Source organism: Porphyromonas sp. oral taxon 279 str. F0450, from assembly GCF_000292995.1.
Classification (GTDB): domain Bacteria; phylum Bacteroidota; class Bacteroidia; order Bacteroidales; family Porphyromonadaceae; genus Porphyromonas; species Porphyromonas pasteri.
In genome coordinates this window covers 1-49196 of the sequence record NZ_ALKJ01000005.1, presented here as the reverse complement: position 1 = coordinate 49196, position 49196 = coordinate 1, and the positions used below count along the sequence as shown (strand labels likewise).

Sequence of the window (49196 nt, the reverse complement as noted above, 5' to 3'; positions counted from 1 at the left end):
CATCGTAGCGCGCCCGTGGCTTTTTTATGCTCCCCCGATGAAGGTACCGACCTGAATACAGAAGGCACGCACTTCGGCTCTCCATCCGTAACACCCCCGAAGTGGGGCAAAAGAAGACGGCTCCCCCGCTACTGCCAGCGGTAGCGGGGGAGCCGTCGTTATCGGGTGTCAGTGGCTTACTTAGCCAAGACGAGGTAGTAGTTCTTCTTACCGCGCTGTACGAGCAGGTAGCGGTCAGCGATGAGCTGGGCAGAGGTGATGAGGTCATCTGGGCTGGCGACCTTCTCCTTGTTCACGCTCACACCACCCGAGGCGATGAGCTTGCGCAGCTCGCCCTTCGAGGGGAAGACTGCCGCATCTTCGGTGAGGAGGTCAATGACCTTCACACCACCCTGCAGCTTGTCCTTCGAGACTTCGAACTGAGGGACGCCCTCGAAGACGGAGAGGAGCGTAGCTTCGTCGAGTGACTGGAGCTGCTCGCGCGTGCCCTGCCCGAAGAGGATGCCCGAGGCAGCCACAGCGGCATCATAGCTCTCACGGCCGTGGACGAGGACGGTGATCTCCTCCGCCAGACGCTTCTGCAGGGCGCGCTCGTGGGGAGCGGCAGCCTGCTGAGCTTCGAGGCCTGCGATCTCCTCCTGCGTCAGCGTCGTGAAGATCTTGATATAGCGTGCCGCATCGGCATCATTGACATTCAGCCAGAACTGGTAGAAGGCGTATGGGCTCGTGCGCTCGGGGTCGAGCCACACATTGCCACTCTCGGTCTTACCGAACTTACCTCCGTCGGCCTTCGTGATCAGCGGACATACCAGAGCATAGGCCTCACCAGCATCCATACGGCGGATCAGCTCCGTACCCGTGGTGATATTCCCCCATTGGTCAGAGCCCCCCATCTGCAGACGGCAGCCGTAGTGGCGATAGAGATACAGATAATCGTAGCCCTGCAGGAGCTGGTAGCTGAATTCGGTGAAGGACATCCCGTTGGAGTTCTCGCCGCTGAGGCGCTTCTTCACCGAGTCCTTAGCCATCATATAGTTGACCGTGATATGCTTGCCGATGTCGCGGATGAAGCCGAGGAAGCTGTAGTCCTTCATCCAATCGTAGTTGTTCACCAGCACAGCAGCATTGGGGGCATCGCTATCGAAGTCGAGGAACTTAGACAGCTGCTTCTTGATGCAAGCTTGGTTGTGGCGGAGCGTCTCTTCGTCGAGGAGGTTACGCTCGGCGGACTTCATCGAGGGGTCACCAATCATCCCCGTAGCACCGCCGATGAGGGCGATGGGGCGATGGCCTGCCAGCTGGAGGTGGCGCAGCATCATGACCCCGACGAGGTGGCCGATGTGAAGGGAGTCTGCCGTGGGGTCAATACCCAGATATGCAGAGGTACGCTCCTTCTGTAGCTGCTCCTCAGTGCCTGGGAACATATCATGGATCATCCCACGCCAGCGCAGCTCTTCAATAAAGTTGATCATTTTTCTTCTTAAAAAGAGGTGATTATCTGTATGTATAGTGGTACAAAGATAGCTAAAGCCTCGTACCTGCGCCCCTATACGCGCGAGGATAGCTCGCTAATTGAGGGTAAAGGGACTCACCCTATCACGTAGATTTCTCTCATCCAGCGGAGGAAGAAGTGCTATCCCCGCGAAGAAAAAGCCGCCCTCCCGTAGTGGTCTTCTCCTATCCAGGCACGTAGTCTTAAAGACTATGCACGTAAACCCTATCATCCACGTACGTAGATATTAGATCTACGCACGTAGATAGAGCTTATCTACCATTCGTCCGTGACTTTTATTCGCACTCGTAGGAAGTCATTCCACTACTGCTCTCAGCTTTTCTCACCGAAGCAGCGAGCCTCACATAGCACGGTGGCGCAGCGTGTATCGCAAGGTTCTCTTCTCTGGTATTGCTGATTACAAGTTTTTTCTTAGGTTTGCAGTGTGGAGAGAAGCCCTTCTCCATGCAATACAGAGACACAAGAGCACAACGCAACGACACCACTTTCATCTGATCGCGCTATGCACTACACGTTTAGGTACTCTACCACCCTCAAGGTCTACACCGCCCTCTGCGTGATGGCTCTTGGGCTAATCTGCTATCCACTCAGATTACACTCCTGGTTTATGATCGCCCTATACAGCTGGGTGATCTTTACGATGCTCCTCTATTCCATCCTCTCTATGCCCCGTTCGATAGAGGATGACGGAGAGACCGTAGTCCTGAGGCGGCTCTTATGGTCGAAGCGGTATAGCCGCACGACTTACGACATCTCAGAGGTAAGTGGTATGGAGCTGACGAAGAGCTACGCCATCATTGGCTCGCCAGGTTACTTCTGCTATAGTGGCCTCTTCTACAAATCGAAGATGGGCTTCTTCAATCTCGTCGCTACGGAGGAGACGGGTCATTACCTACGCATCCAGCGTAAGGGTGGCAAACGCCCACTCTACATCGCCTACCAGCCTGCCCTATCCTACTAATCACATCTTCCCACACCACCCCAAGCACCACACCTCCCACAAGACCCTCACTACTCCGCACCCTATTCCTCACCATCAGAATGGGTGTCAGCGCAAAGCAACACCATCACTTCCATCTAATCGCGCTATGCACTACACATTTAGGTACTCTACATTCGTCAAGGTCATCACCTTCATTGGCTTGTGGGCCCTTGCACTCATCCTTTACCTTCTGCTGACGGTAGACGGCTTATCATCGTTTGCCTTCGTCCTCTGGGCAGGCGCTTTGGGCCTCATCTACCCTCCCCTCGCTATGCCCCGTTCGATAGAGGATGACGGAGAGACTGTAGTCTTGAAGCGGCTCTTATGGTCGAAGCGGTATAGCCGCACGGCCTACGACATCTCGGAGGTAAGTGGTATCAATTTAATGAATGGTCTCCGTGTCTTCGGCTCGGGAGCTTACTTCGGCTATAGTGGCTACTTCTACAAGACGAAGATTGGGCTCTTCAAGCTCCTCGCTACGGAGGACACAGGCCATTACCTACGCATCCAGCGCAAGGGCAGCAAACGCCCGCTCTACATCGCCTACCGCCCTACCCAATCCTAATCATCGCATCTTCCCACACCCCCAAGCACCACACGACACATGAAACCCTTACTTCTCCGCACCCTATTCCTCACGATCGGAATAGGGAGCCTGTGCTTCCACAGCACGACCGCTTCAGCTCAAGCTACCCAAAAACCCGACAAGCACTATGACTTGAGCGATACCATAGCGCTTACCATCTTCGACTATGCTCAATACCGAGCCTACTACCAAAAGGAATATCGAGATGTCCCCTCCGACCCAAAGTCCTATCGCTGGCTTCAGCTCCTACAAATCGGGAGCAAGTATCAGGGCTACGTCAACTATGGGGAGCTACGCGCTGACTCGATATGGAACGCCTCGATAAAGGCGGGCAAGAGTGATGCCGAACTGCATCCCGAATGGTCTGCAGCTAGGGATGAATCACAGCCCGACGTGAAGCTCCTCTTTGACCGCAACAAGGGCGTCTTAGACGCACACGACAGGGTCTTCATCAACAAGTATCACTACACCGAGCCCATCCCCCAGCAGCAGTGGACGATGGCCGAGGGCGATAGCACGATCTTGGGCTACACGTGCCACAAGGCCACGACCCGCTTCCGTGGACGAGACTACGTCGCTTGGTACACCGAGGAGATCCCCTACCCCTACGGGCCCTATAAGTTCGGTGGTCTTCCTGGTCTCATCACCTGCATCTATGACACCCAGCGCGAGCACATCTACACGCTTGTAGGCTTTGAGAAAGCCCCCGCCTTAGACTACATCTACTACGGCAACGGGCGACGCAAGCCCGCCGAGGGCACACGCGAGGAGGTCAATAAGCTCCAGCGACAGTTCCACGAGCAGCCAAACCTCTTCAAGTCCGATCTTATCACGCCAGCCCCTGGCACTAAGATCAACCGCAAGCCCAAGCCCTATAATCCCATCGAGCTGGAATAACCCCGCATAGCTATGATACGTTTGCTTCTCCACACCCTCCTTCTCGCTATCGGGATGGGGTGCTTGAGCCTTCCCGCCACAGGGCTAGCGCCCAAAGCAGATATTGATCCCAGCAGGGTATATGCCCCGAGTGACAGCACCCCGACGAACATATTCGATCATGCGCTCTACCGAGCCTACTATCTGAAGCAGTATCGAGATGACCCCACTGATCCGCAAGCCTATCACTGGATGCAGATCCTGCAGATAGGTAGGAGCCACCAAGCCTTCCTCGACTATGGCGAACTACGTAGAGACTCCATCTGGCGTGCTGCGGCGCGGGGTAGGAAAAGCTATGGCGAGTTTAGGGCGGAGAGTCGTGCCGCCGCAGATGACACCTTTTCTCATCTCAAGCTCATCTTCGACCGCTCCAAGGGGATGATCAATGCTCACGATGCGATCTTCCTCAGCAAGTACCACTACACTGAGCCCATCCCCCAGCTTCAGTGGACGATGGCGTGGGGCGATAGCACGGTCTTAGGCTACCCATGCCACAAGGCCACGACGCGCTTCCGCGGGCGGGACTACATCGCTTGGTACACCGAGGAGATCCCCTTCCCCTACGGGCCCTTTAAGTTCGGCGGACTCCCTGGCCTCATCACCTGCATCTACGACACCAAGCGCGAGCATATCTATACGCTTGTAGGCTTCGAGAAAGCCCCTTCGGAAGACTACATCTATGAGAATGTGCGACGCGGGTGGTTCGAGACCACGCGGGAAGTGCTGGCGAAGCAACAGAAGTACTTCCACGAGCAGCCCAACCTCTTCACCCCCGACATCCTCACCCCAGACCCCAGGAACAAGGCCATCAAGCGCAAGTCCAAGCCCTACAATCCGATCGAATTAGAATAAATCACCCCTGCTGAGCTATGAAACAGTCCATTCTCCGCACCCTCCTCCTCGCTATCGGGATGGGGTGCCTAAGCCTTCCTGCTACAGGGCAAAAGCCCAAGGTCTTCCCCGACTACACCTATGTATATGAGCCAAGTGACTCCATGCAGATGACCATATTCGACTACGCGCAGTATCGGGCCTACTATGAGAAGCAGTACCGAGACGACCCGTCTGTCCCCCAGGCTTATCACTGGATGCAGGTCCTGCAGATAGGCAAGAGCTACCAAGCCTTCCTCGACTATGGTGCGCTACGTAGTGACTCGATATGGAATGCTTCGGTGAAGGCGAGGAAGAAATATGGGGAATTTGAGGCGGAGAGTGACGCTGCCTATGAAGCCACCTTATCTAATCTGAAGCTCATCTTCGACCGCTCCAAGGGGATGATCAATGCCCACGAGAAGATCTTCATCAACAAGTACCACTACACGGAGCCCATCCCCCAGCTCCAGTGGACGATGGCGCGGGGCGATAGCACGATCTTAGGCTATACGTGCCACAAGGCCACGACGCGCTTCCGTGGACGAGACTACATCGCTTGGTACACCGAGGAGATCCCCTTCCCCTATGGGCCTTTTAAGTTCGGTGGTCTCCCTGGCCTCATCACCTGCATCTACGACACCCAGCGCGAGCATATCTATACGCTCGTAGGCTTCGAGAAAGCTCCGTCAGAGGACTACATCTACGAGGAAGCGCGACGTATGTGGTGGTTCGAGACCAAGCGGGAAGTGGTGGCGAAGCTCCAGAGGAACTACCACGATCAGCCCGACCTCTTCACCTCCGACATCGTCGTCCGTGACCCCAAGAGCAAAGCCATCAAGCATCATAGCAAGCCCTACAACCCGATCGAGCTGGAGTAAAAGCCCCTCTCCCACTTCTCTCCGCCCTATATGAAGACAATGAGACTCCTCCGAGGCATCGTCCTATCACTCTGTATGTGCATCCTCTCCGTAATGAGCGCTGAGGCACAAGAGACCAACATGGCCCCATTCATCGAGAGCTTGATACGTGCCTTCAAATCAATGAAGGCTGACACCGTAAGCAAGGACGTCATTGAGCCCAACCTCTATCGTGCATTCTATAAAGCAGAGTACCATCCTGTTGCGAAAAGCATGGCGCCAGCCTATGAATGGACGCAAGTATTGCAAATCGGTGAAACGGCCCAGCGCTATATAGACCATGGGACCTTGCTGGCTGATTCGATATTTGACGATGGAGTCAAGACGGGCAAGGCCCCTGAAGAGTTCGTCCCAGGACACCATAAGGCAAGCAAGAGCTCCGTCATGGATAGCCACATACTTTTCCTTCAGAGAGAGGGGAAGATGGAGTACTTCGATCGGATCGTCACCGACTACTTCACCTACGTAGATAGTATCCCCCAGCAGCAGTGGGAGCTGGTCGCAGGAGATAGCATCATCGCAGGATACACCTGCCACCGCGCCCAGACTCGCTACCGAGGGCGCGACTACACGGCTTGGTACACCGAGGAGATCCCGCTGAGCTATGGCCCGTATAAGTTCAGAGGACTCCCTGGGCTCATCACCTGTATCTATGATAAGGACCGTGACCATGTCTTCACCCTACAGGGCTTCGAGCGCGCTCCGCTCGGGGAGGTCATTTACCGCAAGAAGAAGTCCTACTTCAAGACGACGAGAGTGCGCCTCCAGCAGGCCATCCGCAACTATATGGCGAACCCCTCGGGCTACAGCACACCGAAGATCAACGTCCAGGGGAAGAAGACCGCCAAGCCACCTAAGCCCTACAACCCTATCGAGCTGGAGTAAATACGTCTCCGCCCTTACCCGATACCACTATGAGACACTACGACTACACGCCCCGACTCCTATGGTGCCTCCTCACGCTGCTCCTCCTGCTCCCCACAGGACAAGCGCATGGGCAGACGAGTGAGCGCCACGTGACTGCCCGCATCGTCAATGCCGAGACGGGTGCCCCCATCGTCGACGTCCTTTGCTCAGCATGGGACGGCGAGCGGCACCGCACGGCCTTCATGCAGAGTGACGCTAAGGGCGAGGCACGCTTTCGCCTCACGCCCCAAGACCAGTTCCTCTCCTTCGTCCTCTTAGGCTATACGAAGCAAGAGCTACGCATCAGCGAGCTCTCGGGAGATAGCTTCACTGTGCGTCTCCAGCCCTCGACGACGCCGATACGTGAGGTACATATCAAGGCACGCCCCATCACCGTGCGGGGCGACACGCTCCGCTACCGCGTCAAGGCCTTCGCAGGCAAGCGTGACCGCTACCTCGAGGACGTCATCAAGAAGCTCCCCGGGGTAGAAGTCAAGGAGAATGGACGAATAGAGTATCAGGGTACGCCGATCAATAAGTTCTACATCGAGGGGCAAGATCCCTTGGGCAGCAACTACACGCAGGCCTCGCGCAACATCCCCATCAATGCCGTCGATCAGGTCGAAGTCATCGAGCACAATCAGCACAAGCGCGTCCTACAGGGTCTCGTCTCCAGCGACCAGGCAGCGCTGAACATCCGTCTGAGCAAGGCCTCACGCTTCCGTCCCTTCGGGGAAGTCTCAGCAGGAACGGGCCTGCCTGCGCCGCTCTGGGAGGGAAAAGCCTTCCTCATGCAGGCCTCACCGACGAACCAGCTCATCACCTCACTCAAGGGGAATAATACGGGGATAGATCTCTCGTCAGACTTCGAGCAGCAGCACGACGCAGGGAGTGGCCTTCCGCAGATCTCCCTTCCCTCGACCGCCCTACAGACCTCCTCCCCACAGCGCCCCCCCCTCGACATCGGGCGCTACCTCGATGACAGAGGCTTCAACTGGGGCATCAATGACCTGCAGAAGCTCGGGGAATACAGTAACCTCCGCATCAACGTCTCGGGCTACCACGACCGCCGACGTCTCAGCTCCGAGAGCGAGACCCACTACCTCGGCACTACACCCCTCGACCTCTACGAGACATCACAGCAGACCCTAAGCCCCAACTACTACAATGCCGCCCTGCGCTACGAGCACAATGCACCCAAGCGCTATCTCGTAGGAGAGCTAAGCTTCGGAGGCAGACGCTCCGACCAAGCTGAGGGCCTTCACTCCAATAGCCGCGAGTACACCTTGGGGCTACGGCAGGAGCCGCTTTGGCTCCAAGCGGCCCTGCAGACGACCCTCCGCTTAGGCGGTACGGTCCTTGACTTCGTCTCCTCCACACGTGGGTACACCGCAGGAGAGACGCTCCGTGGCGAGTGGACCGAGGCGGCACTCCCCACACAGACGCTCTACGAAGAGCGACGCATCACCCAGCTTCACACAACGCATCAAGCCTCGACGAGCTTCCACTTCTCCCGTACCACCGCACTTCACACGGGGCTGGAAGCCACGGCCGACCTACGGAGCTTTGACACGCCCTACGCCAGCCTCGCCCGCTCCTGCAGCTACCGCGACCTCTCTCTGGCACTGGACGCGTCCTTCAGCTACCGCCCCGAGGGCTTCTATCTCTCGGTGGGTAGCCCCCTGACCCTCGAGCGGGAGATGCTTCAGGTAGGTATGCGCCACGATGAGGCGACACGCCTACGTATCGCCCCCTTCTTCAGTATGAGGGCGAGCCTCGGGCAGCACGGGGAGCTATGGTTACGTGGGAGCTACTCCGAGCGCCCCGACCTCGACGGCTACTACAGCCCCAGCACCCAGAGACGAGGCTACCGCCTCTACTACCAGAGTCTCGAGCACCTCTACAGTCAGCAGACCCTCTCCAGCTCGCTCCGCCTCACCTATCGCAATCCGCTGGAGCTCTTCTTCACCTACCTCCATCTGAGCTACAGCTACACGACCCGCGGCTACTACCGTGACTATACATATAGTCTTGACCGCACGGTGAGCATCCCCATCGACAGCACGCACCACCGCCAGACCTTCTCCGCAGCGGGCGTCGTAGACAAGTCCATCGCACCACTCGGGCTGAGCCTACATGCCGAGCTACGATACAGCCACTCGAGCTACATCTCCTCACAGGCACAGCGTGTCTATCAGATCCAGAGCGACCTCCTCGTGCCCAGCCTCACGATGACGTGCAACAAGCTCTCGCCGCTGGAGCTGGCCTACACCTTCGAGCTCAGCAGTCTATGGATACATCATCCGCTGACGAAGCTACGCCCCGTCCTCTCCCTGCGTGAGAGCTTTGAGGCAGGCCTCCCCCTCGGTGATCGCTGGCTCCTCGGCCTGCAGGTCGTCCACTCGATGAATGAGGTCGCTCCGAGAGAGTACAAGCATACCCTCTTCGGTGACCTCGACGCCGCCTGGACTGTCAGCAAGCGCATCAAGCTCACCGCACGCTTAGCGAACCTATGGGGACAGACTTCCTACCGAGTGACCCGCCTCTCCGCCACCGACATCTCGAGCTTCGCCGTACCACTCCGCCCCCGCGAGCTCATCGTGACGGCTACGCTTCGCATCTAAGGCTCTCATCTCTTAGTCCTTTCTCCCCCACCTTCGCCTCACAGCACACCACAAAAAGAGGTGCTGTGGGGCGCTTTTCCGCTACCGAGAGTGTCGCTTTTGAAAGGCCTTAAATAGGGTGTAGAGGAGCGCCCTTATCCCCTTGTCCATTCTCTTGTAACTCGGGCAGTTGAATATCATATATTCGTTGTACCTTTGTAGGAGACAGAAAAGTCTATATAGACAGATTTGCTAATTCGAATTAGTTTTATGGAAATTATCAAGATCGTCGGGCGTGAGATCCTCGACTCCCGTGGGAACCCCACAGTAGAAGTAGACGTACACCTTGCGTGTGGTATCATCGGTCGTGCAGCTGTACCCAGCGGTGCATCCACGGGCGAAAACGAAGCTCTCGAGCTCCGTGACGGCGACAAGGGTCGCTATCTCGGTAAGGGTGTCCTCAAGGCAGTAGAGAACATCAACAACGTCATCGCACCTGAGCTCTACGGCATGAGCGCCCTGAACCAGCGTGAGATCGACCTGAAGATGATCGCTCTCGATGGCACCAAGACCAAGAGTAACCTCGGCGCTAACGCTATCCTCGGTGTATCTCTCGCCGTCGCTAAGGCTGCCGCTCAGTACCTCGACATCCCCCTCTATCGCTACATCGGTGGCACGAACACCTATGTACTGCCCGTACCTATGATGAACATCATCAATGGTGGCTCGCACTCTGACGCTCCTATCGCTTTCCAGGAATTCATGATCCGCCCTGTGGGTGCATGCTGCTTCCGCGAAGGTCTCCGCATGGGTGCCGAAGTCTTCCACGCACTGAAGAAGGTCCTCCACGACCGTGGACTCAGCACCGCTGTAGGTGACGAAGGTGGTTTCGCTCCTGCCCTCAATGGTACGGAAGACGCTATCGAGTCTATCCTCAAGGCTGTCGAAAAGGCTGGCTACGTCCCCGGTAAGGACATCACCATCGCTATGGACTGCGCTTCCTCTGAGTTCTTCAAGGATGGCATCTACGACTACACGAAGTTCGAAGGTGACCACGGTGTGAAGCGCACGATCGACGAGCAGGTTGAGTTCCTCAGCCAGCTGGTAGAGAAGTACCCCATCGACTCTATCGAAGACGGTATGGCTGAGAACGACTGGGAAGGTTGGAAGAAGCTTACCGACAAGCTCGGCAAGAAGATCCAGCTCGTCGGTGACGACCTCTTCGTCACGAATGTAGAGTACCTCCGTCGCGGTATCGCCGAGGGCTGCGGTAACTCGATCCTCATCAAGGTCAACCAGATCGGTACGCTCACCGAGACCCTCGACGCTATCGACATGGCTCACCGCCACGGCTTCACCTCCGTCACCTCACACCGCTCTGGTGAGACGGAAGATGCTACGATCGCTGACATCGCTGTAGCTACGAACTCTGGTCAGATCAAGACCGGTTCGCTCAGCCGTACCGACCGTATGGCTAAGTACAACCAGCTCCTCCGCATCGAAGAAGAGCTCGGTGACCTCGCTGTCTACGGCTACAAGCGCATCAAGTAGTCCACACCGTACGGCCCATCTGCGCTGAGGCAACCCTGCCCGCGCACCGAAGCCGTAGGATATAAATAGCCCCGCAGGATGACCTCCTGCGGGGCTATTTCGCTTCCTGCTGTGCAACAAAGAAGCGGGGAAGAATAGTTATCTTTGTGAGACGGGGCTTTTCAGGTGAGTACATCCCCGAGAGCCCCATATATAGATAGACTCCATCATCACTCCATAGCGCTGTATGCAACAGTCCTCCTCCGCCTGGACTCGCTGGGCTCCCCCAGTGACCCGCAACTTGATCGTCATCAACTTCATCATCTACTTCGCCTCAGTCCTGCTACTGCGTCGAGGCTTTGACCTTGCGGAGGTCGCTGGCCTGCACTACTTCGAGTCCTCAGCCTTCCGAGTGTGGCAGCTCCTGACGTATCAGTTCCTCCACAGCACCTCGTCCATCGAGCACGTACTGTCGAATATGTTCGCGCTCTATATGTTCGGCTCGAGCATCGAGTACTTCTGGGGCAGCAAGCGCTATCTGATCTACTACCTGCTCTGTGGTATTAGTGCAGGGCTGGTGCAGGAGCTGAGCTGGTACTATGAGCTACGCGAGGTCGTGCAGTACGCGAGCGTACAGCTCCCATCGGGGATCGTACCACTCGACACCTTCCTCAGTATGCTGAATACCGTGGGGGCATCGGGAGCTGTCTTCGGCATTCTCCTTGCCTCTGGCGTACTCTTCCCCAATTCATACGTCCTCATTGGCTTCGCCATACCGCTGAAGATGAAGTATTTCGTCTTCCTCTACGGCGCCTTTGAGCTCTTCGCTGGCATCCACAACACTTGGGGTCAGGTAGCCCACTTCGCTCACCTCGGTGGGATGATCGGCGGGGCTATCCTCATCTATCTCTGGCGTAAGAAGGGGGTTATCCGATAGGTCTTCGATGAACTGGCAGAAGCTATATAAAGAGTATTGGCAAGAGGGGAGCATCGTCATGCGCCTCCTCATCCTACACACCTTCGCCTACTTCCTTATCGGGCTGACCTCTTGGGCCTGCACGCTCATCACACCCTTACGCTGGTGGGATCTCGGGCTCTCGCTCTCATTCTACCCCGAGTGGGACAAGGTACTCTACCATCCTTGGTCGCTCGTCACGTATGCCCTCCCCCACCTAAACTTCTTCCACTTCTTTGGCAACATGTGCTTGGTCTATGCGCTCCTCCCCGTGATGGCGCATCGACTCGGTACACACAGATTCCTCTGGACCTATATCGGAGGTATCATCGCAGGGGCATTGACCTACCTCTTAGGCTACCAGCTCCTCGGTGCAGAGACTATCCCTCCCCTGTCGCTGCAAGGTGTCTCAGCAGCCATCCTCAGCGTATGCGCTGCGGCAGTCATGGTAGATCGTAAGATTTTCTCCTCGTTCACCCTGCGCTTTACGGGAAATCGCGTCCCACCCATCGCACTCTGGGTCTTCCTCTTCCTCGTCTTCCTCAGTGCTGGGCGAGGGAACTTAGGCGGACACTTGGCGCACCTCGGCGGGCTCCTCTTCGGTATCGCCTGCGGTCTCTACTACCGCAAGCAAGCCAAGCACCCCGCAAGCGTTTTTACCAGCGACCGAGAGGAGCTGCTACGCAAGACCCGTCACTCGAGCTTCTCCAGCCTAAGCCCAGAGGAGCGCCGTCGCTTGATGAAGAACCTCCCCAAAGACAAGAACTAACCTACCCCACAGCAACCAAATAATGAAGCTTCGCGCTCTCTTCACCTTCAGCTCACGCGTCGCACGGGTCATCCTTCTCGTGGGGACACTTCTCATCTCTGGGGTCTATCTCATCGGGGCCTACTCGGGGTACATAGCACCGAAGACCTGGATCCTCCCAAGCTTCTTAGGCTTGCTCTTCCCAGGCCTTCTCTTAGCACAGCTCCTCGTGAGCCTCTTTTGGCTCATCGCACTCGACAAGAAGCGCCTCATCCTCGTCGGAGTCGTATGGCTCATCTCCCTGCCACAGCTCCTCACCTACTTCCCCATCAGCCGCTCGGCAAAGATCCTCGGCGACGAAGATGATGCGATACGCGTGCTCTCCTACAACGTCTGCGCCTTCGGCTTCAAGCCCCACACCAAGACCAGCCCCAACGCCATCCTGCAGTACATCAAAAGCAGTGGTGCTGACATCGTCTGCCTACAGGAGGCGATGCTCAATCAGAATCCTTGGGCAGGTGTCGTCTCGAAGACCCTGCGTAGCTATCTCGACAAGGACTATCCCTATATCCAGGTGAATCGCGTGAATCGTGGTGGGAGTACCCTCGCGCTTCTCTCCAAGTACCCTATCACCGAGACCAAGGAGATACCTATCGACTCTTGGGTCAACGGAGCTATAGCCTACAAGGTGCTCATCCGTGGCGAGGAGACACTCATCATCAATGTGCACCTCGAGTCCTTCCATCTGCGCCGTGTCGATGGCGAGGACTACCTACGCTTGGCCTCTCAAGGCGATGCCGTCCGCCTGAAGGACGCCATGGGTGCAAAGCTCGCACCGACCTTCCGTGCCCATGGCGTACAGGCGAACGTCATCCACCAGCTCATACAGAGCTACGGCACCGAGCGTGTCATCGTCTGTGGCGACTTCAACGACACGCCCCTCTCCTATACCCGTCGTAAGATCGCCGAAGGGCTGAAGGACGCCTTCGTCGAGCGTGGCAATGGCTTCGGCTTTACCTTCAAGACGCGCCCCTTCATCGTGCGCATCGACCACATCCTCTACGGATCTGCCTTCCGTGCTATCAGCTGCGAGGTCGACAAGACCGCCAGCGAATCGGATCACCATCCTATCGAGGCCGTGCTCAGCTTGAGCCCAGTACAAGAGTAATCCCACACCCATGCTCAGCAAGAAGATACGCCAGTACCTCATTGACTTCCTCGTCGGCTCGCTCTGGGTACAGAGTGAAGGTGACGATCGCTTCCAGCGCCGCTTCGAAGCCATCGGCTATACCGACGATCCTGAGCAGATGAAGCTCTATCCCATCGTCATCATCCCCTCGGGCTTCTTCAAGATGGACGTCTACGGCACCAAGGAGTCGATGCCTACCCTCCCTCTGAAGACGTGGCGAGGGATACCGCTACTCTTCGGCGAGCCCCGAGAGGAGTGGAGCGCTGACGGGAGTCAGCTCATCATCCATGCCGACCTCCTCGCCTCGACCTACTTCCTCATCTCCCGCTATGAGGAGATGTACCGACGTAGTGAGCGTGACTCCTATGGCCGCTTCCCAGGGAAGAGTGCGCTCCCCTATCGAGCAGGCTTCCTGCACCGCCCCATCATCGACGAGTACGGCGAGGCACTCAGACAAATCCTCCTAGAGACGGGCATCGCTGAGCACCACAACCTGCGCCTCGAGGAGCGTCCCCAGACCTTCAGCAGAGTCAACCTCACCCACGACCTCTCCCGCCCGTACAACTATCGTGGCTGGAGAAGTTTCCTACGTGCATGGCTCAAGCAGAAGAAGAGTCCCCTAGAGGCTGCACGCCTGAGCTTCTCAGCAGATGTCGAGGACGACTACTTCACCTTCCCCAAGTTCCTCAAGTGGGATCGTAATACCTGCGATAGCTTGGGTCGGGATAGATCGGATATCTTCCTCTTCATCCGCATGTCCTCGCGCCATCCGCTGGATAAGCCTTACTATAGCCTCCACTCCCTCTACCTCCGTCGTATCCTTTCGATAGCCGCCAAGCACAAGGTGCTCTTGGCGCTGCAGTGTAGCTATGCCGCGGGGCACCAGTCGGAGCTCATCAGCAAGGAGCGCCATCAGTTCGAGAAGGCTTTCCATCAGCGCCCCTGTGGCCTGCGACACAATAAGCTCACCTCCTGCGAGCCCGAGGACCTCCTTCAGGCTTACGTCTCGGGCTTCCGCAATGATTACTCGATGGGCTATGCCGATGTCGTCGGCTTCCGTCTCGGCACCTGCCGTCCGGTAAAGTTCATCAATCCCAATACCCGCCTTCTGACAGAGCTCATCCTCCACCCTCTCGTGCTGCGCGACCTGACGCTGAGTGATCAGCGCTACATGGCGCTGGAGCAAGATGAAGCCGAGCGCATCGCACACGACCTCATCCGCACGACAGCACGATACAACGGCGAGCTCACGCTCCTCTGGCACAACGACCTGCTCTCGCAGAAGACCCACCCCTGGCACTCCGTCCTCTATCGCTCTATGCTCCGTCTCATCGAAGAGCTCGGCGCAGAGTCCCAAGCGTAGTCCCAGCCCCTCACTCGCTCGCCCATGCAAGCCTCCCCTTTCCGCCCACTCACCCTCCGTCATCCCTCTCCCTTCCCTTATATAGTCTTTGCTGGCCCTTGTAGTGCCGAGACAGAAGCACAGACCCTCGCGACAGCCGAGGCGCTGCGTGCCCGAGGTATCCGCCTCTTCCGTGCCAGCCTATGGAAGCCCCGCACACGCCCGGGCTCCTTTGAGGGGGTAGGTAGCGAAGGACTGCCTTGGCTCCAGCGCGTCGAGCGTGAGCTGGGTATGCAGGTCGCCACCGAAGTGGCCTCCGCCAGCCATGTGGAGGAGGCACTCGCTGCTGGGCTGGATACCTTCTGGATCGGAGCGCGCACGACGACAAGCCCGTTTGCTATGGCAGAGCTTGCCGAAGCCCTCAGCGGAGAGCGCGTCACCGTGCTGGTGAAGAACCCGCTCAACCCCGACATCGAGCTGTGGGAAGGTGCTCTCCTACGCCTCTACCAAGCAGGTATCCCTCAGATAGGGGCTATACACCGTGGCTTCAGCACCTACGCCAAGGGGCTCTATCGCAATGCGCCCCTCTGGCAAATCCCCATAGAGCTACGCCGTCGTCACCCCGAGCTTACCATCCTCGTTGACCCCAGCCATATCGCTGGGCGCCGAGACCTCGTACCGCTGGTCAGCCGTATGGGGCTGGAGATGAACTTCTCCGGCCTGATGGTCGAGACGCACCCCGAGCCCGAGAGTGCTTGGAGCGATGCCGCACAGCAGCTCACCCCCACCGACCTCATCACCATCCTCTCCCAGCTGGATCTCCGCCCAGCCCACCCGACCGATGACCGCATGCTCAGCGGGCTACGTGAGAAGATAGACCACATCGATGCCGAACTCCTGCGCCTGCTGCGGGAGCGCATGATCGTCTCCGAAGAGATCGGGCATATCAAGGCCAGTGCCCACCTCCCTATCGTACAGCCCGACCGCTACCGCAATCTGCTGGAGGACCGCTTGGCGCAGGGCCGAGCCTTGGGGCTGGATGAAGGCTTCCTCAGGGAACTCTTCAGCTCGATCCACGAGGCCTCTGTACACACCCAGCATACCGATAGCAAGTGACCATGAAGCTCCATCGCTTTGTCTTGACCTTAGGCTCTAATAGTGAGCCACAGAAACACCTCTCTCTGGCCCAAGCGGGGCTCCGCAGTCTCGGGCTGGAGCGCCTTACCTTCTCCCCAGCTCGCGAGTCCGCCCCCATCAGCTTCGGGCTCTCCGATGCGCTCTTTACGGACCAAGTCGTCGTAGGAAAGACAAGCATGGAGCTGGAGACCTTCGCCTCACACCTCAAGGCACTGGAGCGTCGCACAGGGCGTACCCCCGAGCAGCGCAAGAAGCACCCCGAAGCCATCCCCGTGGACATCGACCTCATCACTTGGGATCGGGAGATCCTCAAGCCACGGGACATCACACGCCCTTACCTCATCGAAGGCCTACGCGACCTCGGTGAACCGCTCCTCCCCGAGGAATAACCCCACCTTCTCTTTCACCCAAGACTTCACAGAGTGCTCACAGCCCTCTGCCAGCTCGTCGTATCTTGAGGTAAAAGCAACCACAGTACTGGTCACCGAGCGAAGTAGTACTGCTCACCAGTAGTTACCAGTACTGAGCCTGTTGCATAGAGTCCTAACCCCTACTTATTGTGCTAAGGTATCGTACGCCCACCTCCCCGATATGCCCCTTTCAAAGAAATACACAAGCCCTTCGCCTTATCGCGCGTATTCCTCTCATCCAGCGGAGAGAAAAGTGTCCTTCTCGCGAAGGAAAAGGCGCCTTCCCGTAGTGGTTTTTCCTTATCTATGCACGTAGTCTTAAAGACCAGGCACGTCAATTCAAATATCCACGTACGTAGATATTAGGACCACGTACGTAGCCCAAACTTATCTACCACTCATCCGCAACTTTTATCCCTACGCGGAGCAACAAACTAAATAGAGGTCACTTTGCCATCCTATATAGCTCTACCCTACGCATCCATATACCTATTGAGACTATTGTGCAAGATCACCTTTTCATTACTCGCACCTTCTTCCCTCGAAAATCGGAGTCTTTAGATTGAGAAGTTCGAAGGAGGGAAAGTGCAAGCTGTGAAGAGATGGCCTTGCGCAATGGTCTCCAATAGTGGTCGGGACAGCGACCAATACAGGTTCCTTTTCCCCTCCCCGCAATGCTCTTTCCCCCGACGACTTACACCACAGCAAAATACCTGCAGAAAAAACTCCCTGAATTCACTAACTTAGCGGTACGATACGACACGATCTATACCTCTATCCATCATGATCAAGAGACTTACCCCCCTGCTCTTTGCTCTCGGCACGCTACCCGTGCTGGCGCAAGAGACACCCAAACCAGACCCCACACAGGCCTATTCGCTCCTCGATGGGAAGACTATCATCAAGACCAACCCCTTCAGCGATATCTTCGGGAACCTCAACCTCAAGGTCGAGCGCATCATCACCGATGGGCTTAGCGCACAGCTATCCGTCTTCGCCTCTCCTAAGGCCAATCAAGGGCGACAGTTCGGAGCCTTCAACGACATCACTTCGGTGACGAGTAGTATAGCTCTCTACTCCTTCCAGCCCAAGTATGTCGCTGTCGTGCCGCAAGTACGATGGTATCTTAATGATGGCTTGGGGTATGGCTTCTATATGCAGGCATATTATCACTACCAGCACACTCAGTTTACCAACCAAGAGATCAGCGCACACCGCACTCTAATTGGCAATAATACACCTGAATTTACGCTGGTATATGATGGCCAAGCTACGATGCATGGCTTCGGCTTTGGCGTCGGGGCACAGTGGCTCTTTGGCCGGAGAAAGAATGTCGTCTTAGACTGGTACATCGCTGGGATCGGCCGTGGCTTCGTCCGAGGCAAGCTCACGGGGAGCTATACCTCAGCCCTCGACCAGCAGAGCTTCACAGAGCGCATCCGCGAAGAGCTCCCTAACCAAGGAGAGGGCACTGAGTTCTCCTTCGATGCCACACAGCCGAAGATCACGGTATCGAAGATCAAGTACCAGTCCTATATCCTCGACATGGGGCTCTCCATCGGCTTCCGTTTCTAACGAGTTCATTATTAGGCTGGGGCGCAAAGCTCCAGCCATATCTACATAGATTTATGCGAAAGACACTTACTGCCCTTATGCTTAGCCTCGGCACACTCCCCGTGCTGGCACAGGAAGCGCCCAAGCCCGACCCTACCCAGCTCTACTCGCTCCTTGATGGGAAGACCATCGTCAAGACCGACCCCTTGAGCGATGTCGTCGGGAAGCTCAACCTTCAGGTCGAGCGCCTCCTCGCCCATGGAGTCAGTGCCCAGCTCGGTCTCTACTTCACCCCTGAGGGTGCTACAGGGACGCAGTCAGGAGCCTTCCACTACCGCAGCTATGCTCTCAGTAACTCCATCGTATTCTCTCCCGAGCAGCCGAAGTATGTAGCCATCTCGCCCCAGCTAAGATGGTATCTCAATGGAGGCTTAGGACACGGCTTCTACATACAGGGCTACTACAGATTCCAGCATAGCGACTTCACCCGCCAGCATATATATGCCCAGTACAAGGTGGTGGACGACAAGATGCAATATATCAGCGTCGACTACGACGGTCAGGCCACGACACATAGCTACGGCCTCAGCATCGGGGCACAATGGCTCTTCGGGCGACGAAAGAACATCGTCTTAGACTGGCACATCCTCGGTGTCGGGCGTGGCTTCACACGCGGGAGTCTTACAGGCACCTATACTCCAGCAGTTAGCCACGCAGAGGTCGAAAAGGCTCTTCGTCAAGATATCCCCAGAGATATGACGGATGCTGTGTTTACCTTCGACGCCACACAGCCCCAAGTCAAGGTCTCAAAGATCAAGCAGGCATCTGACATCTTCGATATGGGAGTATCCATTGGCTTCCGCTTCTAAGGCGGACGGGAAGAGTACACGCCCCTTCGTGTAAAGTCCTCCCTTTCTCTCCCTCATAGCAAAGGCTACATCCGAAGTCAGACTTCGGGTGTAGCCTTTGTTTTGCTCCTAAGTGGGGCATCTTATTCGGAAGGGATGAAGAGCTTCCCCCGAGCAGGACAGCGCAAACCAATAGTCCTTTGTACCTCATTGCCTTCTATAGAAAAAAGGAAGCACCCAGAGAAGCCCCCTCTTCCCTGCAGAAGACGGAGCTACGGAAGGCCAGCATCTCGAAGTTTTCTCTATCGTGGTAGGCAGGGGTAGTAATAGACGTCGGAGAAATTTGCCGCACACACGACAAGGGAAGGAGCAAAGCGGGTAAAAAGCGTATCTTTGCAGGGTAACTTGGGTGGAGTACTTATCAGCTCGTCCCTACCACATGCAAGGCAAGGGGCGTGTGGCCATAGCTGGAGTACGCTTCATCCGATATATAATAGCGCATAGTGGAAACAAAGTACATCTTCGTCACGGGGGGCGTCGTCTCTTCCTTAGGCAAGGGGATCGTAGCTGCCTCTCTCGGCAAGCTCCTACAGGCACGTGGCTACAGCGTCACGATACAGAAGTTCGACCCCTACATCAACATTGACCCAGGCACCCTCAATCCCTACGAGCACGGCGAATGCTATGTCACCGATGACGGGCACGAAGCCGACCTCGACCTCGGACACTATGAGCGCTTCCTCGATATAGCGACCTCACGAGCCAACAACATCACCACCGGGCGTATCTACCAAAACGTCATCCGCAAGGAGCGTAAGGGTGACTACCTCGGCAAGACCGTACAGGTCATCCCCCACATCACCGACGAGATCAAGCGCAACGTCAAGCTCCTTGGTCTCAAGAAGCAGTACGACTTCGTCATCACCGAGATCGGGGGTACCGTCGGCGATATCGAATCCCTCCCCTTCCTCGAAAGCGTACGACAGCTCAAGTGGGAGCTCGGGCAGAACTGCCTGTGCGTCCACCTGACCTACGTCCCCTATATCGCTGCGGCTGGCGAAGTGAAGACCAAGCCCACCCAGCACTCCGTCAAGCAGCTCCAGGAGGTCGGTATCCAGCCCGATATCCTCGTCCTGCGCACTGAGCACACACTCAGCAGCGACATCCTGCGCAAGGTCGCACTCTTCTGTAATGTCTCAGCAGAGTCCGTCGTGCAGAGTGTCGACGTCCCCACCATCTATCAGGTACCCTTGGCTCTCGGCGAGCAGCATCTCGATGAGATCGTGCTCAAGAAGAGCGGTATCACGCCCGAGGCTAAGCCCGAGCTGAAGGAGTGGAAGAAGTTCCTCGCCCTGCGCGAAGAAGCTAAGGACGTCGTCACCATCGCCCTCGTCGGTAAGTACGTCGAGCTGCAAGATGCCTACAAGTCCATCGACGAAGCGCTCCTGCAGGCTGCTACCTACAGCGGTCGCAAGCTCCGCCTCATCTCCGTACACAGCGAGAAGGTCTCTGAGGAGAATGTAGCCGAACTCTTGGGTGGTGTCGATGGCGTCGTCGTAGCTCCGGGCTTCGGCTCGCGCGGTGTCGACGGGAAGTTCGTCGCCCTGCGCTATACCCGTGAGCACGGCATCCCCACCCTGGGTATCTGCCTCGGCATGCAGTGCATGGTCATCGAGTTCGCCCGCAACGTCTTGGGCTGGAGCGATGCCCACACCACGGAGATTGACCCCTCGACCACACACAAGGTCGTCGACCTGATGGAAGAGCAGAAGAGCATCTCCGACCTCGGCGGCTCGATGCGTCTCGGTGGCTACGACTGCGTACTGCGCCCTGGGTCGAAGATCGCTGCCGCCTATGGCTCGGACTTCATCCGTGAGCGTCACCGCCACCGCTTCGAGTTCAACAGCCAGTATCGCGAGGCTTACGAAGCAGCTGGCATGATTTGTGCAGGGGAGAACCCTGACACGGGGCTCGTCGAGACGGTAGAGCTCAGCGGACATCCTTGGTATGTCGGCGTGCAGTATCACCCCGAGTACCGTAGCACGGTACTCCACCCCAGCCCGCTCTTCCTCGCCTTCGTGAAGGAGGCGATCAAGCACGGTGGCGAGCGCCATCAGGCCTAAGAGCCCCCCGCGACTGTATCACACCGCCTCCAGCGCCCCACTGGCGCGTGTGGAGGCATAGTATAGATTAATGGATAAGAATACACTCATCGGAGCCCTACTCATCGGGGCCGTACTCATCGGGTTCACCTGGTTCAGCAAGCCCGACCCGACTCAGCAGACACCGCCACCAGCGGATACCACCCACGTCGTAGACCAGCAGCCCGCTGCCCCACAGGCCACGGCTGACACCGCCGCCCTCGACAGCACGGGTGCTCCCATCCTCCCCCCTTACCAGCAGGTTAAGGAAGAGAAGGTCATCGTACTGAAGAACGAGAAGCTCACTCTCTCCATCTCCACCCGTGGTGGTGCCCCTGTCGAAGCCGTACTCGCAGACTACCTCGACCAGTCGAAGAAGCCCGTACATCTCTTCCGTAAGGGCGACACGCGTCTGGACCTCCCCCTGCGCACGCTCGACAACCGTATGGTGAGCACGGCTGATGCTAACTTCGACATCATCGAAGCTACCGACTCCACTGCTACCCTGCGTATGCAGCTCGACGAGTCAGCTTACCTCGACTACGTATATAAGCTCCGCAGCTCCGACTACCGCGTGGACTTCACCATCCGCGGTCATGAGCTTCGTCGCTTCCTCCCCGTCAATATTGCGCTGCAGGATATCGAGTGGCGTCAGCGCATCCCCCAGCAGGAGCAGTCCTGGAAGTTCGAGGGGCAGTATAGCGGTATCTACTACCACTACCCTCAGGGCGATGTAGACCGCCTCGAGACGACCAGCGAAGCCAACGAAGATATCCAAGAGACGCTGCGCTGGGTTGCCTTCAAGGACAAGTACTTCAGCTCCGTACTGATCGCTTCGGCTACGGGCTTCAAGGATAATAAGCTCACCCTCAAGACCGAGGGCGAAGGTAGCGGCTACGTCCGCTCCGGCGACTTCAAGGGGACCTTCCCCATCTCTGTCAAGGAGACGGAGACTGTCGTGCCCTTCATGTTCTTCTTCGGCCCCAACGACTACGACCTCCTGAAGGGCTATGACGAAGGTGTCGACAAGGCAAACGCCCTGCACCTCGACCACCTCGTCTACCTCGGCATGAGCGTCTTCCGCTGGATCAACCAGTATCTGATCATCCCCGTGGTGACCTTCCTCTCTGGCTTCCTGTCGAACTGGGGTATCATCATCCTCTTGATGACGCTCTTCATCAAGATGCTTCTCTGGCCCTTCACCTACAAGAGCTATATGTCGCAGGCGAAGATGCGTGTGCTGCGTCCTCAGATCGAGGCCATCAACGCTAAGTACCCTGGCAAGGAGCAGGATCAGATGATGAAGCGTCAGACCGAGACGATGAATCTCTATCGCTCTGCTGGTGCCAGCCCGATGAGCGGCTGTCTGCCTATGCTACTGCAGATGCCCTTCCTCATCGCGCTGTACATGTACTTCCCTACCTCCATCCTACTGCGTGGACAGGGCTTCCTCTGGGCTGACGACCTCTCTACCTATGATGCTGTCATCTCGTGGCATGCGAACATCCCCCTCATCTCGTCCTTCCTAGGCAACCACCTGAGCCTCTTCTGCGTGCTGATGACGGTGACGAACATCCTCTACACGCGCTACACGATGAATCAGAGCCCCTCAGGCGAAGGTATGGCCGGCATGAAGATGATGCCTTATATAATGGCGATCATGTTCTTCTTCATGTTCAACCAGAACGCCTCGGGTCTTAGCTACTACTACTTCGTCTCTACGCTCATCACCATCCTGCAGTACTTCGCCTTCCGCTGGACGCTCAACGAGGACAAGCTCCTCCGCCAGCTCGAAGAGAACAAGAAGAAGCCCCGCAAGAAGTCCAAGTGGATGCAGCGCCTCGAGGAAGCTCAGCGCCTCCAGCAGGAGCAGCAGCGCAAAGCCCAGAAGCAAGGCAAGCGCTAATCCTCCGCACTCTCCTATGCACAAATAGATAAGTCAAAGATGCGCATACTCCCGCTGCGGGAGGCATGCGCATCTTTACTTCTTTCCTCTATACCGACTCCATACATAGATTTACCCCTTCACTCAATGGAACCCCTCAAGCACGAATGTGGCGTGGCGATGATCCGCCTGCGTAAGCCCCTCGCCTACTACCAAGAGAAGTATGGCACCTGGATGTATGGCCTCAATAAGCTCTATCTCCTCATGGAGAAGCAGCATAACCGTGGTCAGGAGGGTGCTGGGCTCGCTGTCGTCAAGCTCCACGCGGCTCCTGGTGACGAATATCTCTTCCGTGAGCGCGCCGAAGGTGCCTCCGCCATCCAAGAGATCTTCAACTCCGTCTACGCCTCCTTCGCTGACGTCCCCGCAGAGAAGCTCGCCGATGCAGCCTATGCCGAGCGCTACCTACCCTTCGCTGGCTCCTGCCTCATGGGACACCTGCGCTATAGCACGACGGGCAAGAGCGGCCTGACCTACGTGCACCCCATGATCCGCCGCAGCAACTGGCGTGCCAAGTGCCTCTCCATCTGCGGTAACTTCAACCTCACGAACGTCACCGACGTCTTCGAAGCCATTGCCTCCGTCGGCCAGCATCCCCGCCACGTCTCCGATATGCATATCCTCCTGGAGCAGCTTGGGCACCGCCTTGACCGCGAGGTCGAGCGTCTCTTCAAAGAGAGCCGTACCCACGGCCTCAGGGGCATGGACATCACGCACTACATCGAGGAGCGCATCGACCTGGCGAACGTCCTGCGCCAGTGTGCCCCCCTCTGGGACGGGGGCTTCGTCATGTGCGGTGAGACGGGTAGCGGCGAGACCTACGCCATGCGTGACCCCCACGGCATCCGTCCAGCCTTCTACTATATCGACGATGAAGTCGTCGTCTTGGCCTCTGAGCGCCCCGTCATCCAGACGGTGATGAACGTGCCCGCCGAGCAGATCACCGAGCTTCGCCCAGGGCAAGCTATCCTCGTCAATCGCACTGCCGAGGTCCGCACCGAGCAGATTATCCAGCCTAAGCTGGATCAGGCTTGTAGCTTCGAGCGCATCTACTTCTCTCGTGGTAGTGACGTCGACATCTACCGCGAGCGTAAGGCCCTCGGTGAGCAGCTCACACCCGCTATCCTCCGTGCTATCGGTGGCGACCTACGCCACTCGGTCTTCTCCTTCATCCCCAACACCGCCGAAGTCGCTTACTACGGCATGATCGAGGGGCTGGACAAGCACCTCACTGAGGAGAAGCTCCGACAGATCAAGAGCACGCCTTCACTCTCCGACGAAGCCCTGCGTGAGATCCTCTCCGCACGCGTCCGCACGGAGAAGGTCGCTATCAAGGACATCAAGCTCCGCACCTTCATCTCCGAGGGCAAGAGCCGCAATGAGCTCGCAGCACACGTCTATGACATCACCTACGGCACCGTAGAGCGTGGCGTGGACAACCTCGTCGTCATCGACGACAGCATCGTGCGTGGGACGACCCTTCGCCAGAGTATCATCGGTATCCTCGACCGCCTGGGCCCGAAGAAGATCGTCATCGTCTCGAGCTGCCCACAGGTCCGCTACCCCGACTACTACGGCATCGACATGAGCAAGATGAAGGAGTTCATCGCCTTCCGCGCCGCTATCGCCCTCATCGAGGAGCGAGGTATGCAGTACCTCCTCGAGGAGCAGTATCAGAAGGCACGTGAGCTGGAGAGCGTCTCACACAACAAGCACGTGGAGAATGTCGTCAAGGCCATCTACGCTCCCTTCTCCCCCGAAGAGATCTCTCGCAAGATGGTCGAGCTCCTTCGTCCCGTAGACACCAAGGCCGAGGTCGAGCTGGTCTTCCAGAGCATGGGGGGGCTACACACAGCGATCCCTGGGCACCCTGGTGACTGGTACTTCAGCGGCAACTACCCCACCGCTGGCGGCTCACACCTGGTGAACAAGGCCTTCATCGACTACATCGAGCAGGACTACCGCAAGTAAGCGCCCCCCACTCCGCCCCATAATCCATACAAAGCACCCCGCCCCACACCACGAGCCATCAGGCTTACGGTGTGGGGCGGGGTGCTTTATCCCTATTGAGAAGAGAGCTATACTCCTGCGGTCTGAGTGAGAGTCTCCAAGCGTGAGATCAGATGATCGAGTTGCTCACGGAGTGCCGATAGTTCACCCTCGGCACAGCCTGCATCTCGCAGCTTGCAGGAGAAGAGCGAGGGGATATCCTCAGCCTCCTCACGCAAGGCCTTCGCCTGAGGGGTAAGACAGAGGATCACCTGCCGACTATCGACCGTACCGCGCGTACGCGTGACGAAGCCCGCCGCCTCGAGACGCTTCAGCAGAGGCGTGAGCGTATTCGTATTCAGCCCCAGACGATCTACGATGTGACTGAGGGGCACCCCGTCCTGCTCCCACAGGACGAGCAAGACCAGATACTGCGGATAGGTAAGCCCCAGACGGTCGAGATGAGGCTGGTAGAGGCGTGTGATCAGCCGAACGACCGTGTAGAAGCGGAAGCAAAGCTGATCCTCCAGAAGGAGTGAAGGTGAGGACATACGATGTATATATCTTCGAAGAACGCGCACCCCATAGGCACCGAGGGAGGCTACTCCTTCGGCACCTATGGGCTACGCCGTAGATTAGAGTTGAGAGATAGGGCTTAGCACTTAGAGCGCTGGCATAGTGCCTTGAGCGCCCCTGTGGACCACAGCGCCCAGAGGACCAGCAGTGGCTGGAAGAAGAGGCGCACCAAGCGCTTCGCATCCGTATCGAGCCCAAAGGCGCTGATCCCCTCCGTGTACTGATGAATGTTGCCAGGGAAGATCGCCACGAAGAAGATCGCTACGACCAGCCCGACCCACACGCGCTGACGATAGAGAGCTACGAGGGAGAGCCCTAAGAGCATCTCCACGACACCCGAGGCCAGCACGACGAAGTCCTTGCTCATCGTGAGCCAGTCGGGCACCTGCGCCACAAAGTCCGCACGGCGGAAGGTCATGTGGCTGATCCCCGCATAGAGGAGGAAGAGCCCGAGGAGGATACGAAAGGCGTGCTGCGTCTTGCTCGTCGGGAGCGTAGCGGGCATCATACGAGCTCGAGGGTCACGTCAATGTTACCGCGCGTCGCATTGGAGTAGGGGCATACCTGATGGGCACGCTCCACAGCCTGCTGTGCAGCCTCACGATCGATACCTTCGACCTCGACACGGAGCTTGACAGCGAGGCCGAAGCCTCCTTCACCATTCTCGCCGAGGCTGACCTCTGCGGTGACGGCCGTCTTCGCATGGAGCTTGCTCTGGCGCAGGACGAGCCCAAGGGCGCTATCGAAGCAGGCGGCATAGCCAGCTGCAAAGAGTTGCTCGGGGTTGGTACCACCGCCCTGACCACCGAGTTCCTTGGGCGAGCGAAGCTGTACATCAAGTACACCATCATTACTTACGGCGTGGCCTTCGCGGCGGCCACCTTCGACACGAGCCGAAGTCGTGTACAAAACCTTGATTGACATAGCTGGATCTATTTAACGTAAAGTGCTACTGGGAGTAAGAGCATCAGGGCTCTCCTTAGAGCTACTTAGCGAGAAAGCAAGAGGTATCGAGCAGCTTGATAAGACCGCCTCACTCATTAGAGTCTATTCCTTTCTTGTAGCTGATGATCTGTTTCCCCTACAAAGGTAATACAAATCTTATATATATCGCGCACGATACAAATAACTCAAAGGGTAAACCCTGCGAGAATAGCCTACCCTACATACCTTCGTCTCACCACTGATCCCCCACTTTCAAGCCACCCAACAGCCCTATTCAGAGCATTATCCTCCACCCAACCGAGTCGCTTCCACCTAAGTCGCGCAGTCCCTTCCTATACAGCTTCACCCCTCACACACGCTGAGAAAAAGCGCCATCGCAATAGTCAAATAATAGACTTCGTATAGTGCATTTCGCTTATCTACGTAGGTAGATTTATCATCCACGCACGTAAACTCTAAGATCCACGTGCGTAGATTTTAGATCCAGGCACGTAGACAGAAGTAATGCTATACTCGTTCGTGGCTCTACCACTACGCCGTGGAAGCTTTTCCTTCGGTAGCGTGGAACTTTCCCTGTATAGGAATGCCCTCTCAAGTCAATGAAGACACAAGAGACTCCCGCCCCAATGGCGGTAGCTTTCCCCAGCTAATGAGACTCCGACGACGGCACAGGCGAAGGCACTCCATCCCCCCTTCTCGGAGGTATGACACCGAAGCTCCAAGAGGAGACACAGCACAATTCCGGCAATTCTTCACCGAGTCGTTTGGCAAATCTTGGATTTTCAATCTACACTATCACACAGCACATTAAGCATCAAAAAGGAAAATCCTGAGTAGTAGTCACGGCAAATCTTTCACGCTTCATCAAGGGGTGGAAGGCTCATTTATACGAGCTGAGCATCGCCCATCCTCGGAGGGAGGAGCTGGTAGGCAAGGGTAAAGACGAGAGAAAAGTGGGGAAAAGCAATGAATATTTGGTTGATAACATTTTGTTACCTACCTTTGCATCGCAAATCACCTATGTAAGGTAATTATATTTACCACACATAGGTCACTACTAAAAACGATAAGAAATATGATGACTCTTGAGATAAAGAGTAAGGTATCTAAGCAGGGCCTTCGCGCCGGCAAGACGCTTTACTACGCCTACCCCACGAAGCGCGAGAAGCTAAGCATCGACCAAGTGATGGAGCAGATCAGCAGTATTTGCTCGCTCTCCCGCATCGATGTAGAGTCCGCTCTGCGTGCCTTCGCCGAGGTCGTATGTACGAGCTTCGAGCAAGGCGTCGGCGTCGACCTCGGAGAGATGGGTACACTGATGCCCTTCGTCCAAGGCAAGCTGATGAACACCCCCGAGGAGGTCACCGAAGCGACCCTCCAGCCTGCGAAGATCATCATGCACCCGAAGAAGAATATCCGCCAAGCACTCGGCCGCATCACCTGCCAGATCAAGCGCGAGCCCTCCCAAGACTAAGTAAGAATAAGAAATAGCTATAATGGATCTACGTTTATCAGTACGCACCAAGCGTATAGCCCTCCTTCTCACAGGGCTCGTGGCCAGCACGTCGCTGCTCTCTGCCCAAGAGAAGCTCACCCTCGACGAGTGCCGCGAAATGGCCAAGACCCACAGCCGGGTGCTCCAGCAAAAGGACGCCGAGCGCGAAGCTGCCCACGCCCGCAAGCAAGAGGTCTTCACGAAGTTCTTCCCCCAGGTGACGGCTCGCGGAGCCTACCTGCACATGCAGAAGGAATTCCACCTCATTGACTGGGACAAGCCACTGGGCTCCTTCAACTTCCTCATCCCCGATCGCCTGCGTCACCTCGGCACCGTCGACCTGCGCAACGTATGGGTAGCCAACGTCACCGCCATCCAGCCCATCTACCTCGGTGGTAAGATCACCATGGGCTACCAGATGGCCTCTCTCGCCGAGCGCCTCCAGGGCAACCTCCGTGAGACAGCTGCTACGGAGATCGAGACGAAGGTCGATGAGACCTATTGGCAGATCATCTCCCTCGACAGCAAGTCCCGCTTACTTGACCAGCTCGTGACCCTACTGACGCAGACCGTGCGGGACGTAGATGCCTCCATCGCAGCTGGTGTAGCGACGAAGGCCGACGGCCTCTCCGTCCGCACCAAGCTCAGCGAAGCCGAGGTCAAGCGCAGTCAGGTACAGAATGGCCTCGAGCTCTCGAAGATGCTCCTGGCTGACCTCTGCGGCTTGGAGTCCTCTGCCGAGATCCATCTGGCAGACGAAGGACAGATCGAGCTTGCCCTCCCCGCTCCTACTGAGCGCCTGCAGGCAGAGGACCTTCCCGCCGCCGTCGAGCGCCGCAGCGAAGTGCGCTCCCTGCGAATGGTCGACACCATCTATAGCAAGCGCGTGCGTATGGAGACGGCAGAGCTCCTACCTAAGGTCTACGGCTTCGCCAGCTATTCGGCTACGAATCCCAATAGCTTCAATGGCCCGAAGAAGGAATTTGGCGGACAGTATTACCTCGGCGCCATGCTTCAGGTACCCATCTCCGACCTCTTCTCTGGCTCCTTCCGCCGTCGTCAGGCTAAGGCCGAGCACCGTGTCAAGCAACTCGAGCTCGCCGAAGCCCGCAGTAAGATCACCCTGCAGATGAAGCAGGCAATCCGCACGGCCGACGATGCTCGCCGTGCCTACCAGACGGCTCTCAAGGCTGTCGAGATGGCACGCGAGAACCTGCGCTACGCCGAAGTCGGCTACAAGGAAGGCGTCATCCCCCTGCTCAACTACACTATGGCGCAGACCGCCTGGATGAGCGCACAAGACAGTCTCATCGACGCGCAGATCCGCGTCCTCCTCTCCGAAAGCAAACTCAAGAATATCCTTGCCCTGTAAAACAATGAGTACACAACCCACCCAGCAGCCCACGCAGAACGAGGCTGCCAATGCATCGTCCAAGAAAAGTATCATCTTCGGCGTCGGTATCGTCGTCGTAGCTATGGTCCTCTTAGCCCTCTCAGGCTTCATCTTCTTCGGTGAGAAGGAGGATATCATTACCGGCCAAGTAGAGGTCGATGAAGTACGTATCGCGGGCAAGGTCCCAGGTCGTATCACAGAGTTCCTCGTCAGCGAAGGCCAGAGCGTACATCGTGGCGACACCCTTGTACGCATCTATTCGCCCGAAGTCCTCGCTAAGCTCGAGCAGGCCCAGGCCGCTAAGTCTGCTGCCGAAGCCCAGAGCCAGAAGGCACAGGCTGGCGCACGCAGGGAGCAGAAGGAAGGAGCCTACGAACTTTGGCAGAAGGCCAAAGCAGGTCTCGAGGTAGCAGAAAAGAGCTTCGCACGTGTCGAGCGTCTGTACAAGGAAGGCGTCCTCCCCGCACAGAAGTACGACGAAGCCACCGCTCAGCTCAACGCTATGCGCGCTACCGAGCGTGCTGCTCGCAGCCAGTACGACATGGCGATGAACGGTGCTCAGCGTGAGGACAAGTGGGCTGCTCAGGCTCTCGTCGAGCGCGCTGCAGGTGCTATCACCGAGGTCGACGCTTACCTCAAGGAAGGTGCGCTCATCGCTCCCGTCGACGGCATCATCTCCGAGATCTACCCTCATCAGGGTGAGCTCGTCGGTACGGGTGCTCCTATCATGAGCATCTCCGACTACCGCGCCGTGCGTGTCCTCTTCGCTGTGCGCGAAGACAAGCTCGCCGGCCTGCGTCAGGGCAGCAAGCTCCACGGCACCATCCCAGCCCTCGGCGGTAAGAAGGTCGAGCTAACTGTCTCGAAGATGAAGGATATGGGGAACTACGCTACGTGGAAGGCTACGAAGCCGCGCGACCAGCACGACCTGCGCACCTTCGAAGTAACTGCCCAGCCCACCCAGCCTGTCGAAGGCCTGCTGGCGGGTATGACGATCGTACTGGACAAGGGTCAGCTCTAAGATGTCAACCCCCAAGACAGGTCTGGGTGCCGTACTGAGGCGCGAACTCCGCTACCTCACGACGCGCCCTATCTACCTCTTCGCCATCTTCGGGGCACCGCTCTTGGTCACCCTCATGCTCCTCTACATGATGGGCGGAGGACTCCCGACCAATATGCCTGTAGCGGTCGTGGACGAAGACCACACCGCTACCTCGCGTGCCCTCACACGTAGCCTCGATGCCTTCCAGAGCTCTGAGGTGGCCCTCGAGGCTGCCTCGATGCCCGAGGCGCTCGATGCGATGCGCCGTGGGGAGGTCTATGCGATCTTCCACATCCCCTCCGGCCTACAGGCGGGTGCGGGATCGGCACGTCAGCCCAAGCTCCACTATTATACCAATAGCGCCTACCTGATGGCTGGGAGCTTCACCTTCCGAGATATGAAGATGCTCTCCGAACTTGCTTCGGCCAAAGTCGGCCTTCAGACCGGCCAAGCCAAGGGTAAGACGATGGAGGAGATCATGGCTACCGTGCAGCCCATCGTCGTGCGCAATGAAGTGATGAGTAACCCTTGGCTGAACTATTCGGCCTACCTCACCACGACGATCCTCCCGGGTATCCTGCAGCTGATGATCCTACTCCTCACCTCGTACAGCATTGGTCTCGAGATCAAGCGCGGTACGGCGAGCGAATGGCTTCGTCTGGCTAAGGGCTCGATGAGCCGTGCGCTCATCGGCAAGCTCCTTCCGCAGACCATCCTCTTCGTCCTCTCGGGCTGGATCATCCAGGGCATCCTCTACGGCTGGATGGGCTATCCCCTGCAGTCGGGCTGGGCACCGATGGCGCTTGCCATGCTCTTCCTCGTGCTGGCAGCTCAGGCCCTCGGTATCTTCTTCATCTCGCTGATCCCCGTACTCCGCATGGGCATGAGCCTCGGTAGCCTCCTCGGGATGCTGTCCTTCTCGATCTCGGGTATGAGTATCCCCGTGAGCTCGATGATCGCACCGATGCAGGCGCTGGCCTACATCTTCCCCCTGCGCTACTACTTCCTCATAGGGATCAATCAGGCGCTCATCGGGGCACCCTTCGCCGACTCACTCCCTCAGTATATCGGGCTACTCGCCTTCCTATTCCTGCCGCTCATCATGCTGCCTCGTCTGAGGAAGTATCTCCTGAATGTAGGCTATATCGCTTGATGCTTCTATGAATATCATCCGATCTCTCAGACTCCGCATAAGTGACCTCTGGCAGGTCTGCCTCAGGGAGTTCCGTCATATCTTCGCCGACAGCGGGGCTATCCTCTTCTTCCTCGTCGTCCCCTTCGCCTATCCCTTCCTCTACTCCGCCCTCTATGGGAGCGAAGTCGTGCGGGAGGCGCCACTGGTCGTCATCGACAAGAGCCACACGGCACACTCGCGCGAATTCATTCGCCGTGTCGATGCCTCACCCGATGTACGTGTGGTGGCGCATGTCGCAGGGGAGTCAGAGGCCTACCGCCTCATCGGGGAGGAGCGTGCCTACGGCATCTTGATTATCCCCGAGGACTTCGACCGTATGCTGATGAGCGGGCGCCAAGCGCACGTCGACCTGCATGCGACCTTCGTCTCCGCACTCTACTACAAGGCCTTCTCTCTGGCGACGACCGAGGTAGCGCTGACGATGGGGCGCGAAATCGAAGCGGAGCGCCACCACGGCCCCTCCAGCGAAGCCACACGCATCTCCGTCCGCCCTATCGAGAGCGAATGGGTCGTACCCTACAACCCGCAAGGGGGCTTCCAAGGCTTCCTCCTGCCTGGGGTGCTGGTGCTGATCATCCAGCAGACGCTCCTCATCGGCATCGCGATGATGTCGGGGACGCAGCGTGAGCGTGGCGGGCTGAGCACGCCTGTGCAGTACGTCGGTGGGCACTACGTCAGCGTGATGCGCCTCCTCATAGGTCGTGCGATCTGCTACTTCACCCTCTACTCGGTGACGTCGCTCTTCACGCTGGTCGTCGCACCCTGGCTCTTCGGCCTGCCACAGCTGACGGACTTCACGACCTATGTGCTACTCTTCCTGCCGATGATCCTGGCGATGATCTTCTTCTCTCTCGGCTGTAGTCTCCTGACGCGCCACCGTGAGAAGGCGATGATCCTATGGGTCTTCACCTCGGTGCCCTTCCTCTTCCTCACGGGGCTGTCGTGGCCTCTGTCGGCTATCCCTGGCCCCCTGCGCGCACTGGGCTACCTCATCCCTTCAACGCCAGGCGTCCAAGCCTTCGTCGCCGTGAGCAGTATGGGCGCACAGCTCTCCGACATCCTACCGCAGTACCTCACGCTGTGGGTACAGGCTCTGGTCTACTTCCTGATCACGTCCTTCGCCTACGCTCGCGTGCTGCGCCGCTCTTAGCGCATCACTTAGTACGATCAAACGTGCGAGGCCCGGAGCATCTCTGCTTCGGGCCTCGCGTGCTTTATGGCACCAAGATAAGACTATTTGCGCTCAAGCATCATACGGTAGCGCAACTTCGGAGTCCGTCCCTTCGGAGAGAAAAGCAGGAAGCAGTAGTCAAATGATTTCCTACGAGTACGAATAAAAGTTGCTGACGAATAGCTGATAAGTTTGATCTACGTGCGTGGCTCTAAAATCTACGTGCATAGTCTTTGGGATTTACGTACATAGTCTTTAAGACTACGTGCGTAGACAAAGGAAATGCACTATGGGAAGCTCCCTTTTTCTTCACGGGAATGTAGATTTTGCTCCGCTGGGCAAGAAAAATTCCCGTGATGGGGTTCGCCCCCACGAAGGGCTATTCTTGCATCATAAGCCGATAATCCATATCTTGCACGTTGATAATCACGGGGGTGCAGTCGCACAGACCCGCATTCTCCCTCCCCCAAGAATACAAGCGACTAAGTATAGTCCATCTCTCCATGCAGCAAATCACCCTCTCCCAAGTCCTACCCGAGGTCTTCCGTGAGCGTACCGACCTCATCTCCGAGGTCTGGCGACAGGAGCTCAGCCTCGAGCGGGGCAAGCACTATCTCATAGAAGCCTCTTCCGGTGCTGGCAAGTCGTCCTTCTGTAGCTTCGTCTACGGCTGGCGTGGCGACTACTCGGGGCGCATCGCCTTCGACGGACAAGATATCCGCGCACTCTCCGCCTCAGCCTGGGGGCGCATACGACGTGAATCCCTGAGCTTCCTCTTCCAGGATATGCGCCTCTTCGGCGAGCTAACGGCTTGGGACAACGTGTGGATCAAGAACCAGCTCACAGGGCACAAGGACCGCCAGACGATCGAGGGCTACTTCGAGGCACTCGGTATCGCCGACAAGCTCAAGAGCCCGGCACGCCTGCTGTCCCTCGGGCAGCAGCAGCGCCTTGCCGCTATCCGCTCGCTCTGTCAGCCCTTCGACTTCCTCCTCCTCGACGAGCCCATCAGCCACCTCGATGAGGCGAACGGCCGCACGCTCGCAGGGCTCATCACCGCCGAAGCCACCGCCCAAGGCGCCTCCGTCATCGTCACCTCCGTAGGCAAGCACCTACCGCTGGAGTATCACCACACCTACCAGCTATAGCCCCATGAATAGACTTGTCATACGCCTGCTGAGCCGTCATATCAGCCCACTGCAGCTCTTCGGCTTCTTCGTCGCCAACCTCATCGGCATGGCGATCATCCTACTCGGATGCCAGTTCTACCAAGACGCGACAAGCGTCCTCGGTGCGAAGGACCGCTTCATGAAGGGCGACTACATCATCATAAGCAAGCAGGTACGTGGTGGGCTCTTCGGCGGGAAGAAGAGCAACAGCTTCTCCGCCAGCGAAATCGAAGAGCTATCGAAGCAAGACTTTGCCCTGCGTGTCGGGCGCTTCCTCCCCTCGAAGTTCCGCGTGTCGGCTGGCCTGACGCTCGGCATGGGGATGTCGACGTATATGTTCTTCGAAGCCGTACCCGAAGAGTTCCTCGACGTGAAGGCCGAGGACTGGAAGTACGACCCGAATAGCGATGAAGTGCCTATCATCATCCCACGCAACTACCTCGGGCTGTACAACTCTGCCTTCGCGCAGAGCCAAGGCCTTCCCCTTCTCTCCGAGGCGACGATGAGTAGCCTTCCCCTCCAGCTCGACCTCTCGGGTGCCGGCGAAGAAGTCCAGCTACGTGGCCGTATCGTCGGCTTCTCCAACCGCCTCAATACGCTACTCGTCCCCCTACCCTTCCTCGAGGCGATGAACAAACGCTTGGCACCAGGTGCCGAAGCCCCCTCGACACGCCTCATCGTCGAGGTCAAGAGCCCCTCCGATCCAGCCATCACACTCTACCTGCGTGACCACCACTATGAGAGCGAAGGCGAGCGCCTCGCATCGGGCGAATCAATGTACCTCCTGCGACTCCTCGCAGGGCTCGTCTTAGCTATTGGGGTACTTATCTCCGCCCTCTCGGTCTATCTGCTCCTACTCTCGATATACCTACTCCTACAGAAGAATACGCGACAAATCGAGGATCTCCTACTGCTCGGCTACACGCGTAGTGCCGTCATCCGCCCCTACATCGCACTGACACTCCTCGTGCAGTGTGCTGTCCTCGGCCTTAGCCTCGTCGCTGTGGCCTATGCACGTGGCTACTATATCGAGGCTGCTCAGCGCCTACTCTCTGACGAAGTGAGCGGAGGGCTTGGTACGACCGCCCTCATCGGTGTCGGCATCTTCCTCATCACAGCGCTCATCAATACGCTATCCATCCGTCACAAGGTGCACAGCCTACGCCTCTTCGCTAAGGCATAGCCTCCACTAAGCGCCACAAAAGCATAAGCCCGTGCTCCCCAGATCTGGGAGTACGGGCTTATACTTTTATTAGCTATTCAGCGGGGGCGATTAGCCGAGTGCCTTACGCAGCTCATCGAGCTGCTGACGGATCTGCCGTAGGCGGAGCAGCGTGTCGGCGCGCGACTCGAGGGAGGACTGACGGACGCGAAGCTGGGCATTCGCCCCCTCGATCGTCATCCCCTTCTCTCGCAGGAGGAGCTGTATGGTGCGTAGCGTCTCGATATCCCGCTCGGTGTACTGCCGCACGCCCTTAGGGGAGATATGAGGCGATACCTGTGGGAAGACACTCTCCCAGTAGCGGACCGTCGAGACGGGCTCACCGAGCTGGTGCGCTACCTCCTTGATGCGGTAGAAGAGTCGCTTAGCCATAGCTGCGAGAGCTTACTTAGCTGCGGGGATGTAGGTCTCGAGGAGCTTGACCTTGCCCACGGGTGTGAGGGTGAGCGAAGGATTGGAAGCAGGGACGAGTACGCTCTGGCCCTGATGCAGCTCGACGACCGTGCCGGCAGCATCCGTCAGACGTACGCCACCCTCCATACAGATGTAGATGACGAAGCTATCCAGCTGAGACCAGTCGCGAGCGAGTGGCGCATCGAGGTCGAGGAGGTTCGTCTCGAAGTAGCGGCAAGATACCAGCTCGACGGGAGCATCTACCTGAGGCGTGTAAGCCGTGCGGTAGTCGTCCTCGAGGTGATAGTCGATGGCGTCCTTCGCCAGCTCGGTGTGAAGCTCACGCTTGTTGCCTGCGGCATCCGTGCGATCGTAGTCGTAGATACGGTAGGTGATATTGGAGGTCTGCTGGATCTCAGCGATGAAGCAGCCTGCACCGATAGCGTGGACACGGCCTGCGGGGAGGAAGAAGACGTCACCAGCATTCACTTCGTATTCAGCGAGAGCCTCGACGATGGTACCTTCTTCGATACGGCGCACGTAGTCCTCGGGCGAAGACTGCACGGCGAAGCCACTATAGAGCTTAGCCCCTGGGGTCGCATTGATGACGTACCACATCTCGGTCTTCCCGAAGGAATTGTGACGCTTGAGACCGAGGGCATCATCGGGATGCACCTGGATAGAGAGGTAGTCGCGGGCGTCGATGAACTTGATGAGCAGGGGGAAGCGACGGCCGAAGCGCTCGAGGACGCTCTTACCGACGAGCTCTTCGCCGTAGGTATGGATCAGTTCGTCGAGGTTCTTCCCAGCGAGCGGGCCAGCTGCGACGACGGAGTAATTGTCGTCGACGTGAGAGATTTCCCAGCTCTCACCGACCTTCTTATCGTCGGGAGTAAGGCCTTTGAATGGGCGGATAGCACTGCCGCCCCAGATGACTTCCTTCAAGAGAGGCTCGAAGGTCAGGGGATATAGCTTATTGATAGACATGATGGGATGTATGATATCGTGGAGATATATGTGGATTGTCGGATGACGGTGCAAAGGTAGTCATTATAGCCTCTACACCCTATTTATACATAGGTACAAAGAGAAGAAGCGAGCGCTTAGACCGCAGGGAGGTTCATCCCCGTAATGCGGCGATAGAGGTCAAGGGCGTAGATATCCGTCATCCCCGAGATATAGTCCAGCGTGCTCTGGATGCGTCCGTACATCGTGGGCTGCCCCATCTCATACTGGCTACTTACGCGACTGAGAAGCGTGCGGCTGTACTGATAGTCGGGGTGAAGCTGTGCCTCAAGGAGCTGGTCGAGGAGGGCGGTGAAGATACGATGCCCTGCGAGCTCGACGTCGACGACCTCACGGGCCCGATAGATGCGGGCATAGGCCGTCTGGCTACACGCCTCGTAGGCAGCCTTCGTGCGTGGCTCGAGGTGATGGATGAGGCTACCAGAGAAGGTCCCCGCGAGGATCGCCTGCTCAGCATCGAGGAAGATACCTGCAGCCTCCTCGACCAAGAGGTTGATGACCTTGGAGCGCAGGTAAGCCGTCTGCTCGTTGGGATCGGTGATATGCCGAAGGCCCTGCTGCACCTCCCGCAGCTCCTCCTCGGAGAAGAAGGCCGAGAGCAACCCCTGTGCCTCCTCACGACTCAGGATGTGGAGCTTCGCGGCATCCTCGATGTCCATGATCTGATAGCATATATCGTCTGCAGCCTCCACGAGGTAGACCAGCGGATGGCGAGCATAGCTCAGCGCTGAGGCGGTACGTCGCTCGAGCCCCAGCTCTGCGGTGACCTCCTTCATCGTCTCCTCTTCGGTGGCGAAGAAGCCGAACTTACTCTTCCCTCCTGCCAAGAGACTACTATAGGGATACTTCACGATGCTCGCCACCGTGCTATACGTTAGGGCGAAGCCCCCAGGGCGGCGACCACGGAACTGATGTGTCAGGAGGCGGAAGGCATTCGCATTCCCCTCGAAGTAGAGGAAGTCCTCCCAGCGTCCACCCTCGGCACGTACCAGAGGCTCCCAGCGCTTCCCCGGGCCTTCGCCGAAGTAAGCGCTGATCGCACGCTCTCCGCTGTGCCCAAAGGGTGGATTCCCCATATCGTGCGCCAGACACGCAGCGCTGACGATGGCGCTGATCCCCGAGCGGAAGGGCGTCTCCCGGTCGGTAGGATAGCGCTCGGAGAGCACCTCCCCGACGATATTACCCAGCGAGCGCCCGAGGCAGCTCACCTCGAGGCTATGCGTCAGGCGGTTGTGCACGAAGATGTTCCCAGGCAGTGGGAAGACCTGCGTCTTATTCTGTAGGCGGCGGAAGGCAGGCGAGAAGACTAAGCGGTCATAGTCCCGCTCGAAGTCGCTTCGTGCCCAGCCCCGCGACTGGGGGCGCTCTGCGCGGTCTGCACCCAGACGGCGGTCAGAGAGGAGTTGGGTCCAATGCATTGGCTTAGGATCGAGAGTGAGCAGGGAGACTCCCCGCTCGTAGTAAGGAGATGAATGATATCACAAAGGTAGTGCATCTAAGCGCTTTAGCCCTCATCTCCCCCCCCGAGACCAGGATACACACCCCGAAGGAGGTGATGTGAACCAATATAGGTCGGTGGGCTGACCTATATTGAGATTGTTGCACAGAGTCCTGTTCCCTATTTAGAGTGCTAAGGCATCGTGCGCCCAGCTCCCCGATACACCTCTCCGAAGTGACCGAGCAAGCCCTACGCCTTATCACATATATTCCTCTTATCCTGCGAAGGGAAAAGTGTCCTTCTCGTGAAGGAAAAAGCGCCTTCACGTAGTGGTTTTTCAGTATCTATGCACGTAGTCTTAAAGACTAGGTACGTAAATCCCAATATCCACGTACGTAGATATTAGAGCCACGTACGTAGCCCAAACTTATTTGCCACTCGTCCACAACTTTTATCCCTATGCGGAGCAACAGTCTCATATTGGCCGAGAAGCGAAGCTATATAGGTCGATATATGTGACCTATATTGGTCGGAGCAGTGACCTATATAGGTTCGTACGGTGACCTATATAGGTCGCTATCCCCCTCCTCCACAGTTCAGAGCAGCGAAGCAATATACCCCTGAATGTCAGGCACTAACAAAGCGCCCTTATTCTCCCATTCTCCCGCCCTACTCTTCGGCAGAGCGACATCCTTTGCTCCCAGGATAATAGGAGGAGCAAAATGCCCGTTTGAGCTAACAGCAGAGTGATCACACGTAGCGGCCTCTTTTGTGGATATATCCCTATATTTGCAGTATATAGATGCCCCCAATTAACTACACATCATAGCGACTTATGAAACGAATCAAACATTACCTTCTCCTCTTAGCAGTCCTTGCACTCGGGCTCTCCAGCTGTAGCAAGGACCAAGCTTACCAGTATGCCCTGCCGGCTGACGCCTACTCGGTATGCTCCTTCGACCTCAAGTCCATGGCCAAGAAAGCCGGCGTCACCAACAGTAAGGATGGCGAGCTACAGAAGCGTCTCACCGAGATGCTGAGCGACAGCGAGGAGGCCGAAGCCTACTACAAGGAGCTCATCCAAAACCCCAGCAAGAGCGGTGTCGACCTCAAGAGCCCCGTCTTCCTCTTCTCCAATGAAAAGGTCAGCCTCGGCTACCTCCTGCGTGTAGATGACAAGAGCAAGCTCGAGGCCTGTGTGAACAAGCTCCGTAAGCTCCGCAACAAGGATGCTGCAGCTCTCAAGGCCGAGGACGGCATCTTCTTCGATATCGACGAAGACTCCACCGAACCCGAAGATGTCGAATACGATGAGAGTGAGTACGACACCATCGAAGAGACCAGCGACACGACAGCCCACCAGTCCCCGATCTCTACCTATCATGTCTCAGGGAATGTCACGGTCTACGCCTTCAATGACAAGGCTTTCATCTCCCTCAACACCAGCGAGTCGACCATCGAAGAGACGAAGCAGCTCGCTAAGCAGTACCTCAGCCAGACCAAGGACAAGAGCTATGTAGCTACCCCAGCCTTCCGTGACCTCGAGGACCAGAAGGGCGATATCCGCGGTGTCCTCTCGATGTCAAAGTTCCTGGACTCCAGCTATGGCAAATCAATGACTAAGAACATTGTAGGCCTTTCGGATGCCACCAACTTCGATGGCATCGATATGAAGAAGTGCTACATGCTCTACTCAGTCTCCTTCGAGACGGGCGAAGTCGTAGGTACCATGACCTATGGTAGCGAAGACAAGGAGATCCTCAAGAAGCTCAAGAAGCTCGCCGAAGAAGTCTCTCCCAAGTCCGTACAGGATGACCTCGTGAAGTACCTCCCCAAGGATAGCTATATGACCGCTGCAGCCTCGCTCAGCGTGCAGAAGCTCTTCGAGCACTACAGCAAGCTCCCTGACTTCAAGAAAACACTCTCGGAGCTCAAGGCGGAAGGCGTCGATATCGAAGCTATCGTCCCCACCCTCGGAGAGGAGATCGCCTTCACCTTCCCCCGCATCAATGCGGAGCAGTCTGACTTCGGCCTCGTAGGCTACCTCAAGACGAAGGATGCCACGCTCGTCGACGCTCTCTACCAGCAGGCTGAGAAGGAGCACTCTGGCAGATACGTCAAGGATGGTGGAGACCACCGCTATCGCATAGCAGAAGGCCCCTTCTTCTTCGGCTACCAAGACGGTGTGACCTATCTGGCCTATGGCGGGATGGGTAGAGAACTGCTCTTCAAGACGTCGGGTGAGAACTTCACCAAGCACAGCGACTACAGCTCGCTCAAGAAGAGCAACAGCTTCTGCTACATCGACCTGAAGAAGCTCCTGACGACGGCTCCTACCGCTGATCTGCTCCAGATGTTCATCGGCGAGAAGGCCAAGGCCTTCCGTGTCCTCCAGTCCCTGAGCTTCACGGGCACCAATCTCGAGGGTAAGATGAGCCTGAAGATCGACTCGAAGGAGAACTCACTGAAGACGCTCGCAGACCTCTTCGTCGCCCTGCGATAATCCCTCACGATCAGCGCTCTGCACCGAGCGTCCCCCCTTACGCAGTGCCCCGCCCCTCAGACTGAGGAGCGGGGCACTGCGCATTTAGCAGGCACTCACCCGCCAGATAGTCGGAATAGAATGCGTACCTTTGTGCCACTGTGCAAGGGATTTGCACGACGTACATTCCATCATTTACTCCCTCCCGCATGCAGCAAGATACCCCTACATTTTCACCGAAGCGATGGGGCTGGTTCGGCCTGAGCCCTCTCATCGTCTTCCTCTCCGTCTATCTACTGACCTCTATTTGTGCAGGAGACTTCTATAAGATGCCCATCACGGTGGCCTTCACGGTGGCCTCGATCTATGCCGTCGCTATCACCCGCGGCATCAAGCTCGAGGAGCGTATCCGCCAGTACTCACGTGGCGCCTCCGACCCGAATATCCTCCTGATGATCTGGATCTTCGTCTTGGCTGGTGCCTTCGCTACAGGTGCTAAGAGCATGGGTGCCATTGACGCGACCGTGAACCTCATCCTCTCGTTCCTCCCCTCCTCGCTCCTCCTCCCAGGACTCTTCATCGCGGCGTGCTTCATCTCCCTCTCCATCGGCACAAGTGTCGGCACGGTCATCGCCCTCGTACCCATCGCCCTCGGGCTCGGTGAGAGCCTCGGGCTATCGAATGCCTATGTAGCTGCCGTCGTCACGGGGGGCGCCTTCTTCGGCGACAACCTCTCGTTCATCTCCGACACGACCATCGCAGCGACCCGCACACAGGGCTGTAGCATGAAGGATAAGTTCCGTGCGAACATCACCATCGTCCTACCAGCCGCCATCATCGCTCTCGTCCTCTACTTCGTCGTCGGGCTGGAGCTCCCTGCCGTACGTCCCTCGGGCGAAGGCTCCTTCCTCCTCACCCTCCCCTACCTCCTTGTCCTCGTGGCGGCCGTCGCTGGGATGAACGTGCTGGGTGTCCTCACCCTCGGCATCATCGCCTGCGGTGCTGTCGGGCTGGGTACAGGTACGCTACCCGCCTGGGACTGGATAGCCGCTCTCGGCAGTGGTATCACGGGCATGGGCGAGCTGATCATCGTGACACTGATGGCAGGTGGTGTACTCGAGCTCATCCGCTACAACGGCGGTATCGATTACCTCCTCAAGCACCTCACGCGTGGCATCAGTGGCAAGCGTGGGGCTGAGCTGACTATCGCTATCCTCGTCTCTGTGGCCAACCTCTGCACAGCAAACAATACGATCGCTATCCTCACCACGGGCAAGGTATCCCGTGAGATCACGAAGCAGTACGCACTCGATCCACGCAAGACGGCGAGTATCCTCGACACCTTCTCCTGCTTCGTGCAGGGGCTCATCCCCTATGGTGCTCAGCTCCTCCTTGCTTCGAAGCTCGCAGGTGTGTCGCCTATGGATATCGTCCCCAACCTCTACTATCCCTTCATCATGGGTGGCTGCGCACTGCTCTCGATCCTCCTGCGCTTCCCACGCCGCTACTCCTGCTGACCCGTCATGCCTACCATCGAGCTATACCCTATACCTTGGGGACAAGAGCCCCCAGCACATCTGCGACAGATCTATGAGGAAGCCTTCCCTCCCGAAGAGCGTCGTCCGTGGACGCAGCTCTTCGGCCCAGAGCGCTGCGAACATATAGCTCAGCTCATCCTCTCCGATGACGTGGTCGTGGGCTTCGTCGTAGGCTGGGAGCTACCTTCATCACATTACTTTGAGTACCTTGTCATTGATCCCAATCGAAGAAAACAAGGCCTTGGTAGTAAGGTACTCCAGCTGCTGGGACAGCTCTACAATGACGAATATCCCATCGTCCTCGAAGCCGAACCAGCGGGCTACTCACCGATGGCGGAGCGACGCTTAGCCTTCTATGCACGCTTCGGACTCACCGTACAGCCCTTCGACTACCGCCAGCCACCCTATGGAGCAGACCTCCCCTGGGTCGATCTACACTTACTCTCTAATCGCTCACTGCAGGAAGCAGACTTCCTCCGCATCCAGCAGGAGATCCACCGCCAAGTCTACCGTATCTCTTCAGACAAGTAACGTCTACCAGACAAGTAAAGCCCTATGAACAACTTCACCTTCCGCAATCCCACCAAGCTCGTCTTCGGTAAAGACAGCATCCTGGAGCTCCCGAAGCTCCTTCCCTCAGATGCCAAGATCCTCCTCACCTTCGGCGGAGGTAGCGTCAAGCGTAATGGTGTCTACGAAGCTGTCATCAGTCAGCTCAGTGGCTTCCAGACCGTAGAGTTCTGGGGCATCGAACCTAACCCCAAGGTAGAGACCCTGCGTAAGGCTATCGCCCTGGGGAAGCAGGAGGGAGTCACCTTCGTCCTCGCAGTGGGCGGAGGGAGTGTCCTCGATGCCAGCAAGCTTATCGTCAACGCTATCCCCTCGGAGCGTGATGCTTGGGATCTCGTACTACATGGGGCTGACCGAAGCGTCCAGACCCTTCCTCTTGGCACCGTGCTGACGATCCCCGCGACGGGCTCAGAGATGAACCGTGGAGCCGTGATCTCCAGCGAAGCGACACATGAGAAGTTCAGCTTCTACAACGAATATCCCCTATTCTCGATCCTCGATCCGAGCTATACCTATTCCCTACCCGACTACCAGATAGCGTGCGGTATCGCCGATAGCTTCATCCACGTCGTAGAGCAGTACCTCACCCGTGTCGGGGAGAGTCCTCTCATGGATCGCTGGGCAGAAGGCATTCTACTCACCCTCATCGAGGAGGCAGACAAGATCAAGGCTCAGCCTGCAGACTACGATGCACGTGCCACCTTCATGCTCTCGGCGACGATGGCACTCAATGGCTTCATCTCTATGGGCGTGACACAAGACTGGGCGACCCATCGCATAGGGCATGAGATCACGGCTCTCACGGGGCTAACGCATGGTCACACACTGGTCATCGTCCTACCCGCCCTCCTCAGAGAGCAGGCTGGCAAGGGGAAGCATGCCAAGCTCCTGCAGTATGCCTCCCGTATCTGGGGTCTTACCGAGGGTAGTGAGGACGAACGCATCACTCAGGCTATCGACAAGACGGAAGCATTCTTCCGTTCGCTTGGTCTCGAGACCCGTCTCGCGGAGCGCGGCTTCGGAGATGACCTACGCGAAGAGGTCGTCCGTCGCTTCCGTGAGCGTGGCACCCTCCTCGGTGAAGATCAAGACATCGACCACGAAGCAATAGCACGCATCCTTGCTCGCTGCTAATCCCCCCTTATCATACACAAAACCTCCTCTATGACTCTTGCCATCCTTGCCGTCTCACCCCAAGGGATCCAGACGGCTAAGCCAATCCTATCCAACTATCCCGATGCTCGCCTCTTCTCCACTCATCCTGGGGAAGGGGTCGAGCACATCGATCATATCCAGTCGTTCGTAGCCGAGCAGTTCACCGCTTTCGAAGGGTGGATCTTCATCGGTGCTATGGGTATCTGTGTGCGTAGCATCGCTCCACTGATCGGGCATAAGTACACCGATCCAGCGGTGATCAACATCGACAGTACGGGGCGCCACGTCGTCTCCGTCCTCTCGGGACACATCGGCGGTGCCAACGAGCTGACGCGCGACCTCGCCTCCCTCCTCGGTGCCGAGCCCGTCATCAGCACGCAGACCGACAATACAGGCCTGTGGGCTCTGGATCTCTTCTCTCGCCGCTATGGCTGGGTGACGAAGGGCAGTTCCGAGGGGCTGAACCGCCCCATCGCTCTCTATACAAATGGAGAGAAGACCGCCCTCCTCCTCGAGGTGCAGGACAAGGGTACGAGCGAGCTGGAGCGCACCAAGGCCGACCACGTCGACATCTATTACTCCCGTGAGGAGCTTATCCCTCGTCTCTCCGAGTACGCACTTCTCCTCGTCGTCTCCTACCGAGCACTGGAGACCGACCAGCTCCCCATCGTACACTTCATCCCGCCCGTACTGAGCCTCGGCCTCGGCTGCCGCTATCAGTGCGACCCCAAGGATATCGTCAGCTATATCCTCGGTGAAGTACGCCGTCATGGCTTCTTCCCCGAGTCCATCCACCATTTGGCGACCATCGACCTCAAGAAGGATGAGCCGCTCCTGCATGAGCTCGCCGCGACCCTCCAGCTCACTCCCGAGATCTACACCGCAGCCGACCTGGCAGACGTAGAGGTCGCTAATCCCTCGAAGAAGGTCCACGAGGTGACGGGCGTATGGGGTGTAGCTGAGAGCACGGCACGCTATGCTGCCTCCCTCGGTAGTCTCGTGCTGGAGAAGCAGAAGGGTATACTCCACAATGGCAATGACTTCACCTTCGCTCTGGCTGTAGAGCGCAGTGCAGAACGCCGCGGACATATCGAGATCGTCGGTGCAGGCCCTGGTGACCCCGACCTCATCTCCATCCGTGGTCGTCAGTGGCTGGAGATCGCAGACCTCATCCTCTATGCGGGAAGCCTCGTCCCTCGTGCCCTCACGCTATGCGCTAAGCCAGGTGCTACGGTGCGTAGCTCGGCTGACATGAACCTCGAGGAGCAGTTCGCTCTGATGAAGGAGTTCTACGACAAGGGCCTCATCGTCGCCCGCCTTCACACCGGTGACCCCTGTATCTACGGGGCGATCCAGGAGCAGATGGCCTTCTTCGATGCCTATGGGATGAGCTACCATATCACCCCAGGGATCTCATCCTTCCAGGCGGCAGCTGCGGAGCTCCGCTCGCAGTTCACCATCCCCGAGAAGACGCAGACCATCATCTTGACGCGTGGCGAAGGCCGCACGAAGATGCCCGAGACGGAGCAGCTTCACCTCTTGGCTCGCTCACAGAGCACGATGTGTATCTTCCTCAGCGCGGGTATCGTCGACGATGTACAGCGCCAGCTCCTTGAGCACTATCCCGAGGATACGCCCGTCGCGGCCTGCTACCACCTGACGTGGCCTGACCAGCGTATCTACCGTGGCGTACTGCGTGACCTCGCACAGATCGTCCACGAGAACAAACTCACCCTGACGACGATGATCGTCGTCGGCGAAGCCATCGACAATCGCAAGGGGCTCTCTCGCCTCTATGCCGATGAGTTCAAGCACCTCTTCCGCAAGTAGTCTCTCGCGCTACCCAAGAGAGTAGCCACCAAGAGCAAAAGGTCACGGCCTCCATCCCTACCGAGTAGAGATGGAGGCCGTGACCTTTTATATGGGGAGCGTATATCTGCTTAGATGAGGCTGTAGCCGAGAGTCCAGCCCTCTATTTAGAGTGCTAAGGCATCGTGCGCCCAGCTCCCCGATATACCTCTCCGAAGTGATACGCAAGCCCTTCGCCTTATCGCGAGTATTCCTCTTATCCAGCGAAGGGAAAAGCATTGTTCTCGTGAAGAAAAAGCACCTTCACGTAGTGGGTTTCCTCTGTCTATGTACGTAGTCCTAAAGACGAGGCACGTCAATCTAAATATCCACGTACGTAGATATTAGAGCCACGTACGTAGCCTAAACTTATTTGCCACTCGTCTACAACTTTTATCCCTATGCGGAGCAACAAGCTAATAGAGGTCACTTCACAAAGCTATACGGAAGCAGTCCAAAGCTATATAGCTTTGGACTGCTTCCTATATAGTTCTACCTACGCACCCATATACCTATATACGGGACCATTGCGCAAGGCCATCTCTTAGATATCGAAGGTCGCTGAGAGGTAGAGGCGACGAGGGCGGTTCGGCCCATAGATGTAGTCCGAAGCTCGTCCAGGACCCATATCGGTATCCTTCTGATAGGCATTGAGGAAGTTCTGCACACCAGCATCCAGCGTAAGCTTCACCAGCGAAGTGAGGCTGAAAGCATAGCTTACACGGAAGTCAAGATCAACAAAGGGCTTGGCCTTGTGGAGGTAAGCCGACCCTGCATTCTGCCCACGATAGCGCGTCCCATCACGCACGACATCAAAGTGCCCCTGAGCATTCAGCTCATTAGCTTGGAGGTTGAGATCCCCCACTCCTTCGTAGGCCGTATGGGGCACATTCATCGAGCCCGTATAGGTACCTGAGAGGACGAAGCTCAGAGCAGAGGTAGGACGTAGCGTAGCAGTCAGATAGCCGTAGAGATTAGGGGTACGCTCGTAGTCTCGTGTGGTGACCTTGGCCTGCGTAGGATTGTCTTCATCAGCATCGAAGAGCACCTTGTCCTGCCCGTAGAGGCTACGCTGTAGGGTCACACCGCCCTGCAGATCGAAGAGTCGCTGGTACGCCAGACGAGCCTCGAAGCTCAGGCCATAGACCTTGCTCATCCCATCACGAGCGTTGATGATCGTGATGACCTTGCGCCCCGTCTTGGGGTCGAGGACACCGTCCTCGTTGTCTGGAGTGAACTTGTCTCGGATCCAGGTAGCGAAGCCTTCACCCATGAGGTTGAGCTGCCAGCCCTTCCCCAGCGTGGTGTACCAGTCGAAGGAAGCGCTGAGGCTACGAGAGCGCTCTTCCTTCAGATCCTTCGCTAGGACACGCTCCTTGGGCTCACCACCCGCCAGCGTGACATGCATTTCCTCATCGAAGAACTGAGGAGCACGGAAGCCTTCGCTGTAAGAGAGGCGTAGACTGAGGTCCTTCGTGGGATTGAAGCGCACGTTCGCTCTGGGGCTGAAGATGAGGAGCGGATCAATGCTCTTCTGCCCACCCTGCGTCAGACGAACATAGTCGAAGCGGCCACCAAGGAGGAAATTCCAACGGTCGGTCGAATACTCCAGCTGGTCGTACTGCGACCAAGTCGTCGTCACTTGATCGATGCCGTGAGCACGGTAGCCACTCTTATCGTTGAGCGTCGAATAAGCACCCTCAGCACCTACCGTAAGAGTAAGCGACTTAGGGAACTTGTGGACGTAGGTACCGCCCCCCTGGAAGTCAAAGCCCTTGGTCTCGCCATAGGCTGTCAGTGCCTTGAGGGCATCATCATAAGCCTTCTGATACTCCTCGGCCTGCTTCTTCTCCTCGTCGGTGCCTTGGGCATTACCACGAGGGAGGTTGATCAGGGGCTTCAGAAGCTCATCGGCATAGTCACCTCCACCATAGTAGCTCTTACGCAGGACCTTCTGCCCCGAAGCATAGAGACTGAAGCTGTCGTTGCCCTCAGCAGTCGTCTGGTCGAAGCGTAGGCTTCCCCCATCGACGAAGTGCTGGAGATACTCAGCAATACGAGCTTGGAAGGGTGCTTCACTTAGGCGATCACCACCACGACGATACTCGTGCATGGAGCGGTATTCAGCCGTCAGCTTGCCATAGATGCCCGTCTTGTAGTAGGCACGGAAGCCCAGGGCTCTATTCTTCAGTTCGGGAATATCGGTGAAGTCATCCCCATCGACATCCACGATCCCACGAGAGGAATGCTGACCGAAGATCATCGCAGCAGCACGGCGGTCTTCGCTGACCAGCGAACCGTTGAACGAGGTCGTAGGCATCAGCGAAGTGTATGCCCCCTTGTTCTGCTGGAAGGAAGTATAGCTCTGGCGAAGGCTAGCGGTATTGCGCAGAGGCTCTCTCGTGATCACATTGATCACCCCACCGACGGCATTAGCGCCGAAGAGGGCTGATCCACCCCCACGTACCACCTCGACACGCTCGATCATAGAGGCAGGGATCTGCTCCAGACCATAAACGCCAGCAAGCGAACTGAAGATAGGACGGCTATCGATGAGGATCTGAGAATAAGCCCCTTCAAGCCCGTTGATACGCACTTGGTTGAAGCCACAGTTCTGACAGTTGTCCTCGATGCGAAGACCTGGCTGGAAGCGGAGACCTTGGCTGAGGTTCTCCGAATTGGTCTTCTTGAAGATCTCCTGCGAGAGGACGGTGACAAGGCTCGGTGCATGACGGCGAAGCGTCTCCTGACGATTAGCCGAGACGACGACCCCATCGAGGTCAATACTCTGCTGCTGGAGGTAGAGATCGAGGTGGCGACTATTCCCAGCTTCGATACCGACACGGCTCTCCTCCACCCCATAGCCCACGAGACGTGCTTGGATGGTATAAGAGCCCGGAGCAAGGCCTTGGATGGAGAATGCTCCATGGACATCGGTCGTCGTGCCAATAGTCGTCCCCTTGATGAGAACCTGGACATTAGGAAGGGCTTCGTGAGTCGAAGCATCGACGACGGTACCCACGATACTCCCCGTCGTCGCTGAGTGCTGTGCCTGAGCTTGTCCAAGGACCACAAGGACAAGGCTCAGCAGTAGTGCCATACGGCAAATAATACTCTTCATGTATACTATAAGTTGATTATACGAATCGGACCAACAACAGAGCAAGACGTAGTCCACCCAGCGCAACTCACCCGTCAAAGGATCCAGGGAAAGGGCTACATGTCGAGCGGAGAGAGAGGCTTTCTCGAGAGCGATTCCTCGGTAGAGCGAGGGATCTTGTTCTGTTTAGGTCTACACAAAGTTAAACACAGAAAGCACAACTATGGATCACCTACCCACAAAATACCTATTGCTGGGGATAGACTGATACCCGCTAATAAGCTAATAAATAGGTCACGGCCTCCATCTCTACCGCGTAGAGATGGAGGCCGTG

39 protein-coding genes are annotated in these 49196 nt (G+C 57.2%); 31 read left to right on the top strand and 8 right to left on the bottom strand.

The annotated features are described in order from the left end of the window. Positions 1 to 176: 176 nt before the first annotated feature. Entirely contained in the window at positions 177 to 1469 is a 1293-nt protein-coding gene (gene tyrS, locus HMPREF1323_RS00380; protein WP_044123816.1) for a tyrosine--tRNA ligase, read from the bottom strand. A gap of 651 nt (positions 1470 to 2120) precedes the next feature. Between tyrS and HMPREF1323_RS00375 the strand changes: the two genes are divergently transcribed. From HMPREF1323_RS00375 to HMPREF1323_RS00285, 19 genes are all read left to right on the top strand, one after another. Continuing rightward, positions 2121 to 2474 carry a hypothetical protein gene (locus HMPREF1323_RS00375; RefSeq protein WP_009432167.1) on the top strand — a complete coding sequence of 118 codons (354 nt, stop codon included), beginning with the start codon at positions 2121 to 2123 and terminating at the stop codon, positions 2472 to 2474. Between the two features lie 127 nt (positions 2475 to 2601). Next, positions 2602 to 3060 (top strand): hypothetical protein, encoded by a 459-nt coding sequence (locus tag HMPREF1323_RS09270; protein WP_009432131.1) that lies wholly within the window; start codon positions 2602 to 2604, stop codon positions 3058 to 3060. Between the two features lie 39 nt (positions 3061 to 3099). Further along, positions 3100 to 3978, top strand: a complete 879-nt coding sequence (locus HMPREF1323_RS08930) for a GLPGLI family protein (protein ID WP_009432148.1) — start codon at positions 3100 to 3102, stop codon at positions 3976 to 3978. A gap of 12 nt (positions 3979 to 3990) precedes the next feature. Further along, positions 3991 to 4869, top strand: coding sequence for a GLPGLI family protein (locus HMPREF1323_RS08925; protein WP_009432154.1), 879 nt, complete (start codon positions 3991 to 3993; stop codon positions 4867 to 4869). 17 nt (positions 4870 to 4886) lie between these two features. After that, complete coding sequence (locus HMPREF1323_RS08920; protein ID WP_009432168.1) at positions 4887 to 5768, top strand: GLPGLI family protein; 882 nt, start codon at positions 4887 to 4889, stop codon at positions 5766 to 5768. Between the two features lie 39 nt (positions 5769 to 5807). Beyond that, positions 5808 to 6692, top strand: a complete 885-nt coding sequence (locus tag HMPREF1323_RS08915) for a GLPGLI family protein (protein ID WP_052312343.1) — start codon at positions 5808 to 5810, stop codon at positions 6690 to 6692. 29 nt (positions 6693 to 6721) lie between these two features. Next, positions 6722 to 9337, top strand: a complete 2616-nt coding sequence (locus HMPREF1323_RS00345; RefSeq protein WP_009432156.1) for a hypothetical protein — start codon at positions 6722 to 6724, stop codon at positions 9335 to 9337. Positions 9338 to 9586: 249 nt separating this feature from the next. Beyond that, positions 9587 to 10867 carry a phosphopyruvate hydratase gene (eno, locus tag HMPREF1323_RS00340; protein WP_009432153.1) on the top strand — a complete coding sequence of 427 codons (1281 nt, stop codon included), beginning with the start codon at positions 9587 to 9589 and terminating at the stop codon, positions 10865 to 10867. Between the two features lie 226 nt (positions 10868 to 11093). Further along, positions 11094 to 11783: a rhomboid family intramembrane serine protease gene (locus HMPREF1323_RS00335; protein WP_044123807.1), complete on the top strand. Its 690-nt coding sequence runs from the start codon at positions 11094 to 11096 to the stop codon at positions 11781 to 11783. A 7-nt stretch (positions 11784 to 11790) separates the two neighbouring features. After that, positions 11791 to 12570: a rhomboid family intramembrane serine protease gene (locus HMPREF1323_RS08910; RefSeq protein WP_009432170.1), complete on the top strand. Its 780-nt coding sequence runs from the start codon at positions 11791 to 11793 to the stop codon at positions 12568 to 12570. 22 nt (positions 12571 to 12592) lie between these two features. Beyond that, entirely contained in the window at positions 12593 to 13717 is a 1125-nt protein-coding gene (locus tag HMPREF1323_RS00325; protein WP_009432162.1) for an endonuclease/exonuclease/phosphatase family protein, read from the top strand. Positions 13718 to 13727: 10 nt separating this feature from the next. After that, positions 13728 to 15101 carry a DUF7033 domain-containing protein gene (locus HMPREF1323_RS00320; protein WP_009432152.1) on the top strand — a complete coding sequence of 458 codons (1374 nt, stop codon included), beginning with the start codon at positions 13728 to 13730 and terminating at the stop codon, positions 15099 to 15101. A 24-nt stretch (positions 15102 to 15125) separates the two neighbouring features. Continuing rightward, on the top strand, positions 15126 to 16196 hold the full coding sequence (locus tag HMPREF1323_RS00315) for a bifunctional 3-deoxy-7-phosphoheptulonate synthase/chorismate mutase type II (protein WP_009432142.1): 1071 nt from the start codon (positions 15126 to 15128) through the stop codon (positions 16194 to 16196). Between the two features lie 2 nt (positions 16197 to 16198). Beyond that, positions 16199 to 16606, top strand: coding sequence for a 2-amino-4-hydroxy-6-hydroxymethyldihydropteridine diphosphokinase (locus tag HMPREF1323_RS00310; RefSeq protein WP_009432159.1), 408 nt, complete (start codon positions 16199 to 16201; stop codon positions 16604 to 16606). A gap of 804 nt (positions 16607 to 17410) precedes the next feature. Then, positions 17411 to 18202: a hypothetical protein gene (locus HMPREF1323_RS00305; RefSeq protein ID WP_009432157.1), complete on the top strand. Its 792-nt coding sequence runs from the start codon at positions 17411 to 17413 to the stop codon at positions 18200 to 18202. 53 nt (positions 18203 to 18255) lie between these two features. Next, positions 18256 to 19050 (top strand): DUF3575 domain-containing protein, encoded by a 795-nt coding sequence (locus tag HMPREF1323_RS08905; protein ID WP_009432163.1) that lies wholly within the window; start codon positions 18256 to 18258, stop codon positions 19048 to 19050. 479 nt (positions 19051 to 19529) lie between these two features. Next, a complete protein-coding gene (locus HMPREF1323_RS00295; protein ID WP_044123806.1) occupies positions 19530 to 21152 on the top strand; it encodes a CTP synthase in 1623 nt (540 codons plus the stop codon). Between the two features lie 70 nt (positions 21153 to 21222). Further along, positions 21223 to 23076: a membrane protein insertase YidC gene (gene yidC / locus HMPREF1323_RS00290; protein WP_009432151.1), complete on the top strand. Its 1854-nt coding sequence runs from the start codon at positions 21223 to 21225 to the stop codon at positions 23074 to 23076. A 126-nt stretch (positions 23077 to 23202) separates the two neighbouring features. Then, entirely contained in the window at positions 23203 to 25086 is a 1884-nt protein-coding gene (locus tag HMPREF1323_RS00285; RefSeq protein WP_044123804.1) for an amidophosphoribosyltransferase, read from the top strand. Positions 25087 to 25193: 107 nt separating this feature from the next. Here the strand turns inward: HMPREF1323_RS00285 and HMPREF1323_RS00280 are convergent, their stop codons facing one another. The 3 genes from HMPREF1323_RS00280 to HMPREF1323_RS00270 form a co-directional block, all read right to left on the bottom strand. After that, a complete protein-coding gene (locus tag HMPREF1323_RS00280) occupies positions 25194 to 25655 on the bottom strand; it encodes a MarR family winged helix-turn-helix transcriptional regulator (RefSeq protein ID WP_009432138.1) in 462 nt (153 codons plus the stop codon). Between the two features lie 104 nt (positions 25656 to 25759). Continuing rightward, positions 25760 to 26188: a DoxX family protein gene (locus tag HMPREF1323_RS00275; protein ID WP_231724902.1), complete on the bottom strand. Its 429-nt coding sequence runs from the start codon at positions 26186 to 26188 to the stop codon at positions 25760 to 25762. After that, positions 26185 to 26604, bottom strand: a complete 420-nt coding sequence (locus tag HMPREF1323_RS00270) for an organic hydroperoxide resistance protein (protein ID WP_009432141.1) — start codon at positions 26602 to 26604, stop codon at positions 26185 to 26187. Before HMPREF1323_RS00270 ends, HMPREF1323_RS00275 begins: the two co-directional genes overlap by 4 nt. Before the next feature lie 1096 nt (positions 26605 to 27700). On the opposite strand from HMPREF1323_RS00270, the gene HMPREF1323_RS00265 reads away from it, so the two are divergent. The 7 genes from HMPREF1323_RS00265 to HMPREF1323_RS00235 all read left to right on the top strand — a co-directional run bounded on the left by HMPREF1323_RS00265 (position 27701) and on the right by HMPREF1323_RS00235 (position 35273). Then, positions 27701 to 28099, top strand: coding sequence for an HU family DNA-binding protein (locus HMPREF1323_RS00265; protein WP_156795152.1), 399 nt, complete (start codon positions 27701 to 27703; stop codon positions 28097 to 28099). Positions 28100 to 28121: 22 nt separating this feature from the next. Further along, positions 28122 to 29492 (top strand): TolC family protein, encoded by a 1371-nt coding sequence (locus HMPREF1323_RS00260; RefSeq protein WP_009432164.1) that lies wholly within the window; start codon positions 28122 to 28124, stop codon positions 29490 to 29492. Between the two features lie 4 nt (positions 29493 to 29496). Further along, the gene (locus tag HMPREF1323_RS00255) at positions 29497 to 30534 is read left to right on the top strand and encodes an HlyD family secretion protein (RefSeq protein ID WP_009432134.1); all 1038 of its coding nucleotides are present in this window, start codon (positions 29497 to 29499) and stop codon (positions 30532 to 30534) included. A 1-nt stretch (position 30535) separates the two neighbouring features. Beyond that, positions 30536 to 31708: an ABC transporter permease gene (locus HMPREF1323_RS00250; RefSeq protein ID WP_009432137.1), complete on the top strand. Its 1173-nt coding sequence runs from the start codon at positions 30536 to 30538 to the stop codon at positions 31706 to 31708. A 7-nt stretch (positions 31709 to 31715) separates the two neighbouring features. Continuing rightward, positions 31716 to 32900, top strand: coding sequence for an ABC transporter permease (locus HMPREF1323_RS00245; protein WP_009432160.1), 1185 nt, complete (start codon positions 31716 to 31718; stop codon positions 32898 to 32900). A gap of 524 nt (positions 32901 to 33424) precedes the next feature. Beyond that, the gene (locus HMPREF1323_RS00240) at positions 33425 to 34069 is read left to right on the top strand and encodes an ATP-binding cassette domain-containing protein (protein ID WP_044123802.1); all 645 of its coding nucleotides are present in this window, start codon (positions 33425 to 33427) and stop codon (positions 34067 to 34069) included. Positions 34070 to 34073: 4 nt separating this feature from the next. Beyond that, positions 34074 to 35273 carry an efflux ABC transporter permease gene (locus HMPREF1323_RS00235; RefSeq protein WP_009432143.1) on the top strand — a complete coding sequence of 400 codons (1200 nt, stop codon included), beginning with the start codon at positions 34074 to 34076 and terminating at the stop codon, positions 35271 to 35273. Between the two features lie 90 nt (positions 35274 to 35363). Here HMPREF1323_RS00235 and HMPREF1323_RS00230 read toward each other — a convergent pair whose 3' ends face one another. From HMPREF1323_RS00230 to dgt, 3 genes are all read right to left on the bottom strand, one after another. Next, positions 35364 to 35684 (bottom strand): MerR family transcriptional regulator, encoded by a 321-nt coding sequence (locus HMPREF1323_RS00230; protein ID WP_009432139.1) that lies wholly within the window; start codon positions 35682 to 35684, stop codon positions 35364 to 35366. 12 nt (positions 35685 to 35696) lie between these two features. Beyond that, on the bottom strand, positions 35697 to 36692 hold the full coding sequence (locus HMPREF1323_RS00225; protein ID WP_009432158.1) for a type I phosphomannose isomerase catalytic subunit: 996 nt from the start codon (positions 36690 to 36692) through the stop codon (positions 35697 to 35699). A 116-nt stretch (positions 36693 to 36808) separates the two neighbouring features. Next, a complete protein-coding gene (dgt, locus tag HMPREF1323_RS00220; RefSeq protein ID WP_009432169.1) occupies positions 36809 to 38149 on the bottom strand; it encodes a dGTP triphosphohydrolase in 1341 nt (446 codons plus the stop codon). An 855-nt stretch (positions 38150 to 39004) separates the two neighbouring features. Between dgt and HMPREF1323_RS00215 the strand changes: the two genes are divergently transcribed. From HMPREF1323_RS00215 to cobM, 5 genes are all read left to right on the top strand, one after another. Then, complete coding sequence (locus HMPREF1323_RS00215) at positions 39005 to 40672, top strand: DUF4836 family protein (protein ID WP_009432146.1); 1668 nt, start codon at positions 39005 to 39007, stop codon at positions 40670 to 40672. A 188-nt stretch (positions 40673 to 40860) separates the two neighbouring features. Further along, positions 40861 to 42168, top strand: a complete 1308-nt coding sequence (locus tag HMPREF1323_RS00210; protein WP_009432147.1) for a Na+/H+ antiporter NhaC family protein — start codon at positions 40861 to 40863, stop codon at positions 42166 to 42168. 6 nt (positions 42169 to 42174) lie between these two features. Beyond that, positions 42175 to 42720 (top strand): GNAT family N-acetyltransferase, encoded by a 546-nt coding sequence (locus tag HMPREF1323_RS00205; protein ID WP_009432165.1) that lies wholly within the window; start codon positions 42175 to 42177, stop codon positions 42718 to 42720. Positions 42721 to 42744: 24 nt separating this feature from the next. Further along, entirely contained in the window at positions 42745 to 43893 is a 1149-nt protein-coding gene (locus tag HMPREF1323_RS00200; RefSeq protein ID WP_009432144.1) for an iron-containing alcohol dehydrogenase, read from the top strand. A 30-nt stretch (positions 43894 to 43923) separates the two neighbouring features. Further along, positions 43924 to 45744: a precorrin-4 C(11)-methyltransferase gene (gene cobM, locus HMPREF1323_RS00195; protein ID WP_009432140.1), complete on the top strand. Its 1821-nt coding sequence runs from the start codon at positions 43924 to 43926 to the stop codon at positions 45742 to 45744. Positions 45745 to 46306: 562 nt separating this feature from the next. On the opposite strand, the gene HMPREF1323_RS00190 is transcribed toward cobM, so the two are convergent. Continuing rightward, positions 46307 to 48883: a TonB-dependent receptor gene (locus HMPREF1323_RS00190; RefSeq protein WP_009432135.1), complete on the bottom strand. Its 2577-nt coding sequence runs from the start codon at positions 48881 to 48883 to the stop codon at positions 46307 to 46309. Between the last annotated feature and the right edge of the window lie 313 nt (positions 48884 to 49196).

Coding starts and splice junctions, on each gene's coding strand:
- HMPREF1323_RS00375 (WP_009432167.1), top strand. CDS start 2,121: ATGATCGCCCTATACAGCTGGGTGATCTTTACGATGCTCCTCTATTCC.
- HMPREF1323_RS09270 (WP_009432131.1), top strand. CDS start 2,602: ATGCACTACACATTTAGGTACTCTACATTCGTCAAGGTCATCACCTTC.
- HMPREF1323_RS08930 (WP_009432148.1), top strand. CDS start 3,100: ATGAAACCCTTACTTCTCCGCACCCTATTCCTCACGATCGGAATAGGG.
- HMPREF1323_RS08925 (WP_009432154.1), top strand. CDS start 3,991: ATGATACGTTTGCTTCTCCACACCCTCCTTCTCGCTATCGGGATGGGG.
- HMPREF1323_RS08920 (WP_009432168.1), top strand. CDS start 4,887: ATGAAACAGTCCATTCTCCGCACCCTCCTCCTCGCTATCGGGATGGGG.
- HMPREF1323_RS08915 (WP_052312343.1), top strand. CDS start 5,808: ATGAGACTCCTCCGAGGCATCGTCCTATCACTCTGTATGTGCATCCTC.
- HMPREF1323_RS00345 (WP_009432156.1), top strand. CDS start 6,722: ATGAGACACTACGACTACACGCCCCGACTCCTATGGTGCCTCCTCACG.
- eno (WP_009432153.1), top strand. CDS start 9,587: ATGGAAATTATCAAGATCGTCGGGCGTGAGATCCTCGACTCCCGTGGG.
- HMPREF1323_RS00335 (WP_044123807.1), top strand. CDS start 11,094: ATGCAACAGTCCTCCTCCGCCTGGACTCGCTGGGCTCCCCCAGTGACC.
- HMPREF1323_RS08910 (WP_009432170.1), top strand. CDS start 11,791: ATGAACTGGCAGAAGCTATATAAAGAGTATTGGCAAGAGGGGAGCATC.
- HMPREF1323_RS00325 (WP_009432162.1), top strand. CDS start 12,593: ATGAAGCTTCGCGCTCTCTTCACCTTCAGCTCACGCGTCGCACGGGTC.
- HMPREF1323_RS00320 (WP_009432152.1), top strand. CDS start 13,728: ATGCTCAGCAAGAAGATACGCCAGTACCTCATTGACTTCCTCGTCGGC.
- HMPREF1323_RS00315 (WP_009432142.1), top strand. CDS start 15,126: ATGCAAGCCTCCCCTTTCCGCCCACTCACCCTCCGTCATCCCTCTCCC.
- HMPREF1323_RS00310 (WP_009432159.1), top strand. CDS start 16,199: ATGAAGCTCCATCGCTTTGTCTTGACCTTAGGCTCTAATAGTGAGCCA.
- HMPREF1323_RS00305 (WP_009432157.1), top strand. CDS start 17,411: ATGATCAAGAGACTTACCCCCCTGCTCTTTGCTCTCGGCACGCTACCC.
- HMPREF1323_RS08905 (WP_009432163.1), top strand. CDS start 18,256: ATGCGAAAGACACTTACTGCCCTTATGCTTAGCCTCGGCACACTCCCC.
- yidC (WP_009432151.1), top strand. CDS start 21,223: ATGGATAAGAATACACTCATCGGAGCCCTACTCATCGGGGCCGTACTC.
- HMPREF1323_RS00285 (WP_044123804.1), top strand. CDS start 23,203: ATGGAACCCCTCAAGCACGAATGTGGCGTGGCGATGATCCGCCTGCGT.
- HMPREF1323_RS00280 (WP_009432138.1), bottom strand. CDS start 25,655: ATGTCCTCACCTTCACTCCTTCTGGAGGATCAGCTTTGCTTCCGCTTC.
- HMPREF1323_RS00275 (WP_231724902.1), bottom strand. CDS start 26,188: ATGATGCCCGCTACGCTCCCGACGAGCAAGACGCAGCACGCCTTTCGT.
- HMPREF1323_RS00270 (WP_009432141.1), bottom strand. CDS start 26,604: ATGTCAATCAAGGTTTTGTACACGACTTCGGCTCGTGTCGAAGGTGGC.
- HMPREF1323_RS00265 (WP_156795152.1), top strand. CDS start 27,701: ATGATGACTCTTGAGATAAAGAGTAAGGTATCTAAGCAGGGCCTTCGC.
- HMPREF1323_RS00260 (WP_009432164.1), top strand. CDS start 28,122: ATGGATCTACGTTTATCAGTACGCACCAAGCGTATAGCCCTCCTTCTC.
- HMPREF1323_RS00255 (WP_009432134.1), top strand. CDS start 29,497: ATGAGTACACAACCCACCCAGCAGCCCACGCAGAACGAGGCTGCCAAT.
- HMPREF1323_RS00250 (WP_009432137.1), top strand. CDS start 30,536: ATGTCAACCCCCAAGACAGGTCTGGGTGCCGTACTGAGGCGCGAACTC.
- HMPREF1323_RS00245 (WP_009432160.1), top strand. CDS start 31,716: ATGAATATCATCCGATCTCTCAGACTCCGCATAAGTGACCTCTGGCAG.
- HMPREF1323_RS00240 (WP_044123802.1), top strand. CDS start 33,425: ATGCAGCAAATCACCCTCTCCCAAGTCCTACCCGAGGTCTTCCGTGAG.
- HMPREF1323_RS00235 (WP_009432143.1), top strand. CDS start 34,074: ATGAATAGACTTGTCATACGCCTGCTGAGCCGTCATATCAGCCCACTG.
- HMPREF1323_RS00230 (WP_009432139.1), bottom strand. CDS start 35,684: ATGGCTAAGCGACTCTTCTACCGCATCAAGGAGGTAGCGCACCAGCTC.
- HMPREF1323_RS00225 (WP_009432158.1), bottom strand. CDS start 36,692: ATGTCTATCAATAAGCTATATCCCCTGACCTTCGAGCCTCTCTTGAAG.
- dgt (WP_009432169.1), bottom strand. CDS start 38,149: ATGCATTGGACCCAACTCCTCTCTGACCGCCGTCTGGGTGCAGACCGC.
- HMPREF1323_RS00215 (WP_009432146.1), top strand. CDS start 39,005: ATGAAACGAATCAAACATTACCTTCTCCTCTTAGCAGTCCTTGCACTC.
- HMPREF1323_RS00210 (WP_009432147.1), top strand. CDS start 40,861: ATGCAGCAAGATACCCCTACATTTTCACCGAAGCGATGGGGCTGGTTC.
- HMPREF1323_RS00205 (WP_009432165.1), top strand. CDS start 42,175: ATGCCTACCATCGAGCTATACCCTATACCTTGGGGACAAGAGCCCCCA.
- HMPREF1323_RS00200 (WP_009432144.1), top strand. CDS start 42,745: ATGAACAACTTCACCTTCCGCAATCCCACCAAGCTCGTCTTCGGTAAA.
- cobM (WP_009432140.1), top strand. CDS start 43,924: ATGACTCTTGCCATCCTTGCCGTCTCACCCCAAGGGATCCAGACGGCT.
- HMPREF1323_RS00190 (WP_009432135.1), bottom strand. CDS start 48,883: ATGAAGAGTATTATTTGCCGTATGGCACTACTGCTGAGCCTTGTCCTT.